The sequence below is a fragment of the Propionigenium maris DSM 9537 genome, from assembly GCF_027925155.1.
In the GTDB taxonomy this organism is placed as follows: Bacteria; Fusobacteriota; Fusobacteriia; order Fusobacteriales; family Fusobacteriaceae; genus Propionigenium; species Propionigenium maris.
Window position 1 is genome coordinate 57,672 of record NZ_BSDY01000009.1, and the last position, 57,671, is coordinate 115,342.

Below are 57,671 nucleotides of genomic sequence, written 5' to 3' on the forward strand. Positions count from 1 at the left end.
TACTGCTGGTCTGTATTGGTTTACGAGAATTATCTCATCCTTTTCATTGATTGCAATTACTGCAGCTGCACTCATTCCCTTAAAGAAACTCCACCACACCCTTTGTCCGTGGGGAAGTTGCAGCTCCTCCTGAAAAACTTCCAGATGCTCATTTTGAAATAACCTTCTCTTAGTAAGGTGCTTGTATTTCATAGGTTGCCTCCTAGCCTAAAAGTTCTCTGCACTTATAGAGCATTATCCCGCTGGCCATAGCCACATTCAGAGACTCTGCACTTCCATAGATAGGTATGATTACCTTCTGATCTGCTGTATCTATTATCTCCTGGGCAACTCCCTGCCCCTCATTTCCAAAGATTATAGCATTTCTCTCTCCAAGCTTCATCTCGCTGTAACTTACTGCATCTGTGGCAAGAGCTGTTACAGATAGCTTATATCCCTTCTCTCTTAGGTCTTTCAAGAGCTCTCCGGCCTCCCTGTAGAGAATATTCATATTAAATAGTGACCCCATGCTGCTACGTACACACTTATCATTGTATACATCTACACTTCCCTTGGTGAGGATTATGTCTTTATACCCTGCTGCATCTGCCACCCTTATTATAGTTCCAAGATTGCCGGGATCCTGTACCCTGTCCAGAACCACTATATTGTCCTCCAGGGCCTCCATCTCTCCATCCCTCATCTCATAGATAAGGATTATTCCCTGGGAGTTTTCCTGGGTAGTGATCTCATTGAAGAGGGGTTCCGAGAGGATATACTTCTCACAGTTAAAGGCAGCTATTTTTTCCTCATATCTGTCACACTCTTCACGGATCACTATATATTTAGGGACCTCTTTAAAGTCGAGAAACTTATGTCCCTCAGCTATAAAAAGTTTTTCCTTGTCCCTATACTTTTTAGTCTTTAATTTTTTTATCCTTTTAAAGAACTTATTTTCTTTACTCTTTATTATCTCTGTCTTTCTTATTTCCTCCAAGGTGTCCTCCAATAATCTAATTCCTGATATTACAAAGTATTATATCCTTTCTTTCAGACTTTATCAAGGGTCAAAACACCACTAAAAGGAAATTTCAGCCAAACTTCCCCTGCATATCTTTATGAGATCTTCAGGAGATATCTCTATCTGAACACCCCTTCTTCCCCCGCTTACAACTATCCTCTCATGCTCCCTGGCACTCATATCTAAATATGTAGGGTACCCCTTCTTCATACCCACAGGGGAACATCCTCCCCTTATATATCCCGTTATCTTCTCCAGATCCTTCATAGGGATCATCTCCACCCTCTTGTTTCCGCTTGCCTTGGCTAGAGCTTTCAGGTTAAGCTCAGCTGCCCCTGGTATACAGGCAACTATGTAGCCGCTCCTGTCACCAGTTAGCACCAGTGTTTTATATATTTTGTCCAAATCTACTCCGGTTTTTGCAGCTACAGCCACAGCTCCAAGATTATTTTCATCTACCTCATACTCCCTTACAGAGTAATTTATCTTCTTTGAGTCCAGTATTCTCATGGCATTTGTTTTCTTCAACTTACATCACCTCAATAGATTATAACCATACAGATCCAAAAGTTGCAAAAAAAACATATTTTTGACATATTGGTAACATAAAATAGTTGAGTAAAAAATTGAAATCATATAACATTGAAGGGTAATATTATATATAGTCAATGAATGAATTATTAGCAAATTCCTTTGTGGATAATTCATATCAAGACAGTATAGTTTATTCATTATGCTATTTATATAAAAGATAAACTATAATCTCAATTTTTACTAATACTTATGAAGGGAGTCAGTATGAAAAACTTAAAGAACATCATTGTCCTACTTCTTGTGTTTTTAGTTGTAGGGTGTAGCAGCGTAGAGGAGAGGGAAGATCTCGTTACTCCCCCAGTAAAGGAAGTGGTAGATGAAAAGCCCGTAGTTGAAACCCCTGTAGAGGAAGTGGAAAAGCCTGTAGTAGAGGAAGAGAAACCTGAGGAGAAGGTCGTAGAGCCTGTGAAACCAGTTATTCCTCCTAAACCCAAGGAAAATCCTAAAAAGGAGATAGTTATTGTGGGAACAGCAGATCTTCACGGAAGGATCTTTCCCTATAAGTACAAGGAGTTTGACAGAGACGATGTAGGAGGTTTTGCCAGAGTAGCCACCTTTGTAAAGAAGATGAGAAGGAAGTACCCTGATATGCTCCTAATCGATATGGGAGATGCCTACTTCTATGAACCCTTTGTAAAGGCCGATTCTCCATCTGTGGTAGGTATCTTAAATGACCTGAAATACGATATGATGGTCATGGGGAACCACGAACTCTATATGAAGAACTCATACCTCATGGAGGAGATGGGAAAGTTCAATGGAAAGGCCATCGTTAACAATGTATATAAAGCCAAGGATCACTCAGAGGGAATAATCCTTCCAAGCTATGCCATCTTCAACATAGACGGAGTAAGGGTTGCCTTTACAGGAAGCTCCATCCCTCAGAAGGGGATCAGAAAGATCCTCCTGAGCTATGAGTACGATATAGCCGATCCCCTCCTAGAGACCCAGAGATCTGTAGAGGAGATGGAGGGGAAGTATGATCTTCTTGTGGGAGCCTTCCACCTAAATAAGTTTGGACAGGACGGAGACAGTGGTGTTGTGGAGGTAATGGAGGGAGTTCCTCAGTTTGACTTTGCCTTCAATGGTCACGAGCATGTAGATGAGGGAGACTGGAGTGCCGTCGGTAAACACATCATCGCTAACAATGCTTATGGAATAACAGCTTCCTACGCTGTGGTTAAGATGGAGCTCATCAATCAGAAGTGGACAGTAAAATCTATTGAACCTCACATAGTTCCCCTGGAGAACCTTGAACCCGATCCTGAGTTTATGAAGAAGTATGAAGAACTTCACCAGGAAACAATAGATTATGTGGACAGCGGATTCCACAACTGGGAAAAGATCTACCACAAACTTCACCAGTATATTATCCCTTAATAGCCGAGAACCCTTTTAAAGGGTTCTTTTTTTAATTCCTCACTATATGGTTTTATGTCATTAAAATTATTGACAAAATTAACTTTTTTAACAACATAGTTTTAAATACGAAAGGAAAGAACTTTTAAAACAGGTATAATATTTTGAGGTAGGTGATAATAATGAAGGTTTCATTAAAGAAAAATATTCCAATTCAGATAGTGCTTTTAATTGGAGGCTTACTTCTCCAGTTTCTTTTAATTGTCTATATAGAAAGTAAAAATATCTATAGCCAGGTGGATAGGAACCTCTACATGGGAGCTATGGATGTAAAGTTTATCCTGGAGGATGACTTCGTGAACAAGGATCTCAACAGAGATTCCCTTAACCTGGAGGAAATATATGAAAGGGCTCTTCTTCTCAATGAAAAGGCCATGGAGAAGGGTCTGGACTACCTCTATATCCTGGTTAAGGATGGAGATGATATCGTCTACGCCATAATGAGCGATACGAGGGAGGAACTGGACAAGCTTGAGAGTGGAGGATACTGGCTCTCCCTTAAAGACGTTGAGGACGATTCCTTCAATGAAACGTGGAAGGCCTTTGATTCGGAAAAACCTGTTTATCTGGAGTCCTCAGACCTATGGGGAGGTTATAGGTCTGTCTATATACCTGAAACTTCAAGGGATGGGAGAAAGTATATTGCTGGAGCCGATTACACCACTACATCCCTCAACAGGATAATCTTAATGAGAAGTATTAAGATCTCTCTTCCCTTTCTTCTCTCCATGCTTATAATTATTCCCGTTGTCATCAAGATCAGGCAGAATATTATGGATAAGAGAAGGATGGAAACCTATATCAGCAATATGGATGTAAGGGATCCCCTTACAAATGCATACTCAAGAAAATACGGCCTCCACCTCCTCTCCCTTCAGATAGAGGAGTATAACTCCGTGGGTAAAAAATTCTCCATCTGTCTCATCGATATTGATAATCTGAAATTTATAAATGAAACCCAGGGGATGGAAGCAGGGGACACAATTATTACAGTGGTTGACAGAATCATTGCCATGGTTTTCAGAAAAACAGATTCCATTATAAGGCTTGAGGGAAATAAATTCATGATCATCCTCCCAGAGTTTAACAGGCGATACTCCAAGAATGCCTATGAGTACCTGGATGAGAAGATCGATTACTTCAACCAGTTTAACAAGAGGGGGTACTTCATCAGGCTGAACTACACAATGAGCGAGTATACAGGGGGATCTATGAAATCCTTCATAGAGGAAACCAGGCAAAACCTTAAGATCGAGAGCAGCCAGGAGGACTGGAAGAATAAGAACCTCCAAGACGATATTATGAGGGGAATTAAAAATCATGAGTTTAAGGCATACTTCCAGCCCAAGATCTATCTCAGAGAGAAAAGGATCGCTTTTGAAGCCCTGGTTAGGTGGGAACACCCTGAAAAGGGCTTGATACCACCAAATATGTTTATTCCCCTTGCAGAGAAATCATTTCTTATAAATGAAATTACCAAGGTGGTTCTGGCGGATTCCCTTGAGCTTGCGGGAATCCTGGGAACCAGTATTTCAGTGAATCTTTCACTGATCTCCTTTGAAAACATTCAGTTTTTAAGGGAGTTAAAGGAAAAGCTTATAGCTTCCTCATACTCTGAGTTTATTACCTTTGAGCTCACAGAAAGTGTAGCCATAAACGATTTTGAAAATACCCTTGTAAAGATGAATGAACTGAGGGAAGCAGGAGTCTCCTTCTCCATAGATGATTTTGGAGCCGGGTACTCCTCCCTTCCATTCCTTGAGAAGCTACCTATAAATGAGATAAAGATAGACAGGTCCTTTATCAACAATATCAATGTCTCCACCATGAATGAGCTGGTAATTGAATTCGTGAACAAGATTGCCCATCTCAAGGGGTTCAAAGTTATCTGCGAGGGTACAGAGGAGGAGTCTCAGATAAAAAAACTCATCCACCTGGGAAACTACAGCTTTCAGGGGTATTACTTTGGAAGGCCTGAACCGGCCAGCCAGGTCATAGAGAAGTACACCAACAACTTCTACCATAGGAAGATGGACAGCTTTACCCAGTAGAGATTTGAAAAGATTTAGGATTAATAGTATAATAACAGGGATTATTAATGTTACATTGAGGAGAAGTATGAAGTATTTTTTATTTTTAAATCACCCTAAAAGGGACACCCTTTCTATAGTCTCGCCAGAGAAGGAGGAGATGGCCAGAAAGTATTTTGACACAGCAGATACCATAGAAACCACTGTGAAGATTAGAGGTATAGAGTATCCGGCTGTAGTAGATTTCGAGCTCTTTGCCAACATGGCAAACTTTGACTGCTTCAACTGTGTTGAGCACTGTTGTGGGGATAATCCCTCCATCTATGAAGAGCAGACTAGGGATTTTATCCTGAAGAATATAGAGGAGTACAATAGGCTCACCAAAAATAACGATATCCTTCAGTGGGAGGGATATTCCCAGAATGAGATAGAAAAAAGTATCTCTGAGGACCCACTTATGGTGCCAGAAAAGCACGTTGAGGAGGAGATCATCAACTGTACCTGTTCATTTAAGTGCAATAACAGCACCACCCTATGCTCTATCCACTCCATATGCCTAGACAAGGGAATGGATTCAGCTGAGATCATCCATAGAAAGCCTGTTATATGTAGCCTGTGGCCAATAGAGATATTAGCAGAGGATGACCTCTCCATGCTCTATATAACCCTGCCAGATGATTTCACCAACGGCTTTACCATAGAAAACTACTATACAAAGTCGTGTATCAATGAGGAGTATGCATCCAGTCCTATATTCAGAAGGGAAAATCCAGATGGCTTTTTAGAGGAGGAGTATGAACCCTTTATCACAGCATATAAGGACACTCTCATCTACGGTTTGGGAAAAAGGTGTTATGAAGATATAAAGAGCGCTCTTATTGAGTATGAGGTGTTAGAGGAGGAGGACTTCCACATGGAGGTTCAGCAGATCCACAGTAAAATATAATCAAAGAGAACTCAGTAGATCTGAGAGCTCACTATCGTTAAAGAAGAGTCCCCAGGTATCTGGGGTCTTTTTATTTACCATTGACACTTACGTAAAGTCATATTGTACATTGTGAATGATAAAGTCACATTTATACTTTTAATCAAGATAATCTTTCTGGGTTTATAGAAGGGCAAGGAAAAGACTCTTAAAGCTTTCTATAGAATGCTTAGAATATAAAAGTTATAGTGAAAATTGAAGTTTATATGCAAGGGGGAGAGCATTTTGTATTTGAATACACTGTTAAATATTGAAAAGGATTTCTATGGATACCTGAAGAGGGATTACGGTCTTTCCAGAACCGATATCTTTATAATAATGACATCTGGAAGGTACGATAATATGACCGCCTACTCCCTGGCAAGTATGACTGGGTTTGACAGATCCCTTATCACTAAGCGTCTAAGGTACTTAGAGGAGAAGGAATTTATAATAAGGGAAGATCACTTGGGTAAAAAGATAATAAACCTTAAGGAAAAAGCCAGCATAGTTAATAGAGTGCTGGAAAAGATAACTTTAAATTAGGAGGTTTCTATGAAAAAGAGTGGATTTACCCTTATCGAACTCATGGTTGTTATAGTTATTATAGGGGGATTAGCAGCTATAACTTTACCAAAGTTTGAAGATATGAGAAAAGAGGCGGAAATAGCCCAGATACAAGCAAACACCAAAAATATAAGAACAGCCATTGCCATGTGGGAGGTAAAGCATGGGGATCACATGTTTAATCATAGAAGCTCTCCAGGCAATAAAGAGAGTCATATATTCACAAATGATGCGGATCTTGATTCAGATTTTCTGAAAATTTTAGGAAAAGATACACTTCCCAATCTACCAAACTACTCAGATAAACACAATTTCTATGTTCCTGTTACTAATTTTGATAAGTTTATGGAATATCATTGCAGATATGGAGCTGTTGGATGGGCTGTTAATCAACAAGGTGAAATCTACCCAGCTGTAGACTTTGAAAGATATAAAAAATTTAATATCACTTGGAAGAGTTTCTAGTAAAAAACAAAATCAATCAGAGCTTTGGCTCTGATTTTTTATTGTATGCAATAATACATCATTGCTTAAAATCTATAAAAACCATATAATAGATTTTTTATTTGAAAAACACTTCTTAAAATGTTAATATTTATCAATTTACATATTGGTATAAATGAATAAATATCTAGGAGGAATGCTATGAGTATAGAAAGTGTTAAACAGTATTTTTTAGACAACGACCTTCCCCTTAAGGTGATAGAACCTGAAGCTGACACCTCAACTGTGGAAAAAGCTGCTATGGCTATAGGTGTAGAACCAGATATGATTGCTAAGACCTTGGCTTTTCAGCTGAAGGAAAAGTGTATCCTAATCCTTACCAAGGGTGGAGCCAGAACAGACAATAAAAAGTTCAAGAATTACTTCAAGGAGAAGGCAAAGTTTGTTCCCTTAGAGGATGTAGAGGGAGTTACAGGTCATCCTGTAGGTGGAGTGTGCCCCTTTGGATTAACAAATGAACTAGAAATATACCTTGATATTTCTTTAAAGGAATTTAATACAGTATATCCAGCTGGAGGATCTCCAAACTCAGCTGTGAAGATAGATGTGGATTATTTAGAGGAAGTTACTAAAGGAACATGGATTGATGTCAGTAAGTAATAGAGCTAGTCACAGCCTCTTATCACTTCAACTTTCAGGGAGAAAAGGCTCCCATAAATAGTTCAGTTTATATAGGATTGATTATATGAAAGGAGGATTATTAGATGTTCAGTGAAAATATAAGCTTACTGGTGAAGTTGCTTCTGGATGCTAACTTTGAGAAGATTACAATAGAGGACTCTGTAGTAACTGCCAGTAGACTTTACCTCGATGAAAGAGATCTTCAGGAAGTTAAGTTCCACGTTGGCAAACAATACGTTAAGTATCTTGCAAAGCATAGAGAACAAGATATTAGAATTGATTTAGCAGACCTTAAAAGCTATATCGAAAATTTATAAATAGAAATAACCATTTAAAAAAGTTGATATAAACCTTTTCATATGGTATAAATATATCATATAGCGAGCTGGAATTGGTGAAAGCCAGCAAAACTTTAAATTTGATATTAAAGATATTAAGACTATAATTACTTTAAATATATTTTCTATGTATTCATTTGTGTTAATCATAATTGAAGAGAATTAGATGTTTTAAGGGAATTTAAGATCTCAGCCTGATATTCCCAGGCTTTGATTTTGAGTTCCCTTTTTTAATATATTTCATAAAAAACAAGACTTTAAAAAGAAAAAATTTAATAATTTATTTTAAAGGGAGGAAAAGATGAGCATTAGTGAAAATATTAAGGGGAATCTACCTAGAAATGAAATATTAGAAGAATTAACCAATGAAATAACTAGGCTGCATGGAAAACTGGATAATTCAGATGCAGTTGGAGAATTTGATGAAATTAATGGCAGAATTAAAGGTCTCAATTTTGCCAGAAGTATTATTTCTTCTACAAATAACAGTCAGTAAATTTAAATCACTACACAATGAATTAAAGTAGCAAAAGTAAGATATAAATAAAGGGGGCAATTATGAGAAAAATCATTTACTACTACAACGGTAAAAAAATAGTCGGAACTAAGGATAGTAGGTTAGAAACTTTTCAGGTAGGTGGATGTGAAGAAGTTAGATATTTAATCGACGGAATCGAAGTATCGGAATATATCTACAGAGAGGTAAAAAAAGCAATTAAAAGTTGGGAAGTTTAGATTTCCTTTAAATTTTATAAAAACTCTGAATTTAATGAACATCAAAAAGGCTGGGAATTTAATTCCCAGCCTTTTTAAACTTTAATCTCTATCAGTTCTCAACAAGCCATAGTTACTTCTTCCTATAAACTCCTCTCCAACCCTATAGTATCCTCTGAGTTCTCCCTCATAGGCAAATCCGCACTTCTCCAGTACCTTTTTAGATCCCCTGTTTGTGGAGTAGCAGTTAGCTTCTGCCCTATGACCCTTAAGGGTATCAAATATGTAATCAAGAGCCATCTCACAGGCAAAGGTTCCAATCCCCCTTCCCCAGTACTCCTCCATCAGCTGATAACCTATCTCATAGACTCCCTCAATCATTGGTACAGCCATTACACCGAACTGCCCTATGAAGTTGCCACTGCTTATCTCCCTAAGGATAAACACCATATTGGAGGGCTTCCTCCCCTCCTTTAACTCCCCTTCCATCTGAGCAGCTATAGGTTCAAAGTATCCCCTATACACCTCCTCAGGGGCAGGAGCAAAGAAGAGATACCTGCATACCTCAGGATTTTTCAGCATCTCAACTATATCCTCTATATCCTCATATTTTAGAGGGCTTATCTCTATCTTCTCTAAATAATTTTTAACCTCTTCCATCTACACCGCCTTTGTTCTCTCCTTAAGCCACTCCAGATCACTTCCCTGAAGCATAGGAGATAACTTCTCATATGTCTTTGCATGGTAGTCATTGAGCCATTCTCTCTGAGCCCTTGTAAGCTCATCCACAAGTATAGCCCTTGTATCTATAGGGAAGAAGGTTATAGTTTCCAGTTCATAAAACTCACCAAACTCTCCCTCCATAGATTTTCTCACAAATACAGTATTCTCATGTCTTATTCCGTGCCTGTTTTCCTTGTATACTCCTGGTTCTATGGTAATAAGCATCCCCTCATCCAGTGGATTGTTGTAGGAAGGTCTCTGACCAAACCCGCAAGGACCCTCATGGATATTCAGGAAGAAACCTACCCCGTGCCCGGTACCACACTTATAGTCCAGTCCTGCATTCCACATAGGCCTTCTGCAGATGGCATCCAGGGCGTATCCCGTTGTCCCCTTGAGGAACCTTGTTGTAGACAGGTCTATGACTCCCTGAAGGGCCAGAGTGAAGTCCATCTTCTCCTCCTGGCTCAGCTCTCCCATTACAAGAGTTCTGGTTATATCAGTTGTCCCCTCTCTGTACTGTCCCCCTGAATCCACAAGGAAGAACCCCTTTCTCTCAAGCTTATAGGTATTCTCCTCAGTTGCCTTAAAGTGCATCATAGCAGCGTGATCTCTGTATCCTGCTATGGGATCAAAGGAATTGTAGTAGAAGCTTTCATCCTCTCTCCTGAATCCCTCCAATACCTTCTCAGCTTCTAGTTCAGTGAGGCCATTTCCTGCATTTTCCTCGATGTAGTTGAAGAATTTAACAAGGGCCACACAATCCTTCAGATATGCTGTTCTCGTGTGCTCCATCTCTACCTCATTCTTACGAGCCTTGGCCTTGGTTGTGTGATCCTGCTGATCGATCACCTTTCCACCCTCTAGGATACTGTAGATATATCTGCTTGTTCTCTCTGGATCGCAGATTATTCTCTTTCCCTCTACTCTCTCCCTTAGGTATTCACCGATCTCGTCATAACCCATTATATCTACCTCGGTGTTGTTTAACTCATCTTCCAGCTCCATGTCTACCTTGTCCATATCCACAAAGAGGACTGTATTCTCCTCCTCTACCACCACATAGGAGTAGAATAACGGAGTATTCCTTACATCCTCTCCCCTCAGGTTCAGGAACCATGCTATATCATCCAGTGAGGAGAGTACATACATCTGGGCATTTTTATCCCTCATCTCCTCTCTGAGCTCCTCTATCTTCACCTCTCTATCCTTTCCAGCCCACTTGGAGTCGTGGTCAAAGATAGGAACCTTGGAAAGATTTGGTCTTCCATTCCAGGTCTTCTCCAGAGCATCCTCACAGATCTCATACTCTACCTCCATATTCACAAAGGCTTCATGGATCTTCCTGAATGTACTCTCATTTATTACCCTTCCGTCAAAGGCTACCCTTACCTTTTCTCTCCCCTGAAGCTCCTGAGCAATCCACCTGTCATAGGCAGGGACACCCTCAACCCCCATCTTAAAGAGGTCGAAACCTGATTCCTCCAGCTGTCTCTCAGCCTGAATAAAGTATCTTCCGTCTGTCCATACTCCGGCCTTCTCTCCCAGTACTACAGCTGTACCTGCACTTCCTGTAAACCCTGTGAGCCACTTTCTTCCCTGGAAGTGGTCGGCTACATACTCCCCCTGATGAGCATCGCTGCTAGGTACAATATAGGCATCTATACCTCTTTCATCCATGTATTCCCTTAAATCCATCAGTTCCCTTCTCATTGCCATCCCCCTCTTCTATTCCTTTATTTTTTAGACATCTCCTCAGACTTTTCCATGCACTTTATCATGGCTCCCACTACAGCAGCTTTCATTCCTCTCTTTTCTAGCTCAGTTACAGCTTCTATAGTGGTTCCCCCTGGGGAACATACCATGTCCTTCAGTTGCCCTGGATGCACTCCAGTTTCAAGGACCATCTTAGCTGCTCCCAATACCGCCTGACTGGCAAACTTATACGCTTTTTCCCTTGGCATTCCTTTTAATACTGCAGCATCTGCCATGGCCTCTATAAACATAAACACATATGCAGGAGCAGAACCGCTGGCACCGATTACCGCATGTATCATCCTCTCCTCTACTTCCTCTACCTTACCAAATCCCTCTAGAAGGTATGCCACCTCCTTCTTCTCATCCTCCTCTATATTCCTGTTGGGAGTAAGAGATGTCATAGCTTCCCCAACACACGCTGGAGTATTTGGCATTATTCTTATTACCTTCTTGTCGTCTCCTATAATATCCTCGATGGCATCGATGGTCACCCCTGCAGCAACCGATACCAGTATCTTCCCGTCGAGCTTTTCCTTTATCTCTTCCAGAACTGAATAGCAGATATGCGGCTTTATTGCCAGGAATATTATCTTACACTCCTCAGTCATCTCCTTCATATCCAGAGCTATATTTATCTTGTAGTTATCAATAAGCTCCTCCCTTCTCTTTAGGGAGTCTTCATATATCCATATATCATTGGAGCTCAGTCTGGATTGAAGGATCCCTTCAAGCATTGCTCCACCCATACTTCCACATCCTATAAATCCTATCTTCATCCTATCCTCTCCTCTCTGTTTTTTCTTGAGATGCTCCTCAGATACTATATTAGCTGACTTCTTTAAAAATCTCAATTTTTTTTATCTTTATATTCTATATATTTTTATCTTTTTTAACTTCTTTTAAAAAAATATTTTATATTAATCAATTATAGGACTTTATTGTGTTGTGAGATGAAGTTTTTTAATACAATAAAAAAGGAGAACTTTTTAGCTCTCCTCTCTATAAAACCTTATTTAGATTTTTATCTTTAAATCCTCTTAATCTTCAAACTCATTCTTTACCTCTACTATCTTATCCAGAGCCTTCACAAAGGCATCTACAACATCTGGATCAAACTGCCTACCGCTCTCACTCATAATATAATCCACTGTTTTTTCAACATCCCAGGCTTCCTTATAGGGCCTCCGGCTCACAAGGGCGTCAAACACATCTGAAATTGCCGCTATTCTGGCGAATATATTGATCTCCTCTCCCCTCAGCTTATTGGGATATCCCTCCCCATTCCACTTCTCGTGGTGTTCAGCTGCCACAGTGGCAGCCATCTGAAGGAGGTCACTCCTACTTCCCTTCATGATATTAAATCCCAGGGTGGGATGTGTATTTATTATCTCCCTCTCCCCTTCATCCAGCCTTCCGGGTTTCTGTAGAATATCATCTGAGATTCCGATCTTTCCTATATCGTGCATGGGAGCCACCTGTAGAAGAAGTTCAGCGTCTTTTTCAGAGAGTCCATACTCCTTGGCAATATAATAGCAGTACTTGCTCATACGGATTACATGCCTTCCCGTTTCATTGTCCTTATACTCTGCAGCCAGCCCCAGCTTCTTAATAATTTCCAGCCTTGTCTCATTTAGTTCCCTGGTCTTCTCCCTTACCAGCCTCTCCAGCTCTATTGTCTGATTGGAGAGGGCAAGGTGTGTTTTCACCCTTGCCCTCACTATCATAGCACTTACAGGCTTGGTGATATAGTCCACAGCTCCCAGTTCAAACCCCCTTGCCTCATCCACATCCTGGTCCTTGGCGGTAACAAAAATAACCGGGATATTCTTTGTTCTGGGATCCTCCTTCAGCCTTCTGCATACCTCAAATCCATCCATACCGGGCATCATTATATCCAGAAGAACTATGTCTGGGGGAGTCTTTGAAACTACCTTTAGAGCCATCTCACCACTTGTAGCAAAGATGACCTTATAGTACTCCCTGAGTATTCCCTTGAGCACATCTATATTTTCCAGGGTATCGTCCACCACAAGTACCGTCTGTCTCTTCTCTACACCTTCCATGACTACTCCTCCTCCAAACTTTCGACCTCTTCAGTGAGTTTTTCAAGGTGATCAAGGGCTCCTTCAAAATCATAGTTGTTGATACACCCCTCAACCCTTCTGAGGAGCTCATCCACTCCCCTTCCAGCAAGATGAGATTTGATCTCCTCCAGCTTCTCCTCGGCCTCTGTATCGTACTCTTCCAGGAGCTCCTTGAGGCCCTTCAGTTCCCTTCCTACTGTCTCTGGATCAATCTCAACTTTAACGGTAGTTTTTTCCTCCTTAGAGGTATCTGAGGTAAGTACCTCTATCTCTTCACAGATCTTCACTATCTCCTCATCTACTATACCTAGAAGAGAATCCACCTCCCCATTTTCCTTCAGTCTTCCCTCTAACTCCTTGGCAAGCTCATATAATCTCTTAGCCCCTATATTACCTGCCACTCCCTTGAGAGTATGGGCACCTCTTATATTTTCATCCCTCTTACCTTCAGCCACTGCCTTTTTCAGGTCCTCTGCAAAGTTCAGGTTATTTTCTCTGAACTTTTTCAATATCTCCATATAGAGCTTGGTGTTTTCACCTACCCTCTTAAGGCCCTCGGTGGCATCTATATCCTTCAGAGTTTCCTTTATCTTTTTACCTATATCTTCCTTCCTCTCTTCCTCACCATCTCCTACAAAGATCTCTCGCCTTCCAGGCTCTATAAATTTTACAAGAGATTCATAGAGAAGGGTTTTATCTATGGGCTTGGTTACATAACCGTTCATTCCAACCTCCTCTACCCTCTTTTTTGTTCCAGACATGGCATCTGCACTGAGTGCTATTATAGGAAGTTCCCTGTATCTCTCTATCTTTCTCAATTCTGTTGTGGTCTCATACCCGTCCATTACAGGCATCTGCAGATCCATAAGGACCACGTCAAACTCCTTTCCAGCCGCCAGGGCTTCAATTGCTTTTTGACCGTTCTCCTCCACCTCTACATGAAATCCCTCGCCCTCCAGAATAGCCCGGATAACATCCTGATTTATAAGGTTATCCTCTACAACAAGTATCTTAGCTCCCCTGATCTCCTCAAAGCCTTCTGGGTACTCTCCGCTGCTCCTTCTGTGGTTGTCTATCATCTCCTCTACTCCAAAGACCTCCATTATATTATCAAAGAGAACCGACTGACTTACAGGCTTCATGAGAATTGTTTCGATACCCTCCCTTCTGGCCCTGTCAACTATATCTTCCCGTCCAAAGGCTGTTACCATTATTATCTTAGGCAGAGTCTTTTTTCCTCTCTCCTTGATGAGCTTCCAGGCTTCAATTCCATCTATTCCTCCAAGCTTGAGATCCATGAGGATGAGGTCTATCCCTTTCTCTTCACCAAGAGATGCTTCAAACTGAGACACACTCTCCTCTCCAGAGGAAACCAGTATTGTTTCAAAGGAGAAATCTGTAAGGTAGCTGTCCATAACCCTTCTTGCGCTTTCATTGTCATCTACTACCATGACCCTCAGACCTTTGAGCTCTTTGGCTACGGCCTTCCTCTTGACTCCCTCTCCCCTCTTCAGAGTAATTGTAAAGAAGAAGTTACTTCCCTCTCCATACACACTCTCTACATCTATCTCTCCTCCCATTAAGCCTACAAGGTGTTTGGAGATACTCAGTCCAAGTCCAGTTCCTCCGTATTTTCTTGTGGTTGAAGCATCAGCTTGGGTAAATGCTGTAAAGAGTTTCTTTCTCTGCTCCTCTGTTAGTCCTATCCCTGTATCCTTAACCTCAAACTTCAGCTCCACCCTTTCACTGTCTACATCCCTTGAGGTCACCCTCAGGAGAACCTCTCCCTTGTCGGTAAACTTAATTGCATTGTTGGTAAGGTTGAGTAGGATCTGTCCTATCCTCAGAGGGTCACCTATGAGGTAATCTGGAATGTGACTGCCCCTTTCAATAACAAATTCTATCCCCTTCTCTGCCGATTTAAATCCGCTTATATTGGAGAGTCCCTCTAGAACGTTGTCCAGACTAAAGGTTGTGTACTCAATATCCATCTTCCCGCTCTCAATCTTTGAGAAGTCCAGTATATCATTTATTATTCCCAGAAGGTTTGTAGCTGATCTCCCAACCTTGTCCACATAATCCCTCTGCTTACCAGAAAGATCGGTTCTCTTAAGGAGATCATTTAATCCCAGGATGGCATTCATGGGAGTTCTTATCTCATGACTCATATTAGCCAGGAATTCACTCTTAGCCTTTGTGGCACTCTCAGCCTTCTCCTTGGCTTCCTCCAGCTCCATATGAATACGCTTTATATCCTCTATATCTATCATAGTGATGATGTGAGCCTGCTTCTCCATATACTTTAAAAGGTGGGAGGAAAACAGGGTCCACCTTTTTTCTCCGCTGCCTATACGCCTTAGCTGAACTTCGTAGTTTTCAACTCCTGTCTTTCTCCGGAGCTCCCTCACCCTCTCGTCCCCCTCTACATATAGATCTATCATTCGGTGGTTATAGAGCTCCTCCTGGGAGATAAGGTTAAACTCAACCATGGCTTCATTGGCCCTCACTATCCTTTCAGTTGATGTATCTATTACAGCCATGGGAACCGGTGAGTTGTCTATAATCTTATTTGTAGTTTCCATGGTCTCAATAATCTTTCTTTCAGCTTCCTTTCTCTTCTTGATCTCCGAGACCAGTCTTCTGTTCCAGACAATTATTGAGGTAAAGATAGATCCCAATATCACCACTGCCAGTGTCCCCACCTTCCAGATGAATACCCAGTCTATCTCCTTCTCTATTGGCATCTCCGTCCACTTGGTTTCTATAAGATGCTTTTCATCCTCGGTAAATGAGTAGAGGATCTTATCCAGTATTGGAACTAGCTCTGGATGCCTCTTATTTACTCCCATGGATAGTTCCACTGTATATGGTGTGGTCAGGATAACCTCGATATTATCCAGTCCCATCCTTTTACTGGAGTAGTTTATACTCATTATAGTATCCATCACTGCAAAGGCCCTTCCCTCAGCCACTGCCTTAACAGCTCCTGAAGTATCATCATATAGGAGCAGCTGGTATTCTGGGTAGTCCCTTTCTAAATAGTGCTCTACTATACTCCCCTCTACCACAGCTATCTTTCTCTCTTCAAGGGAATCGATATCAGCGACCATTGGAGAATCCTCTCTGGTAGCTATTACCACTGGCAGCTCCAGATAGGGATTGGTAAAGAGTAAAGTTTTCTCCCTCTCCTCGGTCCTGGCTAGTCCTGCCACAACATCTATCCTGTCCTTTTCTACTCCTTCTAATACTTCCCTCCAGCTTAGATCTTTTTGAGGAACCATATCTATCTCAAGTTTTTCATTGATAATCTTTATATACTCAGATATTACCCCTGAAAACTCATCTTCAGAGTTTAGATAGGAGTAGGGAGGCCAGCCCCTGAATATACCCAGGCTTAGTTGGCGATTCTCCTGCAGCCAGGATCTTTCATCCTCTGTGAGCTCTAATATATCTTCCCTTGCTGGTGTCAGCCACTTATTTATAAGATCGTTTTTTTCCTTTATGGTTATGGAGGCTATCCCCTTGTTTAGTATAGATAGGAGCTCCCTATTTTCAGGTTGGGTGGTTATATGCAGTTCCTCAAAACCCGGTTCCTTAAAGTCCACCCTCCCGGAGACAGCAACTCCAGAGATAAAGTTTATCCTTGTGAGGTAGTTTAAGGTTGCCAGCCTTCCAAGGGTGGCATCTGCATCTTCGTAGATAACTGCCTTTATGGATTCCAGTGGATCATTGGTAAGGTGGAGCTGTATCTCTGGATAATCTCTTCTGAGAATCTCCTCCTGATAAAATCCCTTTGGAACAGATACTATCTTGCCACTCAATTCCTCTAAGTTTTTATACTGTTTCTCCTGCATGCTTAGGATTACATTTGGGTTGGTGGCAAAACTGTCTGAAAATGCCATATATTTCTCCCGTTCAGGGGTTTTTACAACTCCCAGAAGTACATCTACTCCCCCCTCCTTAAATATCTCCACAAACTCCTTCCATGTGGGACCTGTAATGTACTCCACCTTAAAACCGGCCTTGGAGGAAATTATATCCATATAATCCACTGCAAATCCCCTTGGCTCTCCCCCCTCGCTGAAATTAAAGGGTGGCCAGTTTGTTTCATTGTGCACACGGACTACTGGATTTTCCTTTATCCACCTTATCTCCTCATCTGTAAGCTCCAGGCCCTTTTCCGTTCCCACAGCCATCCACTTATCCATAAGCCTGTTTCTCTCCTCTACCGTCACCTGGGTGATCCCCTTATCCAGGATGGAGGCCAATATTCTATTATCCTTGTGGGTAGCAATAAAGAGATCATCTATATCGTGCCCCTTGAGCTTCAGCTCTCCAGAAATGGTAACCCCCGATATAAAGTTGGTCCTTACCAGGTAGTTTAATGGAGACAGCTCTCCCAAGGTAGCGTCTGCTTCCCCGTAGATAACTGCCTTTATGGAATCCAGCAGATCATCTGTGAGGTGAAGGTTTATATTGGGATACTCTGCTCTCAGGATCTCCTCCTGGTAAAATCCCCTGAGCACCGATACTGTTTTCCCCTCTAACTCCTCTAAGCTACGATACTCCCTTCCCCTCATACTCAATATGACATTGGGATTCTTTACATAGGGCTGGGTATACCTGAGATAGGTCTGTCTTTCAGGTGTCTTCACTATATTCAGCATGACATCTATCTCACCAGACCTAATCATCTCCAGAAACTCACTCCATGTAGGGCCGCTTACATACTCAACCTTAAGCCCTACATTTTCAGCCACACGATCCATAAACTCAATGGAAAATCCCTTTGGAACTCCCCCCTCATTGAAGTTAAAGGGAGCCCAGTTCATCTCATTGTGAACACGGATTACCGGATTTTCCTCTATCCACCTTACCTCCTCATCGGTCAGCTCTCCCTGGGTATAGACACACGATCCTGCTATTATATATAGTATTCCCACTATAAGTGTAATAACTTGCTTCTTCATCCTTCCTCCCCCTTTGCCGCTATTCTCCTATGTCTACACTATACTCAATACCTCTGATTTTTCTTTTTCAACAAAAAAAGAGGGATAAGATCCCTCCCTTAATACTATTAACTTTTCTTTCCTATATAATTCCTAAAAACTCTTTAGGCAATACTTCACTGTTATTCAAGAATTCTACCCGTGATTTGTCAGGAAGCTTCTGTTATGAAACTGGTACTCCGATCCCCTATGGGTATCCTTTCTTCGCTTATACTCATAGTAGAGAACCTTGTCGCTGAAGAGATTCTCCACATTTTTGGAGTTTATAATCAGGGAATACACCTTAAATTTAAGCTTCCTCTTGATCCTCTCCATATACTCTATAAAATCCTCTGGGACCTTTACTATACCATCACTTATCATAAGAAGATCTGCCTTCCTGTAGCTGCTTCTCTCTATAAGTTCAATACTTCTCCTCATAGGACTGAGGTAGTCCGTTCCCCCGTAGAACTCCCACTTAAAAAACTCCAGTGCTTTCTCTATACCATCCGAGCTCTGGGCCAGCTCAAACTCCCTGATAGATCCCTCCCCGGAAAAAGCAATTATATAGACCTTTCTTCCCCTCTTCTGGGCTTCCTTCAGGAGAAACAGGGTAGAACCCTTTGCCAGACTCTCTGGCAAGCCCTTCATACTGCTGGAGGTATCTATACAGAGGATAATTGGCCCCTCAGCCTCCCTATTGTTATTATCTCCAGGATCCAGGTCCTCATCCCTGTCCGAGAGGAGGTAGGTGGAGAGTCTGTTTTCTATATACTTGGCATGAAAGTAGCTCCTCAGGTGCTTGTTGTGCACCAGGGAAAGCTCCGAGGGAAGGAGTCTTACCAGATCATTGCTCAGATGTATCCCCAGAAGGTCCTTCTTATTGGGTGAGTTTTGAATCTCACTCATATCCAGGTCTGGATTTCTCTTTTTCTCTCTCTTCCCCAACATCTTAAGAAGATAGTGAAGCTTCTCGTCCTCCACTACAATCCTATCCAGCTCTCCCAGGTCAAAGAGAGTTTTCTTATCGATCCTAGACAGGTCCCATCCCATCTTATCCATCATAGAATCCCCAAGGATATCCCTCATCTTCCGCATCTTTTCATATTCCAGCTGAAAATGTTCGGTAACCTCTCCCTGGATATCCTTCCACATCTCCCTGTACTTCCCTACCTTTTTTCTGTAGGCCTTGTACTTAGCTTCCTTGAGGAATATATTTTCCATCCTCTTCTCCTTAGCCTCAAGAAACCTTTTTATCTCCATCTTGGTGAGAAGATCCATTACCCTCCTCTCCTCTCCTGCTACCTCGCTGTAGATCTCATTGTCATATCTTTCCTTGAGCTTTCCGAAGTACTCCCCTACAAGCTTATTGCAGAGGAGCTCATTTCCGCTACTCATCTCCTTAAAAGTGGAGAGCACCTGCATACTCTCCTCTAAGAAACCATTTACCTCCTGGAGTTCCCTCCCCTCATAGAGGGCCATCCACCACTTCTTGGCAATGGCCTCCCTTCTTATACGGGTTTCAGGGTAGTTTACCCATACATCCTTCATTACATCAAAGTTATTTTTTACCCTCTTATCAAATATATCCATGGCACTACCTGTCTACCGATGCCTTTGCACTATCGATCTTCCTGAGGACTTCATCCAGTTTCTCCAGAGAACCCCTCATTCCCTCATAGGTTTTCTCCACAAGGATTTTTAGCTCCTCCATCTCCTCTCCTGCTACCCATAGGTTTTCTGCTCCGAGGGATCTTCTCACATCTTCCAGGTAGTTGGAAACCTTTCTGATCTCCCTACTCTCCTCCTCTACATTTCTTCTGATTCCCTCTATCTTAGGTATAAGGTCTGGGCTTGTCATCCTGTAGACCTCCATATACTCCTCATAGGACTCTATGGTAGCAGGTTTCAGGTTCCCCTTTACCAGAAGTTTCTCGTAGCCCTCTACCTCCCTTTCAGGGGATGTAAGAACTTCTACCGGAGAAAACTCATAGTTCCACACTATCCTTCCGTCATCGGTAACTATTCCGCTGTCTATATATCCGTGGTCAAACTTCCCCAGTTCAGCCAGGACCTTTACATAGTCGGCATGTCCCTTAAAGTGGATATACTCTCCATACTTATCCCTCACATGGATATCTCCATAGGACAGGTTTACAAGCTGACCATCCATATCGTAGTAGAAAGGTTTCCCCTCCTCATCTATCCTCTGCTCCATGAAGAGTCCATTGAACTCCTGGGTCCACACATTGGATATATTTTCGTAGTTCTTTACATCCTCATCTGTAAGCTTGATTATCTCCTCGAATAGATACTTTTTGATTACATCTCTGTTTTCCATCCTGTTCCAGTAGCAGTGAAGAAGAAGCAGGGTATCGGTTATACTGATCCTCTCCCTTCCATTGGTATGTGCACTTGTCTTAAGAAGCCCTATACTCTTTACCAGCTTTCTGTCTGAAACCTTCTCCTGTATCCTGCTTACCGACTCATCCCTAAAGTGCTCATCCAGCTTCTCCTTGAGGTTTAATATTATATTACTGATATGGGGTGGGATCTCTACTTTCCTACTCTCCCTAGCAACATCCTCCAGAATTTCCCTGTCCAGTTTAAGTTCCTGGGATATCCCTCTGTACTTATCTTCCAGAAGAAGGAGTTTTGCAGGTTCCCTCACGTAATCCACCACTACCCTTAAAAGAAATCTATCATAGAGAGCCATAAGCTCTCCTGAGTCTGTTGGAAGTTCATTGGAAGCAGATATAATGGAATATATATCCGTCTCCTCCTTGAGGTTTCCATTGTGGTACACCTTCTCATTTAATATTGTGAGAAGGGAGTTCAGGATAGATGAGTTTGATTTAAATATCTCATCCAGGAATACTATATTGGCATCCGACAGGTATCCCTCGGTCTTCCTACGGAAGTTATCCCTCTCTAGCTCCCTTATGGATACAGGACCAAATAACTCCTCTGGTGTTGTAAACTTTGTCAGAAGGTACTCGAAGTACTTAGTATCAAATACCTCAGCCACTCTTCTGGAGATCTCACTCTTAGCTGTTCCCGGAGGTCCCACAAGTATCATATTTTCCCCTGCAAGGGCAGTAAGAAGAGCCAGCCTTGTATGGCTCTCCCTCTCCACAAGGGATATATTTAGTTCATCTATTATCTTTTCCAGTCTTTTCTTCATAGTGTCACCTGCTTTAATTTATTTTCATTTGATTTCATAGGAATATTATATTATAGTTGACTTTAAAAGTAAATAAATATAGTAAAAGAATTAAGTCATAGTTAACAAAAAAAGGAGCTTGAACAAAGCTCCCTCTAATTTTACTATATTATCCCCTTCTAAACCAACCTTTTCCTGCACTCACCTTTTAGAGTCCCTCAGTAGCCTCTACAAATTTTCTGGTTATCAGCTGGGGTCTCGTAATGGCACTGCCAACCACCACAGTATAGGCACCCATCTCCAGAGCCCACCTTACCTTCTCTGGGGTGTCAAAATTTCCCTCTGCCACCACCGGTACCCTACAGCTGGATACAAGCTCCTTTAATACCTCAAAGTTGTTCAGATCCTTTGAGTGCTCCGTATATCCCACAAGGGTCAGACCTACATAATCAAATCCCAGCTCCTCAGCCCTTATCCCCTCCTCTACTGTTGATATATCCGCCATAAACTTTTGATCTGGATACTTCACCTTTAATGATTCCAGCAGCTCCATATCTGCATTCGTTGTAGCATCCAGGGCTATAACATCTACCCCCTCCTCTATAAGGAGTTCCAGCTCCCTCCTTGTGGGGGTTATATAGGATCTTATGTGATCATAGTCCCTCTTTATTATTCCGATTATGGGAAGATCCACCGCCCTTTTTATCTCCCTTATATCCTCTATACCGTTGGCCCTTATCCCCACAGCTCCTCCCTCTGCTGCTGCCCTGGCCATCCTTCCCATTATAAAGGGGCTATGCAGGGGCTCATGGGGCAGTGCCTGGCATGAAACTATCAATCCTCTTCTCATATATTCCTCCTATTGAATATCTAATCCTCCAACCTTACCTCGTCTCAGTCTTCCCTAATCTCCTCCCTTAGAAGGTATAGGGCTCCCAGCATCCCAGCATCATTTTTTAGGGCCGCTCCCATGATATCCAGGTTTTCATAGAAGTTCTCCTGGAGCTTTGCCTTCAGATCCTCCCTGATCTTATCCAGCAGATACTCTCCCTGGGCAGACACCCCTCCCCCAATAATTAGAGCTTCCGGATTAAATGACACTACAATATTTTTTAATCCGTCTCCAATATCCCTTATCCACTGGGAGACTATCCCTTTATAGGGTTCCACCCCAGCTTTTTCATACTGAAATATCTCCTCACCCGTTATATTCCTCTCACCAGTGACCTCCTTCACCAAGGATACCAGTGCCAGAGTTGATGCATGGGCTTCATAGCACCCCCTGTCTCCGCACCTGCATAGCCTTCCCTCGGTTCTTATCTTCATATGACCAAACTCTCCGGCCGAGTAGTGGGATCCTCGAAACAACCTTCGGTTCAAGATAATTCCTCCCCCTATCCCTGTTCCCAGGGCTATGGAGATAAAGTTATCCAGATCCCTTCCCGCACCCAGCCACATTTCACCTAGAGCTACACAGTTTACATCGTTTTCCACTATAACAGGCAGATCATACTTGTCTTCAAAATACTTCTTCAGGTTAGTACCTACCCAACCTTTGATTAAATCCGTTGCTGCTGATATCCTTCCTGAGCTGTAATCCACCTGTCCAGTGGCACTTATACCTATTCCAGAGAGGGTATACTCTTTCATACAACTGTCTACCCTCTCTCCCATCCTTCCTAGAAGATCATTAGATCCCCTCTCTGGCTGGGTGAAGAAGCTCTCCCTCACGAGAAACTTCCCATGAGCATCGGTCACCCCATACTTGACCCCTGTACCTCCTATATCAAACAAGATAAACCTCTTATCCATTATCCTTCCTGCCTCCCTTTCTCATTGGATTTCATCTCTCTTCCTCTAGCCCAGCAGGTTTGGCAGGAACATTATAATCTGCGGGAAGAGGGTCAGTATAACCAGAGTTATGAGTAGTGGTATAAGGAAGGGGATTATCCCCTTTATTATCACATGGGACGGTATATTCCCCACCCGGGATACTACAAATAGCGCTGTCCCCATTGGTGGAGTCAGGATCCCTATCATGAGGTTAAATATAACCATTACCCCGAAGAATATAGGGTCTATACCTACACTTACCACAGCTGGTACAAAGATAGGCACCACCAGGATTATAAGGGGCAGTGCATCTACAAACATCCCTAAAAATAACAGGGTTAGATTTATCATTACCAGCAACATCAGGGGACTGTTGGACACAGAGATAAAGTATTCAGCCACCTTTATAGCCGTCTGCTCCCTGGCAATAACCTGACCAAAGATCCCCACTCCCATTATCATTAGACAGGTCACCCCGGAAACCTTTACTGCCTCAATAAAGTCCTCAAACAACTTCTTCAGGGTGAGCTCCTTAAAGAAGAAGACCCCCAGAAGGATAGAGTAAACAGTAGCTATTACCGAAGCTTCCGTTGGAGTAAAGAACCCGGAGAATATCCCACCTATAATAATTATAGGAGTCAGCAGGGCCCAAAAGGATTCCTTGAAAGCTTTCTTTTTCTGGGCAAATGTTGCTTTGGGAGCCTTCTTATACCCCCTCTTTCTGGCCAGAAGATAAGCCATCACCATGAGAAGGGCAGCTGTAAGCATTCCAGGCAGAAATCCAGCCAGAAAAAGCTTGGATATAGACTGGTTTGCCACTACTCCATATATAACCATTATAGAGCTCGGAGGAACTAGGGGACCTATGATACATGAAGCTGCCGTAAGTCCTCCGCTGTAATCGTCGTCATACCCCTCATCCCTCATAGACTTTATCTCAAGCTGCCCAAGGCCCCCTGCATCTGCAAGGGCGGAACCACTCATTCCGGAAAATAACAGGCTCGCTGCTACATTTACATGCCCCATCCCCCCTGTATAGTGCCCCAAAAGTGATTTGGCAAAGTTAAAGATCCTATCTGTTATTCCCGAGCTGTTCATAAGGATACCCGTTAAGATAAAAAATGGAACTGCCAGTAAGCTGAAGCTGTTTAACTGGTCTATAAACTGACTTCCTGCAAAGTAAACCAGGTTCCAGTCTCCGCTTATAAAGAAAAAGAAGAGTGCTGATATAATAAGGGAAAAGCCCACTGGAAAGCCTATTGCAAGTAAAAGGAGCCATACTCCAAACATTATTCCTACATACATCTAATTCACCTCTACTTCCTTCAGTTCTTTTACCCTCACCCTTCTATAGATTCCCTCTGCATACCTGATAAACATCATTACTCCCCCTATTGGAAGAGCCGCATAGAGGTACCCCGAGGATATCCCCAGGGATATGAGATCCAGGGAAGCCTTTCTTTTTGTTATCTCAAGGCCTATAACTATAAGTAGGATAATAATTATCCCTGTGAGTATAATCTTTACTAGATCCACTACCTTAGCCACCCCTGGGGAAAACTTATCTGAGAGAACCTCTATTCCCACATGCTGGTCATACTTTATCCCCAGAGTAACTCCTATCATAGCTATATATACAAACACAAGCCTTGCCAGCTCCTCCGTCCATATAAGGGGGCTGTTCAATACCTGCCTGGAAAAGATCTGTGCTACCAGAGTAATAAACATTACTGAAAACAAGATTCCTCCAAGATACTCCTCGTAATACCTTATTATTTTTTTCATATAATACTCCTTATGGTAGAATAAAAGGCCAATGCTATTGGCCCCTTATTGATTATTATCTGGCTGAATCTATAGCTTCCAGGAGCTTTCTTCCTGCTTCTCCGTTTTCACTTACATACTCATTGTGTACAGGCTTCAGTGCAGACTTGAATGCTTCTAGGTCAGGATTAGTTATGGTAACCCCCTTCTCCTGGAAGTAATCTATTAAGCTCTTTTCATCTCCCATAAACATCTCTGTATGAGATCTGCCAGCTGCTTCCACTCCCTCAGCTAATACTTTCTGAAGGTCTTCAGGAAGCTTATCCCAGCTGCTCTTACCTACGATGTAGTTCTGATCGTTTATTATGTGGCTTGTCATAGCAATATAACTCTGCACCTCATAGAACTTTGAGCTCTTTATAGCTGAAAGGGGATTTTCCTGTCCGTCCACTGCATTTGTCTGAAGTGCCAGGTATACCTCTGTAAAAGCCATAGGTGTAGGTGAAGCTCCTACAGATCTTGCATAGTCAAGATTTGCCTGGGCATTTGGCACTCTCAGCTTCATCCCTCTCATATCGGCCATAGACTCAATCGCCTTGTTGGAGCTTGTCTGTCTAGATCCATTGTAGGCATTGGCTAATATCTTCCAGTTATTCTCCTCCTCAAACTTTTTCAGCAGATCCTTTCCCTCAGAAGTTTCATAGAGGCTTCTTCTTAGGTGGTCGTAGCTGTCAAATACATATGGCAGCTGGAATATCTCTGCTTCCTTTACCCACAATCCCAGACGCCCAGTCTCAGCAAGAGTAAGGTCTAAAGACCCCTCCTTCACCTGGGATATCATCTCCCTGTCATCTCCCAGCTGTGAGTCAGGATAGATCCTTATGGTCAACCTCCCCTCACTCTTTTCAGCTACATAGTCCGCCAGCTCCTTTACAGCCTTGTACTCATTGGACTGCACTCCCGGTGTCAGACCGAATTTCAGTTCGTGCTTTTCCGACTTTCCCTCATTGCTTCCTCCGCACCCTACTAAAGTTAAAACCATTACTAAAGTTGATAGTAGACCCATTATTCTTTTCATTACTCTCCCCCTTTATATTAGTTTCCTATGTATTTTTTAGAGAGCTCCCTTGCTCTCTCTATCTTCTCCGAAGACAGCCTCTTCATTGGCTGCTTTGTATATCCTGCATCTACTCCCTGATCCTTCAGGATCTCTTTTAGGGTCTGATATAACCCGTTATCCAGTATCCCCTCGATGAGGTCATTGGTAGTATGCTGTATCTCCCTGGCCTCATCTACTCTTCCCTCTTTAGCCAGTTCAAATATCTTCTTAGCTCTTACACCATTCACATTAAAGGTGCTTCCTATTGCTCCGTCTACTCCCAGTACTGTTGCCGAAAGCATCATCTCATCAAAACCGGCATAGAGAAGGTGCTGTGGGAAGGACTTTCTCATCCTCTCCAAGAGGAAGAAGTCTCCAGCTGTAAACTTAACACCGATTATATATTTATTTTCAAACAGCTCTGCAAACTGATCTATATTAATATTTACCCCAGTAAGAAATGGAATAGAATAAACTATCATATCCATCTCTGTGGCTTCAGTTATGGCGTTGTAGTAGTGCTTAATCTCCTCAAAATCAAACTTATAGTAGAATGGTGTTACCGCTGACAGAGAATCATACCCAAGCTCCTTGGCATATCTTCCAAGCTCTATGGCTTCCTGAAGGTTAAGGGATCCCACCTGGGCAATTAACTTTACCTTCCCCTTAGCTTCCTCCACTGCTATCTCAAAGACTCTCATCTTCTCCTCAGTAGCCAGCATAAAGTTTTCCCCGGTACTTCCCCCTACATAGAGACCATCTACACCCATAACATCGATATTATGTCTTATTATCTCCCTTGTTCCCCTCTCATTGATTCCTCCCTTTTCATTAAAAGCTACCATCAATGCACTGAATATTCCGCCTAGTTCCTTCCTCATTCCTTTTCCCCCTACAGTATATTAAAGTTCTTAAATATGTCCTTCTCATGATTTGCCTCTATCTGACCTATATTCTCCTTAAACACCACCTCAGATTTTGTCTTGTAATCTATATGAGTCCTGTCTCCGCTCAGTTTATTGAAGACTACCTTCCCTGCCAGGTATCCCTGTAAAAAATAGTTTTCCTTTGTGGCCACTACTATCCTATCATCCCTCAGAAGCTCTATCGTGTCCCTGTCTATCCCGTTGGAGATTATCTTTATTTCCTCTAACTCTATATCCCTTAAAAAACTCGCTACCTTACTTACATGCCTTGTAGTATAGATATATTGTGCTTCCCTTATCCCCTCTATATTGGCTATCTCATCCAGGTTATTGTTGAGGTCCTCTATGTAGCTTACCTCTACCCCCTCTCTTCTGTTGAGATTAAGCTGCTCCATAAAACCTTCCAGGTAATCCCTTGAGGAGATCTTATCCTCATCTGAATCCAGGACTATTATCCTGTCATCCTCCCTGGAGAGCTTGCTATAGATCCCCCCTACTATCCTTCCGGAGCTTTTATAGTCGGAACCTATAAATGAGATCCTGTCATTGATCTTCTTATCCAGAGTCACCACGTGAACCTCCGAGTATTCCTCCAGAGCTTCTTCTATCTCATCCTGAAGAAGAGGTATTATTATAATTCCGTCTACATCACTGTACTTCAGCACCGTTCTTACCTTCATGAGCTGATCCTCTGGCTTGTCTATATCCGTTACTATGAGCTCCAGGTTCACATTGTACTTGGTTATCTCCTCCTGAAGGATCTCCAGCCCCTCCACTATCCCATTGAGATAGTTTTCATTCTTAGACCTTATAAGAAAAGCATATATATTTTTCTTCCTCTGATTTTTATTGGCCAGAACACTGCTTATGTAGTTTTTCTTGTATCCAACCTCCTCACAGAGATCCAATACCCTCCTTCTTGTCTCAGGTTTTATATTTTCATCACCCTTTAAGGCTCTTGCCACTGTAGCCCTGGATATCCCCAAGATTGCTGCTATCTCCTTCTGTGTCATACCATTCACCCCGTTTGTAAAAATTAAACTTCACTCACTTAATGTACCCGTGTACATTATGAGTTTAGGATGCTTTTTTGCCCTTGTCAAATTTTTTTCTTAGATTTTTTAGTGGTATTTACGTCGTTTAAGAACAGAAAAGGTACATGACGCCCTGAAACAAAAGAGTAAGATACCTCACTATGTTCCCGTGTAACATTTAAAAATTAAGGTATTTAATACTTATTTAAGAGATCCCCCTATGAACCTCATCTTTCATAACCCAGATGATTTTTTCCCTCAATATTTACTCTCAGATAATTTGACGTTATACTTCAATATCACAGCTCTTAGTAAGGAGGCACTATGAAGAAGATACTCAGAATACTCTGTAAGGATCCAAGTGAGGAGGAACTGCTGGTTTTTTTAAAGAGTTTAAATTTAGAGATTATTGCTAACTATCCTTCAATAAAGGGGGAAAGGAGTATAGAGATAGTACTGAAGGAGGAGTATGTGGAAGAGGTAGTCTACTACCTGAAGAAGCACTTTGGTCCTGCCAGATTAAAGGTCTTTACCCAGGAAACTCACATAGACTTTGGTAAGATCAATACAGATATTAACTTAGAGCGATATAAGATACTTGTAAATGCCCACAAAACAACTACCCCATTCAAAAGAAAATCCCTCACAGCCATAGATGGTGCAGTACGGGATGGACTCTCCAATATAAGCTACTACTACGCCATGATAATCCTGTCCAGCATAGTGGCTGGAGCGGGCTTGATCGGCAACAGTCCCGCTGTCATTATAGGATCCATGGTAATCGCCCCGCTACTGGGGCCCAATGTAGCCCTGGCATTCAGTATAAGTGTGGGAGATGTGAATTTATTTAAGGAATCCATAAAACACTTCCTTTTTGGGGTTCTCATAGCCCTCTCATTGGGTATAGTTCAGGGCTTGGTCATTCAGTTTCCTGAAAACACCCATGAACTCCTTTCCAGGACAAATATAGGATTCCTGGATCTCCTCCTGGCATTTTGCTCGGGAATAGCCGGAGTATTGTCCCTGGTAATTGGTGCAAATTCAACCCTGGTTGGTGTCATGATTGCAGTGGCTCTCATGCCTCCCCTTGTCTCCTTTGGAATACTCCTTGGAAGGGGAGACGGAGTGCTCGCCCTCAGTGCTTTTCTGCTGTTTTTAGCCAATGTTATCGTTATAAACCTTGCTGGTATACTTACCTTTAGGCTGGAGGAGGTGGAACCAAGGCAATACTTCCACCAGCAGGTTACAAGGAAGCAGGCCAAGATGCTTATCAGAATCTGGCTCATAGCCTTGGCCTTTATATCGGTGATTATATTTTTAAAAAAATAATCCTTAAATTTTAAAGATGTGGTCTTTGCAACATTATTATATAGTTATCTGTGATATCATATCTGTAGAGAGTATAGATAAAAGATGTTTTAAGGGAGAGACTTTTCTATTAGGTTTAAGTATTGGGAGGTCATATGAAGTTAAACATTTCTGTTCCTCAGAAACAGAAAAAAAATTTAAGGCTTATTCTAAATGAATTGAGAAATAAGAAGATATTAAATGGTTACTATTGTAGAAAAAGCTGTGCAGACTGCGGACTTAAAACCTTTGATGAGGATAGGGAAATCTCCATAAGCGACTTAAGTAGAAAAGAGTGCATTAGATATAATCTGAATGAACCCATTTTTTCTCTTAAGTTAGAGTTAAATGAGGTAGAGGAAGTGATGATACTCTAGTTGAATCTGCCTATAATCAATATTGAAATGAAATTTAATCAAAATTACTTAATAAAAGAGGTGCCCTCAGGATCTGAGAGCACCTCTTTATCTTTTAAATATATACCTCTTCACTGAAACTGCTTCACCCCTTATATCCCTGTGAACAACCGACTTCACATCAAAGTTAAAGAGTCTGAAAACTCCCTGGATAAAGGACCCTGTAAATAAGGCTGCTATTACCGTCCCAACCCCTGCATATCCCCCCAGAAGATATCCACAGACCAAAACACTTATCTCAATTGTATTTCTCACAGCTCTCACTGAAAAGTTAGTCTTTTTAGTCAGGGCAACCATAAGGGCATCCCTTGGGCCGCATCCTAGGCCAGTGGAGATATAGAGATAACACCCCACACTGAAGACAGATAATCCCAGAAACATCATGAAAACTCCCATAACCATATTACTACTTAGGGGAACTATATCTAAAAATAAGATCAGATCCATAAAACTTCCTATAAAGAGGATATTTAGTATGGTGCCGCTTCCTATCTGTTCTCCCAGAAAAAGATCTAAGGTTATAACTCCCATCCCCACCAGGATACTTGCCTGACCTATTGTAATCCCCCCTACCTTGGATATCCCCTGGTGTAGTACATCCCAGGGAGAGAATCCCAGGTCGGACTTTATAACTATAATCACTCCCAGGGAACAGATAAAAAATCCTAAAAACAACTTTAAATATTTAAGTATCTCATCCTTCATTACCTTCCCGCCTTTTATTAAAAATTTAAATTGAAAATATCCTCTACCCTATCATATGTGGTCAGAAATGTTAATCATAAATAATAGTCTGACTCATATCCGATAAGATTTTTTATAATTTTTTCAGAGACCTGAAAGATATAGTAATATCTTATTGAATAGCTTAGAGAAGGAGGATATAAACTACAGAAATAGGAGGACAGAAAAATGGTCGTTAACTTAGTTGAATTAATCGATATGATAAAGGATACTGTAAAATCCATACCTATGAGTATCAAGATACAGGAAAAGGTCATAGAGGATGTTATCGATTTTAAATATACTATGACTGGAGTTTTATCTGGAAGAGGAGAAGCTCTCAGAACCATAGGAAGAGTTCTAGATGATATGAAAAAATTCAAGTTTGGTAAGCCCGACACCTCACCCACCAGAGAAGCTGTTGAGGAGATAACCTCTAGGATGGTAAAGCCCTTTATTACAGTGAGCTGTAGAGGTAGTCTTCACCATGAAAATGATCATCCATCCTTTAAGATACATGGAAGAGTAGATTCCATTATTGGCGATCTCAAGAGGTGCAGAGATAGGGAACTAATAATCTATGTCCACGGGTATAATGTGGATAATCACCTTGCCTTAAAGGAGGCTCAGGATATATTTACAAAGCTCCAGAGGTCCCTGATAGAAAATGGCAAGGAGCTGGAGGATTATGAATTTATGCTCTTTACCTGGCCTGGAGATGCAGGGGTTGTCAAGTTCAGTGAAGCACAGCTCTATGCCCAATACTCTGGAAATGCTCTCTACGACTTCCTTCTCAAGTTAAAGAGGGAGTGGGGGGTAAAGGATATAAACCTCCTGGCCCACTCCCTGGGAGCCCATGTAGTTCTAAGAAGTGCTGACCTTATGGAAAAACACCTTACTTCAGGTAGAGATGAATTTTCCTATAAAAATGTTATCCTAATGGGAGCAGCTGTTGAGGAAGATATCTTTGAGGGAAGTCCCTCAAAACGCTACCACTTTCCCAGAGCTCCCTATGCAATGGACAGCCTCTATATCATAACCTCCAGAGCCGACCTTCCCCTGAAGATTGCCTTTAATATCATGGAGCAGGAAAACGCCCTGGGGTGCAGAGGCATAAATGGAGGGGAGAAAATTGCCAAAGTTCCAGGAGTAGGGGAAGAAGTCCACTCAGAACTGCACGACCTGAGTCCACTCTTAGAGGAGAAGAACTCCTCAAAACCCCTGGTCTATGGCCACATAAGGTATTGGGAAACCCAGAAACACACAGATTACTATGTCCATCTCATGTATGGAAGGGAAGCTATTAACAAATAAAAAAAGGCCGTTACCCCCTCTAGATTCCTAGAATACTGTAACGGCCTTAACTATAATCTTCTCTATTCCCTTACCACTCTAAGCTTTTTTCAGCTCTGAAGCATCCTCCTCTTCCTTGAACTTTATCCTCTTAATCACTGCTCCAATCACCAGGAACATCGCCAGTCCCCCATAATATAACTTGATTACATCCATCTGCTCTCCCAGTGGAACACTTAAATCATACCCGGCAAATATAATAGCTGCTATATTAATCAGAACTACCAGTCCTCCTATAATACAAGCTAAGGTGTCACTTTTACACAACTGAAATGGTGACCTGCAGCCGTCCTTTCTGAACTTTATATAAGCTATGCTCAAGAACAGATATGGCAGTGTAAAGGCCATAGTAGACATATCGTAGATCTTGTAGTAAAGATCCCCTGCTGATTCCCCACCAAATGTAGTTATAAGTATAAACAGAAATGAAAGTGTGGTCTGAAATATAAGTGCATTTTTTAGGATCCCCCCCTTTGTCTTTCGTGTCATCCATGCAGGAAATGTTCCCCTAGGTGCTTCACTAAATACTGCTTTAGAAAGAGCCTGCGACCACAGTACCAGTGCTACAAGGGTAATTATTGTATAAACAAGCCCTATCACCTTAATAAACCATACCCCAAGTCCAAAAGCACTTCCCATGAAAGCATAACCACTTATTACAGCATTTACAAGAGAAACTTCACCATATGCTTCAGGAGTACCAAAGGCAGCTATAGATATTACTCCCAGTACATATAAGATACCAATTAATAGCGCCGAAAGAAGAAGCCCCCTGGAAAAATCTCTTTCTGGTTTTTCTACCCTGTCCACATAGGTTCCCACCAGCTCAGATCCCGCATAAGCAAATATTATCCATGCAAAGGTACTTAGAAAACTTCCTAAATGCTCCCTGGTATCTACAGGCATTACAAGAGATTTCATTGTCAGCTCAGTTGCCGGCTCCCCAAAGAAACCCATATATGTTCCTATCCCTCCTACTAAAAATACACCAGCTATAATTAAAGATATATAACCTGTAATGGTAGAGATCTTGCTAAACTTCTCCTCATACTTTATACCTATAAGAAGTGCAACAAGAAGAGATATAGCCGACATAATAGCCATAGGAAGATCTCCAATATTTGCATCTCCAGTAAGGGTAAAGGATAGATATGTAGGTACCCTTGAAGCTAAAGTAGGCAGATAAAATATGTTTGCTACAAAATATGACCATAGAGCGTAGTAAGCTACATTTTTTCCCAGGCCGATATCGATCCATGAATAAATTCCTCCAGTTCTGTCCTTAGCATAGGACGCAAACTCAGACATAATTAAACACATAGGTAAAAAATAGATAATAGCTCCCATTATAAACATTGATGTAGATTGAGTTCCACTGGCCTTAAAGTTGTTAGCTATGTTTCCAAAACCAAAAACTCCTACAAAGATAATCATTACCATTGCCGTTACCGATAAATACTTCTTTTCCCTCATCTTTCCCCCTCTAAACCTTTTATTTGCTTCTCATTTAATAAACCTTTATCCCCTATTGCTTGTTTTAAAAAGTAGCACTTTGAATCAAAAAGTACCTTTTATCAATATAGATATACCTCGATATTTTTACTCTGTCAATCATTTTTCGAAATTTTTGTTCCTTTTTAAAAACCTTTTATATCTTATTCAAATTGGATTTAGTCAATAAAGAAAGAGCCATATGGCTCTTTCTTCATTATCTCTTTAGTCTTTAATCGTTCCTTCTTCTTAGACCTTTAATCTTCTAAGTATCTTCTGCAACTTTAGAAAGATTTCGGAAATAATATAAACTTAGATAATTTTATAGACTGTTCCTATTTCTTCCGCCCTCCTTAGCCCTGTAGAGAGCCCTGTCAGCTCTTCTCAGAAAATCCTCTGAATTTTCTTCTACAGAGGGCTGTCCACTATTTATTCCCACACTTAACGTTATCTCTCCAAAGGGAGAATCTCTGTGCTCTAAACTGCAGAGGCCCAGCCTCCTCCTGAATTCCTTAATCAGAGAAAGCGTATCCTCTAAAGATGTTTGATAGAGGACTACCACAAACTCCTCCCCTCCATATCTGCTCACAACATCCCCGTCCCTTTTAAAGACCTCCTTCAAAAGACCTCCCACTACCTTTAAAACCCGATCTCCCTCCAGGTGCCCATACCTGTCATTGTATTTTTTAAAGTAATCCAGATCCATCATCAGGAGGGTAAGTACTCCATTGGACCTTTTAGCACTTTCAAACAACAGTACATACTTCTCATCTAAAAGTCTTCTTGTCGCTAGCCCTGTGAGATAATCTACATATGCAAGCTTTTCCAGCTCCCTCTGATTATACTCTAATTCAGCCAGAGTATTCTTCAGCTGCCTGTCCAGACTTTCAATCTTCGAATAGCTATTTTGAATAAGCTTAAACAATATAAATGAAGTCAGAAGGATGAAGAATGATCCCTTATAAGTTTGAAGTATCCTATGGGACTCTGGATCTTGAACCAGAAGAAATAGAAGCTTGTCTGAAAACAATATCCACACAAATGAAAAAAACATATAATACCCTACAATTTTAAGTGATTCCTTTAACTTTATATTCACAGTATCTCCTTTACTTTATTCTTTCTATAGATATTATACTTCTTTTTTATAACCATATACAAGCTTCTTTAACCATCATTGAAACATATGGCTTCCTACTTTAGAGGTTCTTTATACTCTTAAATATTCCTTCAACTTAAGATAATATCTTTAAAGTAAACTAAAAGAGGCCTTGATAGCCTCTTTCAGTTTATTTTATAGGTGTGAATAATCCCTTATATACCGAATAGGCCTCCATAAAGGTGGGAAATCCAGCGGTAGAGATAAGTAGAAGAAGGGTGTGTTTTATTTCCTCCTCTGTAGCCCCTGCTTCCTGAGCCTTCTTAATATGTACTTCCAGCGACCTCAGATGCCCCGCAGCTCCAGATATAGCTATCTTCATCAGCCACCTCTCCCTCTCCTTGAGGGGCCCCCCCTCCTCGTGAACAGCCCTCCCAAGCTCCTCACACTTCAAATCTACCAGAGGAAACTCCTCCTTAAACTGTTTAAAAAGATCATGTATATCCCTCATATAAATACTCCCTTCATCCCCTCTATAGTAAAGGTATTATTATTTAGTAAGTTCCAGTGACTTTTCCTCACTCACTTCCCACAAGCCTGTTGTTTAACTTAGTTATAGCATGTCCCAGAGCAATAAGCTCCCTTCTTATCAGCCGATTTTTAGAGTAGAGATGCTTATAGTAGTCATACTCCTCTCCATATATGGAAATAGCATCCTCTATATTAGACCTGGTAAGGGTCTTATCCTCAGCCACCGTATCTGCCATAACTTTTAATTGATTTAGGTGTCTAAATATCCTGCCAAACTCCTCTTCCGTCACCTCATTTCCCCCCTTCCCTTGATCAAACCTTCTTCCTTTTTTTAAGTATACATCCTTTTCTTCATAAGTAAATAACCACAGCGAAAGAAATTGATGCTACTCTATGTTTTCTGGGAGTACAGAAACTTCTGTCCCCTCCCCTTCACTACTCTCATCATTATTATCAAATTCTGTATACTCTTTTCCTTCTCCTAACCCCTCTAGGAAAGTGCAATATTTTTCAACGGCACTATACATCTTGGCTAATGATTTCTCATCAACTTCTCCTTCTAGTTCACACCCCGCCACATCAGGGTTCCCAATATAATAGTCTACCCAGTCTTCAAAGAAATCCTCTCCTTTTGCCTCATCTGGTAAATCTGGCAAAGAATCCTTATACTTTCTCAGCTCCCTTCGAACAACCTTCTCTACCTTAATAGCTTCCTTTATCTCCTTATCATTAAATTCACTAACATCTTTTGAAAGTTCATCTACTCCAAAAAATTCCTTGAGCTCCTCTTCATTATAGCTACCATCCTCATCCTTAAGTTCCTTTTTTAATTGCCCCCAGTTTCTCTTAGCATCCAGTGATTTTTGATTTTTTTCCGTGCTATACTCTTTGCTTTCTGAATTTCTACTTTCGCCTCTTTCCGACTTTTCATTTCCTCCTCTATTGTTATCCCTCTCAGATTTCTCACTACGCCCTCTATTCTCTCCCTTACTCTTATCAGACTTTCCGTAAACACTCTCATTGATGATTGCAAGGGAAAACACAGCTGTTACCACTAATAATAACTTTTTCATAATCTTCTCCTCCCTCTACTCACAGTGCTCCTTCATCATTAAAATCTATACTTCACCTAATAACTTTTTCTGTCTCCACTCAAAAACCCCTTCTTTTTGTTTCAGTATCTTCCCACGTCATTGTTTCATCGATCTTTTATAGAGTTACTTTCCCAACTTCCCTTAGATACTACTATCCTCTTTTCAGAATTTGAATCCTGACTTACCTTGGGTTAAAATACAATAAGGGAGGCGAATCATATGATTGATTATAACAAGAAAAAAGGTAAACAGCTCCAGGAGGAGATACGAGAACTGACAGTACTTGTAAGGACCGATATCGAAAATGCCGATATCTCAAAAAGGGAGATCTTAGACCGGATCTCATTTCACGAGGAAAAATACGAGGGCTTCAAGGTACTTCTTTTAGACCCCTCCATATGCCCAGACCTTATCCACTATAAAGATGAAATTTTAAAGTTAAAGGATCAGTTAAGGAAGTCCATCTAGGACTTCCTTTTTTAATTTCCCCTTCTAAGCCATCCAATAATAATCCCACTCTATTCTATATCTTATCTGCTCCTCCTAACTCCTAACCTCTCCGCCATCTGTCGCCTTCACCCAATCACTCTGCCTATCAACATCTTTTCATATAACGTAAGAAAGGTACAATAAAATATAGATAGTATAGAAATATAAGTCTAAAACCCGGAGGGAGCTAATGAAAAAATTAATACTATTAGGTGCTTTATTGATTGTCTTTTCAGGATGTACTGAGGAGCTAAATCCTGAAAATATATTTGAGAAGGGTCTCAACCCCTATAGGGAGTATCAGATCAACGACACAAAGGTAGCCAAACTTGTAGAGGATGGCATCTTAGAAACCGAGTCCGCAACCAAGGGACTGGACCTAAAAAAATCCTCTGCCCACCTCATAAGCTATACTAAACTGGGACAGTATGGTAGCGGTGAGATAAGAATATTAGCTTACTTTACCGATGAGGGCTTAAAGAGGGTTAACGACAATATCACCTATGGAACCAGGGTTACCAACAAGATTATTAACTTTACCTGTAAATTCGAGTACAGCTATAAAAATGGTCAGTATACTTGGACTACAAACTTTCCCTATGACCTTTAATCACTTCTCAGACTACAGAACTCCTTTTATAAATCAAAATAAAAAGGAGCGTGACGCTCCACCCTTTCTAACCTCATGTAACTGTTTTTTATCAAGGTCAATAACTTATAATTCTATACTTTCCTCAATAATAAAAAAAGGATATCATCAGATATCCTTTTTTTAATACTTTCTCTTAGTTTATCTTCACATTGAGCTTCCATGCCAAGTTAATCAAAGCCTCATTGCTGTCTGCCCAATATGTATATCCATCTATAGTTGCATACCACAAACTTTTTTCTCTATCAAATTGCATCCTCATACCATGCCTCCCCTTGACTTTTAGGGACTCGCAGTGTTATACTTCAATTGACCATAGGGTATAACCCTGCTGGGTTTCTCACTTGCCAGGTGAGGAGCCCCTTTTTTATACCTAAAAACCCGCCGCGGGTTTTTTAACCTTCCCTACTCATGAGTACCTTAATATACTCCTCCAGCTCCTTCATGCTCTCTTCAGAAAGGCTCCTTGCTATCTTAACTGTAGTGGTATTACGCCCAGCCTTAAACTCAACTTCCTTTCTTACTATGCCTTTTTTTATTCTTTTAATCTCTGCCCTAATTTCATCTCTGGTAAGGTCTCTATACTCCTCTATTATATCTACAACACTCTTCTCAGAATTCAGAAGCTTTATTAGTTTATTCATCTCCTCAGCCTTGCTGATACCTACCTCATCCAGTATCCCCTTGAGTTCCTTGGGATAACTCAGTGCTTTAGCCAGCCTCTGAGTCTGACTGGAACTGAGGTTATACCTCTCCGCTGCATCCTCTAAGGTCTTCCTCTCCTTACTGCAGTAGGTATGTATCCTGTAGGCAAGCTCCAGTATATTTAAATCCTTTCTGTGGGTATTCTCATTTACCTGAAGAACCTCAAGCTCCTCCCTGGTATAGTCTTCAGGAATAATAACTACCTTCCCCTCTACCTCAAATTCATCTCCATACTGGTCGTATCCATAGTGAATAGCACAGCTTCTTCTATACCCCGAGACTATCCTGTATCCTCCCTCTACTTCCTGAAGGTAGATGGGGTTTATAAGGCCCACCTCATGTATACTAATAGCAAGAGCCTGTACCGTCTCCTCCCCTACCATCTTTTCCAGGCCATCCTCCCTCAGGATATATTTCCTGTCGCCAAAGTCCACCCTTTGAAAAAACTCTCTGTTAAACTCAGTGAGGAACGCTCCTGGAAGGTTCTGAAGTTCCGTCATCCCCCTATAGGCCATATTGGCCATTGCATTCTTCCTTACCTCATCTCCCGTTTTCTGGTATTGATCGTAGCTGTAGTTTGTCCCGTCTAATAGGTCCTTAACACTCATTGGACTCGGCTCCTTCCTCTCTCTCTAGAATCTCATCCACAAGATCCCTGTAGTCCCTTGCTCCGTTGGAGCTTGATGCATAATCAAATATATTTTGTCTCTTTATAGGTGCCTCAGCCACCTTTACATTGTCCCTGATCTTAGTTTTAAGAAGCTTCCCTTCAAAAACCTCCTCTATCTTTCCCAGAACAGATTTATCCAGGTTTCTTCTTGCATCATACATCGTTGCAAAGACCCCTTTGATCTCTAGCTCCTCATTTCCATACACCATCTTTCCAGTTTCCACAGTCTGAATAAGCTGAGCTATTCCCTCCATAGCATAGTACTCCGTCTGAATGGGAACATAGATAGACCTCGTCATAGACAGGGCATTTAAATTTAACTTTCCAAAAGATGGTGCACAGTCAAATATCACATAGTCAAACTTACTGAAATCAAAGTCCTTTGTTCTTATCTTTAATAAGTTATCCTTTCCTGGTATATCTAGGAACTCAAATTGCGACAGTCTCAGGTCAGCAGGTATTACATTTATCCCCTGTACCTCTACCATGGCATCTCTCGGATGCACCTCTCCCTTAAGTACCTCATATATAGATGGAGCCTCTGGATTATAAGCTCCCATACCCTTGGTAAAGTTTCCCTGGGGATCCAGGTCTATTACAAGGACCTTCCTTCCCTTTCTGGCCATTCCAGTGGCAACATTCTGTACAGATGTTGTCTTCCCTACTCCACCCTTTTGGTTTAAAAACGAAAGAAATTTCGTACTGGCCTGCTTAGCCAGGTACTCTCCCAGCGCCTTATTTATAAGTTCAGATTTACTGTTAGGACCATCTCCCTGTTCCTTCAGCACCCTCTGCATCGCTTCCTCTTTATCTTGGTCTAGCATTACATTTCTTCTTATTTTTGTTTTCTTCTTTAGTTGTTTTACCGCCATGGGAATCACTCCTCTGTATTTTCTCTATATCTATTCTTACATTTTAGTGTGTAAAAAGTCAATAAGATTTTAAAAAAAGTGTGTATAGATTATATAACCATATTTCCCATTAAAAAAGGAGGCCCTCAGATCTCCTAAATAACTGCTACCCCCTCTTAATTATCCTATACCTATTATATAGACCCTCTATATCATCGCTGCATATATAATCCATATTTTCATCTATGGTCTCCACATCCCACTCCCACCACTTTATCTCAAGGAGCATCTCTATTTCCCTGTGGCGAAACCTCTTTTTGATCTCTTTTGCTGGATTTCCTCCTACTATACTATAAGCTTCCACATCCTTGGTTACAAGAGCCCTTGAGCCTATCACAGCTCCGTCTCCTATCATCACTCCAGGCATTATCACAGCTTCCGCACCTATCCACACATCATTTCCCACAACAGTGTCCCCTGCTCTCTGAAATCCATCTACAGCCCGTGGAAACTCCCTTTTTCCAGCAAAGGGGTAGGTTGATATCCACCTATGGTTGTGTCCCTGGTTTCCTGCCATAATAAAGGCAGCTCCCGAACCAATGGAACAAAACTTACCAATCCTTAATCTGTCAAACTCAAAGTCCTCTCCAAGGATCTCCTTGTAGTTCCTTGTGCTCCCATCCCCTAAAAGATATCTTACACACTGGTCCTCAAACTCCTTCTCGTGATAGTATCCCGAATAGTAGGTAAACTCTCCTACCTCTATATTTGGGTTAGTTACCCTGTTCCTTAAATAATGTGATTCCATCCAGTTTTTCATCTTCTTCATCTCTCTTCTCCTTACTGATCCTATAATTTATTTCATCTTTCCATCAGTAAGGTTACTACACCGTTCTAACCATCTTCTCCTCCACTCAGCCATCAACTTTCCTCTTCAGTATACCATATCTTCCTAAAAAATTTTTTACCAAATTTATTAAAACCTCTAACTTTTATAATTACTCCACACAATAAAAATTATTTTTTAAAAATAATAATTTCAACTTTATCTACAGAATTATAACTAACAGGATTACTAAGTCAAATTTAAGTTTTTACCACTCAAAACCCCTCTAATTCTCTTTTTCACCCTTGCTTTTGTCAAAAACCTAACTATCAATCTAAAATACTTAAAAAATCTTCATATAGACACTTTCCCACAATTAGTATAAAATTATCTAAGACTAATTAATGATTTTTATATTGAGGTGTAACTAATGAAAAATATTATAATTCTTTCCATGCTTATTATCCTTACCGCCTGCACAAGTAAAGAGGTCAGAATGACCGACCCCAACTTGGAGATGAAAGGCTTCGAGCTCTACTATAAGGAGGAGCCATTTACAGGAACCGTCATCCAGCAGATACCATTAACAGACTCAGAGTTGAGAATCAAGTATAAAAATGGTATTCCGACAGCTCAGGACTTTGATCAGCTGCCAACTCCTGAATAAGCAAAGGATTAGTAAATTCAGTGCAAGTTAGGAGCAGGGAGGAAACTTTCCCTGCTCTTAATATTTTTGATCTGCCTTATATCACACCATGAACACACTTTAACAGTCAGGTTACAATCTACCCTAGGAGGTTTACATGAAAAAAGATATTACCCTACTTCACATAGCAGTCTTCCTCTTTGGCCTCTCAGGCCTCTTTGGAAAGCTTATCTCATCTCCAGCCGAGATAATCGTAAGCGGAAGAGTTATCTCGGCTACTATATTTATATATATAGTATTAAAAATAAAAAAGGAGAAGATTGAACTTTTCTCCCCAGAATCTCTAAAGATAATTGGAGTACAGGGAACCCTCCTATTTCTTCACTGGTTCTCCTTCTTTCAATCTATAAAACTATCCACTGTTGCTCTGGGGCTTCTGTCATTTTCAACTTTCCCCGTGTTCACTACTTTTATGGAGCCATTATTTCTTAGGCTTCCCCTGGACAAAAAAAAGGTAGTAATAGCTCTTATCACACTTATGGGAGTAGCCGTTGTTGCTCCCATAGGAAACATGGACTCCCATATGACAAGGGGCATCCTTCTTGGATTTTTTTCAGGTTTTTCCTTTGCTCTTCTGGCGGTCATCAATAAAAAGCTGTCGGTAGCAACCTCGGGAATAAAACTGACATTCTACCAGTGTTTTGGAGCTTCCCTCTGCTCTATACCTGTTTTGCTCTCAAACATATCAACACTTCCCTCTGGGAGGGAGCTGGGCCTTTTAATAAGCCTGGGAGTTATCTTTACAGGAATTGCCCACGCCCTCTTCGTTTCATCTCTGAGGAGTGTCAGCGCTTCCACCGTCAGTGTAACTACCTGTCTGGAGCCCGTTTACGGAATAGCCTTTGCTGCTGTAATCTTAGGGGAGATACCTACTATGAAGATCTTTTTAGGCTGTTCCCTCATCCTTATGGCAGCCTTCTCCTCAGCTAGGATAGAAGAGTAGGTTTTCCTATAAAGACCGTTAACACTTACCCTTACCCTTTAAAAAAAGCCCTGGATTCCAGGGCTTTTTTCATTCTACTCTACCGTCTCCTCTTCCACTACCTCCGTTACTGCATCCTCCTTAGTAGCAGCTTCAGGCTCTGCTACAGGAGCCTCAACAGGTTCTGCTACTACCTCCTCTTTTTGTTCCTCTGCAATTATGCCTTCAGGAATCTCAGCTCCCTCTGGCTGAATAAGCTTCACACTCTTGGAGTTTACACTTCCTCTATTCCCCTCAACATCTTCATACTCATAGTACTTGGTTCTCTTGTTAAATTTAGGTTCATCCTTTGTCTTTATCACACTTCCGTCATTCAATACAATAGTCTGGGGACTGCTGCAGCTTATAATCACCAGACTCATTAATCCTGCTATGATTATCTTTTTCATTTCATCCTCCTTTTTATATGAAAATATATACCGCTTTATTCCACTGTTCTCCCTGAAATCCTCTTTTACCGCAATTAGCAGCCCATTCACCTCTAACAATTAAAAGTCTCTCATTTATCTTGAATTAGGTTTTCATCCATACAAAAAGCCGGAATCCTCCGGCTCACTCCTTCTATTCTTAGACCATCATCCCTCTCAGTCTCTCTCCTACCACCTCCATCTGATGCTTACTCTTCTCCTCCCTTGTACCCTTGAGGTTTTTCATTCCGTTCTTGTATTCGGTGCAGAACTTATCAGCAAAGGTACCGTCCTGGATCTCCTCTAAAACCTTTTTCATCTCCCTCTTGGTGTCCTCAGTTACAATCCTCTTTCCTACCTCATAGTCTCCATATTCAGCTGTATTGGAGATGGAACTTCTCATAGATGTAAATCCTCCCTCTACCACCATATCAACTATAAGCTTCATCTCGTGTACACACTCAAAGTAAGCGCTTTCTGGAGAGTAACCAGCCTCTACAAGAGTTTCATACCCTGCCCTCATTAGTTCACTTACTCCTCCACACAATACAGCCTGTTCTCCAAATAAATCCGTTTCCGTCTCTTCTTTAAAGGTTGTTTCAAGGATTCCTGCTCTTCTTCCGCCAATTCCAGCGGCCCATGCCATAGCTACATCCTTGGTATCTCCAGTTACATCTCTGTATACCGCCACAAGGCACGGAGTCCCCTTACCCTCTGTATAAGTCCTCCTAACCATATGTCCCGGTCCCTTGGGAGCTACCATGAATACATTAACCTCCTGGTGAGGCTCTACCTTATTGTAGTGGATATTAAATCCGTGACCAAACCCCAGATAAGCTCCCTTCCTTAGGTTAGGTGCTACGCTTTTCTCATATACTTCCGGCTGAACCTCATCTGGCACCAGCATCATCACTACATCCGATCCCTTTACTGCATCCTCCACAGAAGCAACCTTCAGCCCGGCCTCCTCTGCCCTGCTCCAGTTTGCCGATCCCTCTCTCAGCCCCACAGTTACATCTGCTCCAGAATCCATCAGATTCAGTGCATGGGCATGTCCCTGAGATCCATATCCTACTACTGCTACTCTTTTATTTAATAACTTCTCCATCTTAACTCCTCCTCTTTAGAGACCTAAGCCCCTATGCATACTCGTTACTCCTGTTCTCGCCACTTCAAGAACCCCAAACTCCTCAGCTACCTCAAGATATCCCTCTATCTTCTCTCGCCCACCAGTGAGCTCCACAATTACATTATTCTTAGATGTATCTATTATGCTCCCCCTGTATAGCCTTGTCAACTCCACCACCTGGGATCTGTTTTCATTATCAACTCCTATCTTTATAAGGGCCAGCTCCCTCTCTACACTGCTATCTGTAAACTCCTTTACCACAGTTACGTCGTAGAGCTTTCTGGCCTGGGATATTACCTGGTTAACTGTATATTCATTCCAGCTCCCAGATATGGTCATTCTTACCCTGTTATCCTCACTGGTTCTCCCAGCTGTTATAGTATCTATATTTATCCCCCTCTTCTGAAAGAGGCCCGATACCTTACTCAGTACCCCAGAGTTATCCTTCATTATGATCAAAATATTACGCTTCTCCATCTCTCCTCCCCTCTATGGTTTCTCCTACAGACCTTCCAGCAGGAATAATCGGATATACATTATCTCCCCTTGGAACCACCACCTCAACAATTAGTGGCTCATCATCTAGGAGCTCCCCCTGGATCTCTCTTAACTCCTCCATACTCTCCACTCTTCTTCCCCTCAGGCCATAGGCCCTTCCAAGGGTTAAGAAATCCGGGTTATATTCCAGTTCCACATGGGAAAATCTTTTGTCATTAAATAACTCCTGCCACTGCCTTACCATCCCCAGGGAGCTGTTATTAAAGATAAAGACCTTTACCGGTAGCCTGTATTGTGCCAGGAGCATAAGCTCCTGCTGATTCATCTGAAAACCTCCATCTCCGGAAATAGCCACCACACGGCTATCAGGTTTGGCTACCTGAGCTCCGATTGCTGAGGGAAGTCCATATCCCATGGTTCCAGCTCCTCCAGATGTACACAGGGTATACTCCCTCTTAAACCCATAGGTCTGGGCTGTAAACATCTGGTGCTGTCCCACATCCGTTGTCACGATGGTATCCTCTGGCATAATTTCACTGAGATACTTTAGCATCCTCTTTGAAAGGAGCTCCTCGGTCCCAACTCTTCCACAAGGTCCATCCTTCCACTTACTTCTCCAGCCACTGTGCTCCCCTAGGTCCCTGTGCTCCAATACCTTTTGCAGCACCTCCCTTGCATCTCCCACAACAGCCAGATCAGCTCTCACACTCTTATTGATCTCAGCTTCATCTATATCCACATGGATCTTTTTGGCATTGGGTGCAAACCTTGTGGCATCTCCCACAATCCTGTCATCAAACCTCATTCCCAGGCTTATGAAGAGATCACATTCATCCACACAGGTATTTGCCCTCTTAGATCCATGCATACCTATCATCCCCAGATATCCAGGTGTACCCTCTGCTATACTTCCGAGTCCCATAAGTGTTGAAACACTTGGCACTCCGCTTCTTTCCACTACCTCCTGCAGTTCTCTGGCAGCACCACTTCTCACCACGCCACCACCAGCTACTATAAGCGGCCTTTTAGCCTCCTTCAGCATCTTCACAAACTCCTCTACACTTCCATCCTCTATGGAGATGCTGTACTTCTCCTCCAGGTATATATTTTCCTTCCCGTATATCTCTTCAAATCTTTCATATGAGATGGAATCCATCTGCACATCCTTAGGAATATCCACAAGTACGGGCCCATGCCTTCCAACTCTCGTTAACCTGTATGCTTCCTTCAGTATCCTCGGTAGCTCCTCTATGCTGTCCACCAGATAGTTATGCTTGGTTATAGGAGATGTTATCCCCAGTACATGAGATTCCTGAAAGGAGTCCTTTCCCAGGTAGCTGCTTCCTACCTGACCTGTAATGGCCAAAAGAGGGATGGAATCCATATAAGCTGTCATTATTCCTGTGACCAGGTTTGTTGCCCCGGGACCCGATGTAGCCAGACACACTCCCACACTTCCACTCTTCACTCTGGCATAACCGTCAGCCATATGGCTTGCTCCCTGTTCATGTCTCACAAGGTAATGATTTATCTCGTGGTCATCGTAGAGAGCATCATAGATTGGTATCACTGCTCCCCCCGGATAACCAAATATATCCTTTACTCCCATCCTCTTTAGTACTTCCAGTACAATCTGGGCTCCCTTTATTCTTCTCTTCATTCTACACCTCTTTCTAGTATGACATTACCGCACCCTCGCTGGCCGAAGATACCAGTTTCATATATTTTTTGAGGAATCTGCTCCTCACCTCCCTGTGGGGGTGTACCAGCTTTTCTCTTCTTCTCTCGAGCTCCTCCTCATCTACCTCCACATCTATCCTCCCTCCTGGGATATCTACGGATATCATATCTCCATCCCTTACAAGGGCTATATTCCCTCCCTCTCTGGCCTCTGGAGATACATGTCCAATGGCTGCTCCCTTGGAACCTCCAGAAAACCTTCCGTCTGTAATAAGGGCACAACTGCTGTCTAAGCCCATTCCTACAAGTACCGATGTTGGGGAGAGCATCTCCCTCATTCCTGGACCTCCCTTGGGCCCCTCATATCTGATTACTATCACATCCCCCTTAACTATCTCCTTATTTAAAAGGGCTTCCACAGCGTCCTCCTCACAGTCGTATACCTTTGCAGGACCTCTGTGTATCAGCATCCTCTCATCTACAGCCCCTGATTTAACAATTGACCCCTTAGGTGCCAGGTTCCCCTTGAGCACTGCCAGCCCCCCGTTGTTATAGTGGGGGTTATCAAATCCTCTTATTACCTCTCTGTCCCTTACAGAAACCTCCTCCACCTCTAATTTAATGTCCTCTCCATAGATGGTCGGTGTCCCCTTTATAAGATTATTTCTATGTAACTCACTCATCACTCCGTAGATCCCACCGGCTCTGTCCAGATCCTCTATATATGATCTTCCAGCAGGAGAGAGCTTCACTATCTGCTTCACCCTTTGGGAAAGATCATGGAAATCATCCAGCCTGAGGTCAACTCCCGCCTCATAGGCTATGGCAGGAAGGTGAAGAGCTGTATTGGTAGATCCCCCCAGGGCCATATCCACAGCCACAGCATTTTCAAAAGCTTCCCTTGTAAGGATCTCACCTATGTTTTTCTTCTCCTCCAGAAGCTCCATCACTCTAATTCCAGATTCCTTTCCAAGTCTCAGCCTCTTACTGTATACCGCCGGTACTGTCCCATTCCCCTTGAGAGCAACTCCCAGAGCCTCCGTCATACAGTTCATGGTATTTGCAGTATACATCCCTGCACAGGAACCACAGGTAGGACATGCTTCGTTTTCTAGCTCTGCTAGCTCCTCCTCACTACCATCTCTCCCAGCTGCTTCAAATACATCTGTAAGAGCCACTCTTCTGTCCCCCACTCTTCCAGCCAGCATGGGACCCCCGCTCACAAAGACACTTGGAAGGTTCAGCCTTGCTGCTGCCATAAGCATCCCCGGTACTACCTTGTCGCAACTGGGAATAAAGACCAGTGCATCAAAGGGCATAGCTGTAGCTGAAGCCTCTATGGAGTCTGCTATTATCTCTCTTGTAGGCAAAGAGGACCTCATCCCCTCATGGTTCATTGCTATCCCGTCGCATACAGCAATGGTATTTACCTCCATGGGGACTCCTCCCCCAAGCCTTATTCCGCTCTTTACACTTTCTGCCACCATCTTCAGGTGCATATGTCCCGGAACCACCTCATTGAAGGAGTTTACCACTCCCACCTTGGGAAGCTCCATCTCCCTGTCTGTAAGCCCCAGAGCTTTAAAAAGAGATCTGTGTGGTGCTCTTAACTTTCCTTCTGTAACTTGTCTGCTTCTCAAATACCTTCCTCCTCTTTACTTTGGGTTCCCTAGACCGTCCCCTGTATCTCCTCTACCTCTATCTACCCTACATCAGAGATCCTCTCTTCAGAGCATACCTCCTCCTCATCCTCTACAAAGGTAAGCCAGGACTCATCATATGTTACCCTTCCATTTACTATATCAAAGTACTCCTGCTGGATTCTCTTTGTCACCTCTCCTACATATCCATCTCCTATTACCTGGTGATCCACCTGAGTCACCCCTGTAAGCTCAGCTGCTGTTCCAGTAAAGAATACCTCATCCGCCATATACAGGAACTCCCTAGGCAGAGTCTGCTCCACAACTCTATATCCAAACTTTTCACAGATCTTCATAACAGTGTCCCTTGTAATACCACATAGGATACTTGAGCTTATTGGTGTGGTGTAGATCACTCCGTCCTTTACTATGAATAGATTTTCTCCGCTTCCCTCAGCCAGATTACCATTTACATCCAGTGCTATCCCCTCATCAAACCCAAGCTCTAATGCCTCCATCTTGATAAGCTGTCCCGAAAGATAGTTACCACAAGCCTTTACCATGGTTGGGAAGGTATTAGGTGCCGATCTTGTCCAGGAAGAGATCTTAGCCTTAATTCCCTTTTCAATTGCTTCATCCCCAAGGTATGCTCCCCACTCCCAGGCAGCTATCAGAGCATCTACCGGGCACGGCTTGGGATTTACCCCAAGGGAGTTCATCCCTCTGTAGTATAGAGGTCTGATATAGGCACTCTTTAGTTTATTTGCCCTTAGAGTATCCAGCACAGCCTTCTTGTACTCCTCCTGTGTATAGGGAGCTTCCATCCTGTATACCTTGATTCCCTCATATAATCTCTTAATGTGGTCATCCAGTCTGAATATAGCTGCTTTGCCATTTACTGTATAGGCTCTCATCCCCTCAAATACACCGCTTCCGTAGTGAACTACATGGGATAGTACATGGATCTTCGCCTCATCAAATGCCACCATCTCACCATTCATCCAAATATAATCTGCTTTCATAACCGTCTCCTCCCTTAATCTATCTGTATTTTAATAAATTGCTTGCAACTAATATCTGTAATAAAAAAAGCTCAAACCGTAAATGGTCTGAGCTTCCATCAATCTATACTTCCTCTGCTCAAACCTTATCAACTGTATCAAAATAAGGCGTGAACACTAGGAAAGTTTTTAATAAACTTATAATTTCCTATTCTTCAAGCCTGCCGCTAATAATTATTGAAATGAGGACGTATCTATTTACTACATTTATCATTATTCCTACCTCCGAAAACCGTACATTTTTATTGCTAAGGATTATATGACAATTCTGTACGCATGTCAACAACAATAATGCTATTTTTTCATTAAAAAATCTTCATCTTTTATTTAGACCTTGAATCTACTGGTCTAAATAAAGGTTTATTTTTATTTCTTTTTAACCACATTCCTCTTAAAATTGACTCCTCTCTGCCATTTAAACTTTCTGAACTCCCGTTTAAAACATTCCCCTAGGATACTTCCCCTTCAAAAAGAAAATTCTCCCCTCCTCCTTCTTTTTTATGCAAGATTTTAATATAACATTATTTAAGAACACAAGAGACAACTTACTATCAGACCGGTTTTAAATTCTTGCTATTTTATTAGCCATCTATTTAAATAAAAAATTCCCCCTAAAGGTTTTTAACTGCTATAAAGCTAGATCAAAGGAATATCTCATGTCCAACAGGAAAATATAAGATCTTATTTTTAACTAAGAACATCCCCTCTTCTATAAAACAAATAGAAGATTTAAGAAAAATAAACTATCAGGTAATACACTCTCTCACTCCTAGAAAGGCTAAAAGCCTTTGTGGAAGTGAGAGAGGAATAAAATTAATTGTAGTGGATATCGATTCTGTTCCAGATTTCCTCCCATTTATTAATGAGATATCCCACTATATAGATCTTCCTATTCTATATACAACACTCCAGGAGGAGGAAGTGATAAATATGAAAAATCTTTCTCAGTACTTCCATGGATACCTCTCCAAGGGTGCAGAGATCTTTGACCTTAAGCACACTATCTCAACTACCATGACCCTCTTTTATTCAAATAGAAAGATGAAAAATGAACTCAGTTGCCTCCAATTGGCTGAAAGAATCTCAAACTTTGGGTACTGGACATTGAACCTTCCAGAGGGCACCGTCTACCTCTCAGAGGGAACCAGGAAGATCTGTGGCTTCTCAGAGGATAGATATCCCCTTAAGTATCTCCATAGCTTTCCACTGCCTAAATACAGAGATATGCTGGATACATCTCTCAAAGATCTCATCCAGGGGAAGCTTCCCTATGATGTTGAATTTAAAATTAAAAACAAGATCACAGGAAGGATTATTCCAATCCACTCTGTGGCCCTCTACGATCCCATAGGCAACACCATAACAGGGACCCTCTACGATATATCCAAACAAAAAAATCCGAGGAGAGAGCTCTGAGAAGGGAGGAGGTCAGGGAAAGGATGAAGTCTGCAAGAAGCCAGAAAAATAATGTCTTTTCCTTTAAACACCGGCTGGCAGATGGAGAGATTAAAGATGTCCAGGTGTTTTCAGGTCCTATCACCTATGAGGATAAGGGCTGTCTCTTCTCTGTAATCCACGATGTTACCGACCGTGAGAAAGCCTATAAACAGATCGAACATCAGGCTTACTATGATTCCCTTACCGCTCTTCCAAACAGGGAGAGATTCTCTAAAACCCTAAAAAATCTAACTACCTCCCCTGGAAGGGTTTCTTCTGGCTTTGCCCTCCTTCATATAGACCTGGATCACTTTAAGGATATAAATGATAACTTTGGCCACGATATAGGCGACCTCCTCTTAATAAAGGCAGCAGAGCGTCTTCAGAGGATAGCAGACCTAAACAGCACCATCTACCGACTGGAAGGAGATGAGTTTGCAGTTATTTTAAAAATAGGATGGAGATATCCTCCCTCTGTAATAAAATTTTAAGGACCCTGAAAAGTTCCTTTAAAATCAATGGTAATGAACTCTTTATCTCTGCAAGTATTAGAGTAGCAACCTATCCCAAGGATGGAAGTAGTTCCAGAGAACTTTTTAAAAACTCAGATCTGGCAATGTATAGAGCCAAAACCGAGGGGAAAACAGGTATTCCTTCTTCGACACAGACCTCAGAAGTGTCTTTAAAAGAAAGGTCTGGATAGAGAGAGAACTTCGTAGGGCACTGAAGAACGATAATCTTTCCCTGCACTATCAGCCTAGAGTTGCTGTAGATCAAAACAAAATTATTAGTTCAGAGACATTTATCCACTGGAAAACTAGCGAAGAGGAACCTATCGCTCCCGCTGAATTCCTTCCCATAGCTGAATCCTCAGGGCTTATCCTGGAAGTTGACAGGTGACTTCTCCTTACAGCTTTCAAGCAGGCCAAGGAGTGGGAGGTCAAGGGAATCGGAGAACACATTATTTCAGTTAGAATCTCTAATCTCCACTTCAGGTACAACCGGATACTGAAGACCCTCTTAGACCTGGCCCTTGTCACACCTATCCTTCCGGGAAGGGTAGAGATTGAAATCACCGAGGAACTATTTGCAAATAGTCTAAAGGAACTCCTACCCTTTCTCATGGAATTAAGAGCAATGGGAGTAGGCATCTCTATCGATGGTTTCGGAACAGGGTTTCACTCCCTGAGCTTTATAAAAAACCTTTCCATCGACAGGATAAAGATAGACAAGAGGTTTATATTGAATCTCTCAGTGGATCCATGTGATGCCACTATCATTAAAACTATTATAACCATGGGAGAACTTTTAAATCTAAAGGTTACAGCAGAGGGGATTGAGACAAATGAGCAGTTAGAGGCATTAAGAAAATTGGACTGTGATGAAATCCAGGGAAGCTACTTCACCCCTCCCATATGTTCAGCGGAATATGAGAATTTCTACTTTTCATGGTCCCACTCTCTAGAGTAAAAATTAAATCTTAAAAAAAAAGTCGAGGTTAGCCACGCTGCTAACTTCGACTTTTTATTCAACTATCCCTTAGAAGTTTACTCCACAAACTCCCCATAGCTATTCTAAAGGTTCTTCAGGGCTTCAATTGGGTTATGTGAGTTTATTCTATCCTTTACAATTAAAGTTGTCACAGGAGCCTCAGAATATTTACTAAAGAGCATATCGTGTCCCACACAGAGACCCACTGCTATATTTATTTCCGTCTTCAGCTTATTAAGTACACTTCCCTGCCCAAGGGGATTACAGCTTATCTCAAAGACATCCGAGTTCTTCTTAATTCCTACCTCTCCCCTATCTATTCCTCCATTTCCACAGACTACGGAGTAAACCTCTATCCCTCTATCCTCTAAGAACTTGTGGATCACCCTTCCCTCCTTATGGAGTCCCTTGCAGAAAGCCACTCCCACTCTTTCTATACTCATATTTTCTATATACCTGGCAACCTCCTCCAGCCTTGGGATATTCTTTGGGACAGATGCACTTGCTTCCATTATTCCCATGTCCTCCTTATCTTCAAGGTATGCCTCTATATTCTTCCTTCTATCATTGAAAGTACTTAGCTCCCTGCACTCCTCTCCTCTCAGGCACCTCTTATCCTCACATATAGCACACTTCATATCTCATACCTCCTAAATAACAAAAATTCTACCATACTCTTAAAAAATATTATAAATACATATTTCCTATACTTAACATAAGTGTTTACCTATCCATCCTTAAAGCGACTCCAGATACCAGCAGATAAAATCTATCTTCAAACTTTCTCCCATTTAAACAAAAAGCTTTTTCATTTTTTTGAAAAAATAAAAAAGAAGTAGGTGAATCTACAGTATAGAGTATGAGCAGTGTAAAGGTTTACATCTAGAAGGAGAGCATCATCCAGAGGGAGGGATGATGCCTTAACACCATTGCAGCAGAGGTCAATAGATCTATCTTCACAGGAAAAGGAATATCTAAAAGATAATTTTATTACAAGCTCCCGTTTGAAATATTAATTTTAAAAAAATAAAATTTTTATTTTTACCCCTATGAATTCAATGGGAAGATATTTTTTTCTGAGATAACTCTCCTTTCTTGGAGACCTTCAGATGGAACCTTCAAAAAAATAATGTTCAAATAAAGAACTCGCAGACCTTAAACTGTATGCATTGTAAGTTTAGAACCGAGATCACTATACCCATTTTGAAGTTAAGTTATTTTAGGTGGGAACACTTGTTTTTCTCAAAAATTTAAAATTTGACTTATTCAAGATTAAAAAAACATTAAAGAAAAATTAATTTCACTATTTTATGTCAACTGTCATTTGACAACCGTTTAATAATGTTATAGACTTCTGAAGTCAAGTTGATTTTAAGGTTTTTAACTTTAAAATTTCAAAGTGAATGAGGTCCATAGATCTCCTAAATACGTTTTAAAATTTTTTATATAGGAGGTAGTTATGATTTATTTACTACTATTACTTTCCTTTGTTATTCTTATCAAAGGAGCGGACGTTTTTATCGAGGCTTCTGCAAAGGTTGCCAAGGCTTTTAAGATTCCAGAGCTTATAATAGGAATCGTTATTGTGGGATTCGGTACATCCCTTCCTGAATTTGCTGTAAATATGGCAGCCGTTACTCAAGGCTCCAATGATATGGCTGTAGGAAACGTTGTAGGTTCCAATGTATTCAATATCCTGTTTATAGTGGGAGCAATTGCCCTCTTTAAGCCTATGATTATTGATGACAAGCTTGCACTCTTCGACTTCCCTATAGCTATCGTTGCTGCTGCCCTTCTGCCATTCTTTGCCTTAGATGGAAGGCTTCTGGCAATGGACAACAACCTTACCAGGGTAGACGGACTTATTCTGATCCTTGTATTTGCATACTTCTGTAAGGAGACTATTAGAAGGTCCCTGGAGGATCAGAAGCTTCACGACAAGAAGATGCTTATCTATGAGATTGCTGAAGGTACATTTTCCCTCAATAAGCACCTTTTAAAAAAGAGCGGTAAGGACAAGCCTCACATGAAGCATCTCTTCAAGGAGTTTATCCTTATTGCAGTGGGACTAACTGCCGTTGTAAAGGGTGGGGACATGGTTATCGAGTACGCTTCTCAGATTGCAGAGAGCTTTGGTATGAGTAAGCACCTTGTAGGTCTTACCATTGTAGGTGTAGGTACATCCCTTCCCGAGTTTGTGGTTTGTATCATGGCTGCAAAGAGAGGTCAGCAGGGGATCGTTGTAGGAAATGTAGTTGGTTCCAATACATTTAATATCCTCTTTACTCTGGGAATTTCAATGTTTGTAAAACCAATTACCGTGGATCACGCTATGATCCTAGATTCGGTCAATGTTGGAATAGCTACTGTTATCGTTGGTTCCGTAGCAATACTTAATAAGAAGATAGGAAGATTTGCCGGAGCGATCTTTATCGCTGTTTATGCACTTTACATGTACTCTGTTGTTACAGGGGCTTAAATTAGAGGAGGTAGAACATGAATTTAGGAATATTTAAAAGAAGCAAGGAGATTATCATAAATTCACCTCTAAGGGGTGAGATAAAGAGGGTAGAAGATGCTCCCCATGAGGTTTTTACCAGTAACGTTATAGGAGATGGTTGTGCAATAGAGCCCACCGACGGAATCATCCATGCTCCTGTTTCATCTAAGGTTGAGATCTTTAAGACAAATCACCTGCTTATCTTCGAGCCTAAGAAGGGAGTTTATGTAGTAATTCACTTCGGGGTGGGTACATCTCCCCTTAAGGGTGAAGGATTTACAAGACTTCCAAAGGGAGAGTTAAAGGAGGTTGTAGTAGGGGATGAACTGGTTTCATGTGACCTTGACTATATAGCTTCCAAGGCAAAGTCACTTATGACCCCAATCATCGTAAGTAACGATAATGTCCAGAGCTTAGAACTTCTGGTAAAGCCTGGAGATCTTGTAGAGGTTGGAACTCCTCTTATGAAGGTAAAAGTTAAATAAATAAAAAAAGGCTTACGGCTGTGCCGTAAGCTTTTTTATTTAACTCTATATGACTCCTAGTTTGTAAGGGTTACCTTTAAATCCAATGGAAAGCCCCTTAATTCTCTCCTCTAGCTTTAATGCAATCTCCTTCTCATACCTCTTCAGGATATTTGAATAGGTTTCCTTTAACTCCAGGTCATTCATGGTGTTCTCAAAACTTCTGTTTAATTTAACCAGATGTTTTAGCTCTGCTTTCTTTGCATTTCTGAGAATCTGCTTACAAAGAATCCAATAATCTGCAACCTTCTCATGTACGATGGAAAGTCTTTTCTTTGACGGCTCGATTGTAAAACTCTGAACTGAAAGCACCAGCTCTAAACCTGTTTTCTTAGTCTTTTCAAATTGGTTTTCAAATCCCTCAGCCTTATATATTATATCTATTCTCTTCTCACTGTTCTTCGTTATCACTTTTTCTCCTCCTACTATAAGTGTATCTCTTCATAAACTGTATAATGTCTAGTATCAATCTTTAGACACAGTTTGTACGAAAAAAGTTTAATTTTTTTTAATTTCCTTAGTAGTTTATCAGGGCTTTCATCTTATAGATACGTCATATTACGTTTTCTCCTTTTTTTATGACGGCATTTTTTGTGGGGTCAATTGTTTTTTTATGGATAGCTCCTTTAGTTCATTTTTCATAAAGGCAGAAGCAAGGAGTGCTGCACATCCGTCGGATATTGGAAAAGCTATTAAAATTCCCAGCATCCCAAACCAGTTTGGCAGGATGAATAAAAGAGGAATATTTAATACAAGAAGTCTGACTGTAAGGAGCTTTGTAGTTACCCCTCCCTTCCCCACAGCCTGAAAGTAGTTGGCACAGGTCAGATAGAGAGCTGTTGCCACCATTAGAAAGAGGTGTCTTCTGATAGCCCAGGTGGTAAACTCAATAAGCTTCTCGTCATTATCTAGGAAAAATGTACTTATACCCTCTGCCCCTATGACCACCAGGATCACCAGAGTTAAGGAGATCGATAGAATGATCTTAGAGGAAAGTATGAAGGTTTCCTTTACCCTTTTGAAGTTAGCAGCCCCATAGTTAAAGGACAGAATAGGCTGTCTTCCATGATTAAATCCTATAAAGCTTGTGTTTATAAAGGACCTTACGGTAGTTATTATTCCTATTGCAGCTAGAGCCAGATCTCCTCCATATACCAGAAGCTGCCTGTTCATAATAAAAACCATTACTCCATTTAACATCTGATTGAAGAAGGCTGAGCTACCTATGGACAGTATCCTCTTTATAATTGAGATATTAGGTAAAAGGTTTCCCCTTCTTAACCGAAGGAGTCTAGATCTGGAGAAGTAAATCAGAAGATAGACTGCCGGTAGTGTAGTTGCAATGGCTGTGGCCATAGCAGCTCCCTTCATCCCCATGGAAAACTTCACAATGAAGGTATAGTCTAATATCATATTAAGGAGAGCACTTCCCAGGTTCATCCACATGGAGTAGCTTGGTCTCCCCTCTGTTCTAAGAAATGCACAGAGGACCACATAGAGCATCTGGGCTGTAATTGCCGGAAAGAGCCACCTCGAGTACTCAAGAGCATAGCTTAGATTCCCCTCTGTTCCGCCCATAACTCCCAGAATTGGTCTTAGAAGGGTGAGAATTAACAGGGTATATATAATACCCACTACAGCTACCCAGAAAACTGTAGTTCCAAGAACTTTTTCAGCTTCTTCCTCCCTTCTCTCCCCCAGCTTTATGCCAGCCAGGGCTCCCCCTCCCACGCTAAACATGAGTCCAGTACCATTTATTAGCAGTATCAGGGGGAAGACTATAGAGAGAGCACTCATCCCATAACGACCAATAGCCTGCCCAATAAAGTACCTGTCCGTTATATTGTAGATTATATTGATGAGCACAGCTATGGTAGAGGGAATAGAAAACTTTATAAGAAGTGGAAGTAGGGCTCCCTTATCTAAATTTTTATTCAAAAGAATCATCTCCTGTATATTAATTCAATTATTATACCATTTTTTCTAAAGAAATGCCCCTACTCTTACATAAAATATACCTTAAAATATAGGGTAGACTCCCCTGTAGTTCTCGACATATGTCGTTTTTTTTATCTCCAGTTAGGCTACAATATTTATTAGTCCATTACTTGACATTATATTTTTATCCAGTTAAGTTTAAATATAACTAGACAGGAGGAGATCACATGAATATAGAAAGACTGCCCCATCTGCTTCCCAGGCTTCGTAGGGAAGAGGTTGAATTCATAAAAGATAATGGTCTGAATGACTACTTCTTTCTTCACAATATAGCCGAGGAGACGTTCTTTACCCCAAAAGCCGGAAGCCTCTACATGGTAAAGGAGGGAGGTATAATCGTTTACGGCTATGTGGACGATCATCTCGAGTTTAACATGGATTTTGATATAGGTGACTGCATCGGTCAGGCCGATCTCTTTCACCGGGAAAATATCGATTTTATCATAAGGGGAAAGCCCACTGCTATTATCCTGGAGATACCAGCGAAGAAGATTATGGAGAAGGGTGACATCAAGTTTCTAAACTTTATCTATGAGAAGATGTTAAACAAGATGGTTACAAATATAATCAAACTCTTTAAAACCTATGCTGCTAAAGTAAACTTCTCCAATGAACAGTACTTTATAAATTTTTTATTGAATAACGGCGGAAGTTTTACCTTTACCTCCACTGAAGACTTAGCTTACATCCTTCATATAGAGCTTAGAACAGTCCAGAGGGTCATAAAAAAGCTCATCGGTCAGGGGATTATAGAAAAATCAAAGAAGACTATCTGTATTACCGATGAAGAAGCTGCGAGGGATCTCATTTCACCAAAATAAAAAGTAGCCGCTTAATTGCGGCTTTTTTTGTTCTTAAAAATTTCATATCATATAGGTATGACTTCTTTAAATAAACCTTTAAAAGAAATAATTTCCAGATACTTCTTTACATACTGGAGAACTAATAATTATAAGTTTCCTAGCTTTTTAAGGCATAATATTCTTAAAAATGTTAACGCTTTTCTTGAATGTGGCGATCCTGATATAGGTTTTACTTCCTTCATATGCTTAAAATGCAAAACTATACATAAAACTCCCTTTTCATGCAAATTACGATTTTGTTCATCATGCGGTAAAATCTATGCTGAAAAATGGGCTAACAATGTTTCTGATAACTTAATCGACTGTCACCACAGGCACGCTGTCTTCTCACTTCCTAAGGGATGGATAAGAATTTTTTTCTTCAAAAACAGACAGCTTCTAAAGAAAT

Annotated in this window: 57 protein-coding genes and 2 pseudogenes (2 of these 59 cut by a window edge); 24 read left to right on the forward strand and 35 right to left on the reverse strand. The window is 41.4% G+C overall.

Annotated features, from left to right (window positions below; genetic code table 11):
- The 3 genes from QMG11_RS10640 to ybaK form a co-directional block, all read right to left on the reverse strand.
- Window positions 1–192, reverse strand: partial view of an NUDIX hydrolase gene (locus tag QMG11_RS10640; protein WP_281835856.1) — the 5' portion only. Its footprint begins 327 nt before the window's first position; the window shows 192 of its 519 coding nt (coding positions 1–192); its start codon is at window positions 190–192; the stop codon falls past the left edge of the window.
- Window positions 193–202: 10 nt separating this feature from the next.
- Complete coding sequence (locus tag QMG11_RS10645; protein WP_281836035.1) at window positions 203–967, reverse strand: TrmH family RNA methyltransferase; 765 nt, start codon at window positions 965–967, stop codon at window positions 203–205.
- Between the two features lie 90 nt (window positions 968–1,057).
- Complete coding sequence (gene ybaK / locus QMG11_RS10650) at window positions 1,058–1,528, reverse strand: Cys-tRNA(Pro) deacylase (protein ID WP_281835858.1); 471 nt, start codon at window positions 1,526–1,528, stop codon at window positions 1,058–1,060.
- Between the two features lie 270 nt (window positions 1,529–1,798).
- Here ybaK and QMG11_RS10655 point away from each other — a divergent pair, with 270 nt between their 5' ends.
- The 9 genes from QMG11_RS10655 to QMG11_RS10695 all read left to right on the forward strand — a co-directional run bounded on the left by QMG11_RS10655 (window position 1,799) and on the right by QMG11_RS10695 (window position 8,772).
- Window positions 1,799–2,974: a metallophosphoesterase gene (locus QMG11_RS10655; RefSeq protein WP_281835859.1), complete on the forward strand. Its 1,176-nt coding sequence runs from the start codon at window positions 1,799–1,801 to the stop codon at window positions 2,972–2,974.
- A 161-nt stretch (window positions 2,975–3,135) separates the two neighbouring features.
- Window positions 3,136–5,064 (forward strand): bifunctional diguanylate cyclase/phosphodiesterase, encoded by a 1,929-nt coding sequence (locus QMG11_RS10660; protein ID WP_281835861.1) that lies wholly within the window; start codon window positions 3,136–3,138, stop codon window positions 5,062–5,064.
- 67 nt (window positions 5,065–5,131) lie between these two features.
- Entirely contained in the window at window positions 5,132–5,989 is an 858-nt protein-coding gene (locus QMG11_RS10665) for a hypothetical protein (protein ID WP_281835862.1), read from the forward strand.
- Window positions 5,990–6,253: 264 nt separating this feature from the next.
- Complete coding sequence (locus tag QMG11_RS10670; protein ID WP_281835864.1) at window positions 6,254–6,553, forward strand: MarR family transcriptional regulator; 300 nt, start codon at window positions 6,254–6,256, stop codon at window positions 6,551–6,553.
- Between the two features lie 9 nt (window positions 6,554–6,562).
- Complete coding sequence (locus tag QMG11_RS10675; RefSeq protein ID WP_281835866.1) at window positions 6,563–7,039, forward strand: type II secretion system protein; 477 nt, start codon at window positions 6,563–6,565, stop codon at window positions 7,037–7,039.
- A gap of 180 nt (window positions 7,040–7,219) precedes the next feature.
- On the forward strand, window positions 7,220–7,678 hold the full coding sequence (locus QMG11_RS10680) for a YbaK/EbsC family protein (protein ID WP_281835868.1): 459 nt from the start codon (window positions 7,220–7,222) through the stop codon (window positions 7,676–7,678).
- Window positions 7,679–7,782: 104 nt separating this feature from the next.
- Window positions 7,783–8,016, forward strand: coding sequence for a hypothetical protein (locus QMG11_RS10685; protein WP_281835870.1), 234 nt, complete (start codon window positions 7,783–7,785; stop codon window positions 8,014–8,016).
- Window positions 8,017–8,338: 322 nt separating this feature from the next.
- A complete protein-coding gene (locus tag QMG11_RS10690; RefSeq protein ID WP_281835872.1) occupies window positions 8,339–8,533 on the forward strand; it encodes a hypothetical protein in 195 nt (64 codons plus the stop codon).
- Window positions 8,534–8,595: 62 nt separating this feature from the next.
- Entirely contained in the window at window positions 8,596–8,772 is a 177-nt protein-coding gene (locus QMG11_RS10695; protein ID WP_281835873.1) for a hypothetical protein, read from the forward strand.
- An 81-nt stretch (window positions 8,773–8,853) separates the two neighbouring features.
- Here QMG11_RS10695 and QMG11_RS10700 read toward each other — a convergent pair whose 3' ends face one another.
- From QMG11_RS10700 to QMG11_RS10760, 13 genes and pseudogenes are all read right to left on the reverse strand, one after another.
- Complete coding sequence (locus QMG11_RS10700; protein ID WP_281835876.1) at window positions 8,854–9,411, reverse strand: GNAT family N-acetyltransferase; 558 nt, start codon at window positions 9,409–9,411, stop codon at window positions 8,854–8,856.
- Window positions 9,412–11,187, reverse strand: coding sequence for an aminopeptidase P family protein (locus QMG11_RS10705; protein ID WP_281835878.1), 1,776 nt, complete (start codon window positions 11,185–11,187; stop codon window positions 9,412–9,414). It lies immediately after the preceding gene.
- Between the two features lie 23 nt (window positions 11,188–11,210).
- A complete protein-coding gene (proC, locus tag QMG11_RS10710) occupies window positions 11,211–12,008 on the reverse strand; it encodes a pyrroline-5-carboxylate reductase (RefSeq protein ID WP_281835880.1) in 798 nt (265 codons plus the stop codon).
- 261 nt (window positions 12,009–12,269) lie between these two features.
- Entirely contained in the window at window positions 12,270–13,295 is a 1,026-nt protein-coding gene (locus QMG11_RS10715) for an HD domain-containing phosphohydrolase (RefSeq protein ID WP_281835882.1), read from the reverse strand.
- A 2-nt stretch (window positions 13,296–13,297) separates the two neighbouring features.
- Window positions 13,298–18,286, reverse strand: coding sequence for a transporter substrate-binding domain-containing protein (locus QMG11_RS10720; protein ID WP_281835883.1), 4,989 nt, complete (start codon window positions 18,284–18,286; stop codon window positions 13,298–13,300).
- 174 nt (window positions 18,287–18,460) lie between these two features.
- Window positions 18,461–19,897 carry a VWA domain-containing protein gene (locus QMG11_RS10725; protein WP_281835885.1) on the reverse strand — a complete coding sequence of 479 codons (1,437 nt, stop codon included), beginning with the start codon at window positions 19,895–19,897 and terminating at the stop codon, window positions 18,461–18,463.
- A 4-nt stretch (window positions 19,898–19,901) separates the two neighbouring features.
- Window positions 19,902–21,488 carry an AAA family ATPase gene (locus QMG11_RS10730; RefSeq protein WP_281835887.1) on the reverse strand — a complete coding sequence of 529 codons (1,587 nt, stop codon included), beginning with the start codon at window positions 21,486–21,488 and terminating at the stop codon, window positions 19,902–19,904.
- A 187-nt stretch (window positions 21,489–21,675) separates the two neighbouring features.
- Window positions 21,676–22,317 (reverse strand): N-acetylmannosamine-6-phosphate 2-epimerase, encoded by a 642-nt coding sequence (locus QMG11_RS10735; protein WP_281835889.1) that lies wholly within the window; start codon window positions 22,315–22,317, stop codon window positions 21,676–21,678.
- A gap of 44 nt (window positions 22,318–22,361) precedes the next feature.
- Entirely contained in the window at window positions 22,362–23,279 is a 918-nt protein-coding gene (locus QMG11_RS10740; RefSeq protein ID WP_281835890.1) for an ROK family protein, read from the reverse strand.
- A 45-nt stretch (window positions 23,280–23,324) separates the two neighbouring features.
- Window positions 23,325–25,085, reverse strand: a pseudogene (locus QMG11_RS10745) (TRAP transporter large permease).
- Between the two features lie 55 nt (window positions 25,086–25,140).
- Window positions 25,141–26,142 (reverse strand): sialic acid TRAP transporter substrate-binding protein SiaP, encoded by a 1,002-nt coding sequence (locus QMG11_RS10750; RefSeq protein WP_281835893.1) that lies wholly within the window; start codon window positions 26,140–26,142, stop codon window positions 25,141–25,143.
- 17 nt (window positions 26,143–26,159) lie between these two features.
- Complete coding sequence (locus QMG11_RS10755; protein ID WP_281835895.1) at window positions 26,160–27,044, reverse strand: N-acetylneuraminate lyase; 885 nt, start codon at window positions 27,042–27,044, stop codon at window positions 26,160–26,162.
- 11 nt (window positions 27,045–27,055) lie between these two features.
- Complete coding sequence (locus tag QMG11_RS10760) at window positions 27,056–28,102, reverse strand: LacI family DNA-binding transcriptional regulator (RefSeq protein WP_281835897.1); 1,047 nt, start codon at window positions 28,100–28,102, stop codon at window positions 27,056–27,058.
- A 345-nt stretch (window positions 28,103–28,447) separates the two neighbouring features.
- Here QMG11_RS10760 and QMG11_RS10765 point away from each other — a divergent pair, with 345 nt between their 5' ends.
- Both QMG11_RS10765 and QMG11_RS10770 read left to right on the forward strand, forming a co-directional pair.
- On the forward strand, window positions 28,448–29,452 hold the full coding sequence (locus QMG11_RS10765; protein WP_281835899.1) for a TIGR00341 family protein: 1,005 nt from the start codon (window positions 28,448–28,450) through the stop codon (window positions 29,450–29,452).
- Between the two features lie 134 nt (window positions 29,453–29,586).
- Window positions 29,587–29,847: a hypothetical protein gene (locus QMG11_RS10770; protein WP_281835901.1), complete on the forward strand. Its 261-nt coding sequence runs from the start codon at window positions 29,587–29,589 to the stop codon at window positions 29,845–29,847.
- Between the two features lie 87 nt (window positions 29,848–29,934).
- On the opposite strand, the gene QMG11_RS10775 is transcribed toward QMG11_RS10770, so the two are convergent.
- On the reverse strand, window positions 29,935–30,591 hold the full coding sequence (locus QMG11_RS10775) for a YczE/YyaS/YitT family protein (protein ID WP_281835903.1): 657 nt from the start codon (window positions 30,589–30,591) through the stop codon (window positions 29,935–29,937).
- Between the two features lie 207 nt (window positions 30,592–30,798).
- Here QMG11_RS10775 and QMG11_RS10780 point away from each other — a divergent pair, with 207 nt between their 5' ends.
- Window positions 30,799–31,923 carry an alpha/beta hydrolase gene (locus QMG11_RS10780; protein ID WP_281835904.1) on the forward strand — a complete coding sequence of 375 codons (1,125 nt, stop codon included), beginning with the start codon at window positions 30,799–30,801 and terminating at the stop codon, window positions 31,921–31,923.
- 78 nt (window positions 31,924–32,001) lie between these two features.
- On the opposite strand, the gene QMG11_RS10785 is transcribed toward QMG11_RS10780, so the two are convergent.
- The 5 genes from QMG11_RS10785 to QMG11_RS10805 form a co-directional block, all read right to left on the reverse strand.
- Window positions 32,002–33,435 carry an amino acid permease gene (locus tag QMG11_RS10785; protein WP_281835906.1) on the reverse strand — a complete coding sequence of 478 codons (1,434 nt, stop codon included), beginning with the start codon at window positions 33,433–33,435 and terminating at the stop codon, window positions 32,002–32,004.
- 340 nt (window positions 33,436–33,775) lie between these two features.
- A complete protein-coding gene (locus tag QMG11_RS10790) occupies window positions 33,776–34,552 on the reverse strand; it encodes a GGDEF domain-containing protein (protein ID WP_281835910.1) in 777 nt (258 codons plus the stop codon).
- Window positions 34,553–34,742: 190 nt separating this feature from the next.
- Window positions 34,743–35,063 (reverse strand): carboxymuconolactone decarboxylase family protein, encoded by a 321-nt coding sequence (locus QMG11_RS10795; protein ID WP_281835911.1) that lies wholly within the window; start codon window positions 35,061–35,063, stop codon window positions 34,743–34,745.
- A 67-nt stretch (window positions 35,064–35,130) separates the two neighbouring features.
- Complete coding sequence (locus tag QMG11_RS10800) at window positions 35,131–35,373, reverse strand: hypothetical protein (RefSeq protein WP_281835913.1); 243 nt, start codon at window positions 35,371–35,373, stop codon at window positions 35,131–35,133.
- A 96-nt stretch (window positions 35,374–35,469) separates the two neighbouring features.
- Window positions 35,470–36,156 carry a hypothetical protein gene (locus tag QMG11_RS10805; protein WP_281835915.1) on the reverse strand — a complete coding sequence of 229 codons (687 nt, stop codon included), beginning with the start codon at window positions 36,154–36,156 and terminating at the stop codon, window positions 35,470–35,472.
- A 240-nt stretch (window positions 36,157–36,396) separates the two neighbouring features.
- On the opposite strand from QMG11_RS10805, the gene QMG11_RS10810 reads away from it, so the two are divergent.
- Together QMG11_RS10810 and QMG11_RS10815 are read left to right on the forward strand one after the other, a co-directional pair.
- Window positions 36,397–36,645: a hypothetical protein gene (locus QMG11_RS10810; protein WP_281835916.1), complete on the forward strand. Its 249-nt coding sequence runs from the start codon at window positions 36,397–36,399 to the stop codon at window positions 36,643–36,645.
- 211 nt (window positions 36,646–36,856) lie between these two features.
- Window positions 36,857–37,276: a hypothetical protein gene (locus tag QMG11_RS10815; RefSeq protein WP_281835917.1), complete on the forward strand. Its 420-nt coding sequence runs from the start codon at window positions 36,857–36,859 to the stop codon at window positions 37,274–37,276.
- 175 nt (window positions 37,277–37,451) lie between these two features.
- Here QMG11_RS10815 and QMG11_RS10820 read toward each other — a convergent pair whose 3' ends face one another.
- From QMG11_RS10820 to QMG11_RS10835, 4 genes are all read right to left on the reverse strand, one after another.
- Window positions 37,452–37,577 carry a hypothetical protein gene (locus QMG11_RS10820; RefSeq protein ID WP_281835918.1) on the reverse strand — a complete coding sequence of 42 codons (126 nt, stop codon included), beginning with the start codon at window positions 37,575–37,577 and terminating at the stop codon, window positions 37,452–37,454.
- A 133-nt stretch (window positions 37,578–37,710) separates the two neighbouring features.
- A complete protein-coding gene (locus QMG11_RS10825) occupies window positions 37,711–38,628 on the reverse strand; it encodes a ParB/RepB/Spo0J family partition protein (protein ID WP_281835919.1) in 918 nt (305 codons plus the stop codon).
- Complete coding sequence (locus QMG11_RS10830) at window positions 38,618–39,562, reverse strand: ParA family protein (protein WP_281835920.1); 945 nt, start codon at window positions 39,560–39,562, stop codon at window positions 38,618–38,620. Before QMG11_RS10830 ends, QMG11_RS10825 begins: the two co-directional genes overlap by 11 nt.
- A gap of 145 nt (window positions 39,563–39,707) precedes the next feature.
- Entirely contained in the window at window positions 39,708–40,361 is a 654-nt protein-coding gene (locus QMG11_RS10835) for a CatB-related O-acetyltransferase (RefSeq protein WP_281836037.1), read from the reverse strand.
- A 436-nt stretch (window positions 40,362–40,797) separates the two neighbouring features.
- On the opposite strand from QMG11_RS10835, the gene QMG11_RS10840 reads away from it, so the two are divergent.
- A complete protein-coding gene (locus QMG11_RS10840; protein ID WP_281835921.1) occupies window positions 40,798–41,034 on the forward strand; it encodes a hypothetical protein in 237 nt (78 codons plus the stop codon).
- 136 nt (window positions 41,035–41,170) lie between these two features.
- The gene (locus QMG11_RS10845; RefSeq protein ID WP_281835922.1) at window positions 41,171–42,016 is read left to right on the forward strand and encodes a DMT family transporter; all 846 of its coding nucleotides are present in this window, start codon (window positions 41,171–41,173) and stop codon (window positions 42,014–42,016) included.
- A 74-nt stretch (window positions 42,017–42,090) separates the two neighbouring features.
- Here QMG11_RS10845 and QMG11_RS10850 read toward each other — a convergent pair whose 3' ends face one another.
- From QMG11_RS10850 to QMG11_RS10875, 6 genes are all read right to left on the reverse strand, one after another.
- On the reverse strand, window positions 42,091–42,444 hold the full coding sequence (locus tag QMG11_RS10850; protein ID WP_281835924.1) for a YgdI/YgdR family lipoprotein: 354 nt from the start codon (window positions 42,442–42,444) through the stop codon (window positions 42,091–42,093).
- A 178-nt stretch (window positions 42,445–42,622) separates the two neighbouring features.
- Window positions 42,623–43,570, reverse strand: coding sequence for a ketol-acid reductoisomerase (gene ilvC / locus QMG11_RS10855; protein WP_281835926.1), 948 nt, complete (start codon window positions 43,568–43,570; stop codon window positions 42,623–42,625).
- Between the two features lie 15 nt (window positions 43,571–43,585).
- Complete coding sequence (ilvN, locus tag QMG11_RS10860) at window positions 43,586–44,068, reverse strand: acetolactate synthase small subunit (protein WP_281835928.1); 483 nt, start codon at window positions 44,066–44,068, stop codon at window positions 43,586–43,588.
- A complete protein-coding gene (ilvB, locus tag QMG11_RS10865; RefSeq protein ID WP_281835929.1) occupies window positions 44,055–45,749 on the reverse strand; it encodes a biosynthetic-type acetolactate synthase large subunit in 1,695 nt (564 codons plus the stop codon). Before ilvB ends, ilvN begins: the two co-directional genes overlap by 14 nt.
- Before the next feature lie 13 nt (window positions 45,750–45,762).
- On the reverse strand, window positions 45,763–47,409 hold the full coding sequence (ilvD, locus tag QMG11_RS10870) for a dihydroxy-acid dehydratase (RefSeq protein WP_281835931.1): 1,647 nt from the start codon (window positions 47,407–47,409) through the stop codon (window positions 45,763–45,765).
- A gap of 62 nt (window positions 47,410–47,471) precedes the next feature.
- Window positions 47,472–48,431, reverse strand: a complete 960-nt coding sequence (locus QMG11_RS10875) for a branched-chain amino acid transaminase (RefSeq protein WP_281835933.1) — start codon at window positions 48,429–48,431, stop codon at window positions 47,472–47,474.
- A 969-nt stretch (window positions 48,432–49,400) separates the two neighbouring features.
- Here QMG11_RS10875 and QMG11_RS10880 point away from each other — a divergent pair.
- The 4 genes and pseudogenes from QMG11_RS10880 to QMG11_RS10890 all read left to right on the forward strand — a co-directional run bounded on the left by QMG11_RS10880 (window position 49,401) and on the right by QMG11_RS10890 (window position 51,377).
- Window positions 49,401–49,886: a PAS domain-containing protein gene (locus QMG11_RS10880; RefSeq protein ID WP_281835935.1), complete on the forward strand. Its 486-nt coding sequence runs from the start codon at window positions 49,401–49,403 to the stop codon at window positions 49,884–49,886.
- Window positions 49,883–50,398 (forward strand): diguanylate cyclase domain-containing protein, encoded by a 516-nt coding sequence (locus tag QMG11_RS10885; protein ID WP_281836038.1) that lies wholly within the window; start codon window positions 49,883–49,885, stop codon window positions 50,396–50,398. Before QMG11_RS10880 ends, QMG11_RS10885 begins: the two co-directional genes overlap by 4 nt.
- A complete protein-coding gene (locus QMG11_RS20045; protein WP_373877230.1) occupies window positions 50,365–50,610 on the forward strand; it encodes a diguanylate cyclase domain-containing protein in 246 nt (81 codons plus the stop codon). The genes QMG11_RS10885 and QMG11_RS20045 overlap by 34 nt, the downstream gene beginning before the upstream one ends.
- Window positions 50,607–51,377: pseudogene (locus QMG11_RS10890) on the forward strand (EAL domain-containing protein). The gene QMG11_RS20045 and the pseudogene QMG11_RS10890 overlap by 4 nt, the downstream one beginning before the upstream one ends.
- Window positions 51,378–51,481: 104 nt before the next feature.
- Here the strand turns inward: QMG11_RS10890 and QMG11_RS10895 are convergent.
- Window positions 51,482–52,036 (reverse strand): DUF1847 domain-containing protein, encoded by a 555-nt coding sequence (locus QMG11_RS10895; RefSeq protein WP_281835936.1) that lies wholly within the window; start codon window positions 52,034–52,036, stop codon window positions 51,482–51,484.
- Window positions 52,037–52,857: 821 nt separating this feature from the next.
- On the opposite strand from QMG11_RS10895, the gene QMG11_RS10900 reads away from it, so the two are divergent.
- Entirely contained in the window at window positions 52,858–53,877 is a 1,020-nt protein-coding gene (locus QMG11_RS10900) for a calcium/sodium antiporter (protein WP_281835938.1), read from the forward strand.
- A gap of 17 nt (window positions 53,878–53,894) precedes the next feature.
- Window positions 53,895–54,383 (forward strand): PTS sugar transporter subunit IIA, encoded by a 489-nt coding sequence (locus tag QMG11_RS10905; protein ID WP_281835945.1) that lies wholly within the window; start codon window positions 53,895–53,897, stop codon window positions 54,381–54,383.
- A gap of 45 nt (window positions 54,384–54,428) precedes the next feature.
- On the opposite strand, the gene QMG11_RS10910 is transcribed toward QMG11_RS10905, so the two are convergent.
- Both QMG11_RS10910 and QMG11_RS10915 read right to left on the reverse strand, forming a co-directional pair.
- Window positions 54,429–54,833 carry a hypothetical protein gene (locus QMG11_RS10910; RefSeq protein WP_281835947.1) on the reverse strand — a complete coding sequence of 135 codons (405 nt, stop codon included), beginning with the start codon at window positions 54,831–54,833 and terminating at the stop codon, window positions 54,429–54,431.
- Window positions 54,834–54,998: 165 nt separating this feature from the next.
- Window positions 54,999–56,360, reverse strand: coding sequence for an MATE family efflux transporter (locus QMG11_RS10915; protein ID WP_281835948.1), 1,362 nt, complete (start codon window positions 56,358–56,360; stop codon window positions 54,999–55,001).
- Window positions 56,361–56,587: 227 nt separating this feature from the next.
- On the opposite strand from QMG11_RS10915, the gene QMG11_RS10920 reads away from it, so the two are divergent.
- Window positions 56,588–57,241, forward strand: coding sequence for a Crp/Fnr family transcriptional regulator (locus QMG11_RS10920; protein ID WP_281835949.1), 654 nt, complete (start codon window positions 56,588–56,590; stop codon window positions 57,239–57,241).
- A gap of 27 nt (window positions 57,242–57,268) precedes the next feature.
- Window positions 57,269–57,671 carry the 5' portion of an IS91 family transposase gene (locus QMG11_RS10925; RefSeq protein ID WP_281835950.1) on the forward strand. It continues 758 nt past the right edge of the window, so 403 of the gene's 1,161 nt are visible here — the first part of the coding sequence; it begins with the start codon at window positions 57,269–57,271; the stop codon falls past the right edge of the window.

What these genes read in the sequence shown, in the direction of transcription:
- QMG11_RS10655 (WP_281835859.1), top strand. Translation starts at nt 1,799, where the DNA reads ATGAAAAACTTAAAGAACATCATTGTCCTACTTCTTGTGTTTTTAGTT.
- QMG11_RS10660 (WP_281835861.1), top strand. Translation starts at nt 3,136, where the DNA reads ATGAAGGTTTCATTAAAGAAAAATATTCCAATTCAGATAGTGCTTTTA.
- QMG11_RS10665 (WP_281835862.1), top strand. Translation starts at nt 5,132, where the DNA reads ATGAAGTATTTTTTATTTTTAAATCACCCTAAAAGGGACACCCTTTCT.
- QMG11_RS10675 (WP_281835866.1), top strand. Translation starts at nt 6,563, where the DNA reads ATGAAAAAGAGTGGATTTACCCTTATCGAACTCATGGTTGTTATAGTT.
- QMG11_RS10680 (WP_281835868.1), top strand. Translation starts at nt 7,220, where the DNA reads ATGAGTATAGAAAGTGTTAAACAGTATTTTTTAGACAACGACCTTCCC.
- QMG11_RS10685 (WP_281835870.1), top strand. Translation starts at nt 7,783, where the DNA reads ATGTTCAGTGAAAATATAAGCTTACTGGTGAAGTTGCTTCTGGATGCT.
- QMG11_RS10690 (WP_281835872.1), top strand. Translation starts at nt 8,339, where the DNA reads ATGAGCATTAGTGAAAATATTAAGGGGAATCTACCTAGAAATGAAATA.
- QMG11_RS10695 (WP_281835873.1), top strand. Translation starts at nt 8,596, where the DNA reads ATGAGAAAAATCATTTACTACTACAACGGTAAAAAAATAGTCGGAACT.
- QMG11_RS10700 (WP_281835876.1), bottom strand. Translation starts at nt 9,411, where the DNA reads ATGGAAGAGGTTAAAAATTATTTAGAGAAGATAGAGATAAGCCCTCTA.
- QMG11_RS10705 (WP_281835878.1), bottom strand. Translation starts at nt 11,187, where the DNA reads ATGAGAAGGGAACTGATGGATTTAAGGGAATACATGGATGAAAGAGGT.
- proC (WP_281835880.1), bottom strand. Translation starts at nt 12,008, where the DNA reads ATGAAGATAGGATTTATAGGATGTGGAAGTATGGGTGGAGCAATGCTT.
- QMG11_RS10715 (WP_281835882.1), bottom strand. Translation starts at nt 13,295, where the DNA reads ATGGAAGGTGTAGAGAAGAGACAGACGGTACTTGTGGTGGACGATACC.
- QMG11_RS10720 (WP_281835883.1), bottom strand. Translation starts at nt 18,286, where the DNA reads ATGAAGAAGCAAGTTATTACACTTATAGTGGGAATACTATATATAATA.
- QMG11_RS10725 (WP_281835885.1), bottom strand. Translation starts at nt 19,897, where the DNA reads ATGGATATATTTGATAAGAGGGTAAAAAATAACTTTGATGTAATGAAG.
- QMG11_RS10730 (WP_281835887.1), bottom strand. Translation starts at nt 21,488, where the DNA reads ATGAAGAAAAGACTGGAAAAGATAATAGATGAACTAAATATATCCCTT.
- QMG11_RS10735 (WP_281835889.1), bottom strand. Translation starts at nt 22,317, where the DNA reads ATGAGAAGAGGATTGATAGTTTCATGCCAGGCACTGCCCCATGAGCCC.
- QMG11_RS10740 (WP_281835890.1), bottom strand. Translation starts at nt 23,279, where the DNA reads ATGGATAAGAGGTTTATCTTGTTTGATATAGGAGGTACAGGGGTCAAG.
- QMG11_RS10750 (WP_281835893.1), bottom strand. Translation starts at nt 26,142, where the DNA reads ATGAAAAGAATAATGGGTCTACTATCAACTTTAGTAATGGTTTTAACT.
- QMG11_RS10755 (WP_281835895.1), bottom strand. Translation starts at nt 27,044, where the DNA reads ATGAGGAAGGAACTAGGCGGAATATTCAGTGCATTGATGGTAGCTTTT.
- QMG11_RS10760 (WP_281835897.1), bottom strand. Translation starts at nt 28,102, where the DNA reads ATGACACAGAAGGAGATAGCAGCAATCTTGGGGATATCCAGGGCTACA.
- QMG11_RS10765 (WP_281835899.1), top strand. Translation starts at nt 28,448, where the DNA reads ATGAAGAAGATACTCAGAATACTCTGTAAGGATCCAAGTGAGGAGGAA.
- QMG11_RS10770 (WP_281835901.1), top strand. Translation starts at nt 29,587, where the DNA reads ATGAAGTTAAACATTTCTGTTCCTCAGAAACAGAAAAAAAATTTAAGG.
- QMG11_RS10775 (WP_281835903.1), bottom strand. Translation starts at nt 30,591, where the DNA reads ATGAAGGATGAGATACTTAAATATTTAAAGTTGTTTTTAGGATTTTTT.
- QMG11_RS10780 (WP_281835904.1), top strand. Translation starts at nt 30,799, where the DNA reads ATGGTCGTTAACTTAGTTGAATTAATCGATATGATAAAGGATACTGTA.
- QMG11_RS10785 (WP_281835906.1), bottom strand. Translation starts at nt 33,435, where the DNA reads ATGAGGGAAAAGAAGTATTTATCGGTAACGGCAATGGTAATGATTATC.
- QMG11_RS10795 (WP_281835911.1), bottom strand. Translation starts at nt 35,063, where the DNA reads ATGAGGGATATACATGATCTTTTTAAACAGTTTAAGGAGGAGTTTCCT.
- QMG11_RS10805 (WP_281835915.1), bottom strand. Translation starts at nt 36,156, where the DNA reads ATGAAAAAGTTATTATTAGTGGTAACAGCTGTGTTTTCCCTTGCAATC.
- QMG11_RS10810 (WP_281835916.1), top strand. Translation starts at nt 36,397, where the DNA reads ATGATTGATTATAACAAGAAAAAAGGTAAACAGCTCCAGGAGGAGATA.
- QMG11_RS10815 (WP_281835917.1), top strand. Translation starts at nt 36,857, where the DNA reads ATGAAAAAATTAATACTATTAGGTGCTTTATTGATTGTCTTTTCAGGA.
- QMG11_RS10820 (WP_281835918.1), bottom strand. Translation starts at nt 37,577, where the DNA reads ATGAGGATGCAATTTGATAGAGAAAAAAGTTTGTGGTATGCAACTATA.
- QMG11_RS10825 (WP_281835919.1), bottom strand. Translation starts at nt 38,628, where the DNA reads ATGAGTGTTAAGGACCTATTAGACGGGACAAACTACAGCTACGATCAA.
- QMG11_RS10830 (WP_281835920.1), bottom strand. Translation starts at nt 39,562, where the DNA reads ATGGCGGTAAAACAACTAAAGAAGAAAACAAAAATAAGAAGAAATGTA.
- QMG11_RS10835 (WP_281836037.1), bottom strand. Translation starts at nt 40,361, where the DNA reads ATGAAAAACTGGATGGAATCACATTATTTAAGGAACAGGGTAACTAAC.
- QMG11_RS10840 (WP_281835921.1), top strand. Translation starts at nt 40,798, where the DNA reads ATGAAAAATATTATAATTCTTTCCATGCTTATTATCCTTACCGCCTGC.
- QMG11_RS10845 (WP_281835922.1), top strand. Translation starts at nt 41,171, where the DNA reads ATGAAAAAAGATATTACCCTACTTCACATAGCAGTCTTCCTCTTTGGC.
- QMG11_RS10850 (WP_281835924.1), bottom strand. Translation starts at nt 42,444, where the DNA reads ATGAAAAAGATAATCATAGCAGGATTAATGAGTCTGGTGATTATAAGC.
- ilvC (WP_281835926.1), bottom strand. Translation starts at nt 43,570, where the DNA reads ATGGAGAAGTTATTAAATAAAAGAGTAGCAGTAGTAGGATATGGATCT.
- ilvN (WP_281835928.1), bottom strand. Translation starts at nt 44,068, where the DNA reads ATGGAGAAGCGTAATATTTTGATCATAATGAAGGATAACTCTGGGGTA.
- ilvB (WP_281835929.1), bottom strand. Translation starts at nt 45,749, where the DNA reads ATGAAGAGAAGAATAAAGGGAGCCCAGATTGTACTGGAAGTACTAAAG.
- QMG11_RS10875 (WP_281835933.1), bottom strand. Translation starts at nt 48,431, where the DNA reads ATGAAAGCAGATTATATTTGGATGAATGGTGAGATGGTGGCATTTGAT.
- QMG11_RS10880 (WP_281835935.1), top strand. Translation starts at nt 49,401, where the DNA reads ATGAAAAATCTTTCTCAGTACTTCCATGGATACCTCTCCAAGGGTGCA.
- QMG11_RS20045 (WP_373877230.1), top strand. Translation starts at nt 50,365, where the DNA reads ATGGAGATATCCTCCCTCTGTAATAAAATTTTAAGGACCCTGAAAAGT.
- QMG11_RS10895 (WP_281835936.1), bottom strand. Translation starts at nt 52,036, where the DNA reads ATGAAGTGTGCTATATGTGAGGATAAGAGGTGCCTGAGAGGAGAGGAG.
- QMG11_RS10900 (WP_281835938.1), top strand. Translation starts at nt 52,858, where the DNA reads ATGATTTATTTACTACTATTACTTTCCTTTGTTATTCTTATCAAAGGA.
- QMG11_RS10905 (WP_281835945.1), top strand. Translation starts at nt 53,895, where the DNA reads ATGAATTTAGGAATATTTAAAAGAAGCAAGGAGATTATCATAAATTCA.
- QMG11_RS10920 (WP_281835949.1), top strand. Translation starts at nt 56,588, where the DNA reads ATGAATATAGAAAGACTGCCCCATCTGCTTCCCAGGCTTCGTAGGGAA.